Annotated in this window: 25 protein-coding genes and 3 tRNA genes; 12 read left to right on the forward strand and 16 right to left on the reverse strand. The window is 70.3% G+C overall.

Annotation, left to right across the window (positions count from 1 at the left end):
- The first annotated feature begins 72 nt into the window (after nt 1-72).
- Entirely contained in the window at nt 73-1,479 is a 1,407-nt protein-coding gene (locus BUB76_RS14670) for a hypothetical protein (RefSeq protein WP_073129542.1), read from the forward strand.
- Between the two features lie 17 nt (nt 1,480-1,496).
- Here BUB76_RS14670 and BUB76_RS14675 read toward each other — a convergent pair.
- From BUB76_RS14675 to BUB76_RS14685, 3 genes are all read right to left on the reverse strand, one after another.
- Nucleotides 1,497-1,573 (reverse strand) — tRNA-Asp (locus tag BUB76_RS14675).
- 38 nt (nt 1,574-1,611) lie between these two features.
- Nucleotides 1,612-1,688: transfer RNA gene (locus tag BUB76_RS14680), tRNA-Asp, on the reverse strand.
- 91 nt (nt 1,689-1,779) lie between these two features.
- Nucleotides 1,780-2,262 carry a GNAT family N-acetyltransferase gene (locus BUB76_RS14685; RefSeq protein ID WP_073129543.1) on the reverse strand — a complete coding sequence of 161 codons (483 nt, stop codon included), beginning with the start codon at nt 2,260-2,262 and terminating at the stop codon, nt 1,780-1,782.
- 202 nt (nt 2,263-2,464) lie between these two features.
- Between BUB76_RS14685 and BUB76_RS14690 the strand changes: the two genes are divergently transcribed.
- The gene (locus tag BUB76_RS14690) at nt 2,465-3,208 is read left to right on the forward strand and encodes an MHYT domain-containing protein (RefSeq protein WP_073129544.1); all 744 of its coding nucleotides are present in this window, start codon (nt 2,465-2,467) and stop codon (nt 3,206-3,208) included.
- Nucleotides 3,209-3,303: 95 nt separating this feature from the next.
- Here BUB76_RS14690 and BUB76_RS14695 read toward each other — a convergent pair whose 3' ends face one another.
- Nucleotides 3,304-3,771 carry a GNAT family N-acetyltransferase gene (locus tag BUB76_RS14695; RefSeq protein ID WP_073129545.1) on the reverse strand — a complete coding sequence of 156 codons (468 nt, stop codon included), beginning with the start codon at nt 3,769-3,771 and terminating at the stop codon, nt 3,304-3,306.
- Between the two features lie 119 nt (nt 3,772-3,890).
- Between BUB76_RS14695 and BUB76_RS14700 the strand changes: the two genes are divergently transcribed.
- Both BUB76_RS14700 and BUB76_RS14705 read left to right on the forward strand, forming a co-directional pair.
- The gene (locus tag BUB76_RS14700) at nt 3,891-4,151 is read left to right on the forward strand and encodes a toxin-activating lysine-acyltransferase (protein WP_236737931.1); all 261 of its coding nucleotides are present in this window, start codon (nt 3,891-3,893) and stop codon (nt 4,149-4,151) included.
- Between the two features lie 239 nt (nt 4,152-4,390).
- Nucleotides 4,391-4,783 (forward strand): imm11 family protein, encoded by a 393-nt coding sequence (locus tag BUB76_RS14705; protein ID WP_373280060.1) that lies wholly within the window; start codon nt 4,391-4,393, stop codon nt 4,781-4,783.
- A 140-nt stretch (nt 4,784-4,923) separates the two neighbouring features.
- Here the strand turns inward: BUB76_RS14705 and BUB76_RS14710 are convergent.
- Nucleotides 4,924-4,999: transfer RNA gene (locus BUB76_RS14710), tRNA-Val, on the reverse strand.
- A 100-nt stretch (nt 5,000-5,099) separates the two neighbouring features.
- Here BUB76_RS14710 and BUB76_RS14715 point away from each other — a divergent pair.
- The gene (locus BUB76_RS14715) at nt 5,100-6,317 is read left to right on the forward strand and encodes a bifunctional alpha/beta hydrolase/OsmC family protein (RefSeq protein WP_073129547.1); all 1,218 of its coding nucleotides are present in this window, start codon (nt 5,100-5,102) and stop codon (nt 6,315-6,317) included.
- A 94-nt stretch (nt 6,318-6,411) separates the two neighbouring features.
- On the opposite strand, the gene coaD is transcribed toward BUB76_RS14715, so the two are convergent.
- The 3 genes from coaD to BUB76_RS14730 form a co-directional block, all read right to left on the reverse strand.
- Nucleotides 6,412-6,906 (reverse strand): pantetheine-phosphate adenylyltransferase, encoded by a 495-nt coding sequence (gene coaD, locus BUB76_RS14720; RefSeq protein ID WP_073129548.1) that lies wholly within the window; start codon nt 6,904-6,906, stop codon nt 6,412-6,414.
- Between the two features lie 66 nt (nt 6,907-6,972).
- Nucleotides 6,973-7,407: a CBS domain-containing protein gene (locus tag BUB76_RS14725; RefSeq protein WP_073129549.1), complete on the reverse strand. Its 435-nt coding sequence runs from the start codon at nt 7,405-7,407 to the stop codon at nt 6,973-6,975.
- 53 nt (nt 7,408-7,460) lie between these two features.
- Nucleotides 7,461-8,351 carry a LysR family transcriptional regulator gene (locus BUB76_RS14730; RefSeq protein WP_073129550.1) on the reverse strand — a complete coding sequence of 297 codons (891 nt, stop codon included), beginning with the start codon at nt 8,349-8,351 and terminating at the stop codon, nt 7,461-7,463.
- Nucleotides 8,352-8,461: 110 nt separating this feature from the next.
- Here BUB76_RS14730 and BUB76_RS14735 point away from each other — a divergent pair, with 110 nt between their 5' ends.
- The 6 genes from BUB76_RS14735 to metG all read left to right on the forward strand — a co-directional run bounded on the left by BUB76_RS14735 (nt 8,462) and on the right by metG (nt 16,114).
- Nucleotides 8,462-9,964 (forward strand): CoA-acylating methylmalonate-semialdehyde dehydrogenase, encoded by a 1,503-nt coding sequence (locus tag BUB76_RS14735; RefSeq protein ID WP_073129551.1) that lies wholly within the window; start codon nt 8,462-8,464, stop codon nt 9,962-9,964.
- Between the two features lie 98 nt (nt 9,965-10,062).
- A complete protein-coding gene (locus BUB76_RS14740; protein ID WP_073129552.1) occupies nt 10,063-11,193 on the forward strand; it encodes a carboxylate-amine ligase in 1,131 nt (376 codons plus the stop codon).
- 9 nt (nt 11,194-11,202) lie between these two features.
- Nucleotides 11,203-12,342: an acyl-CoA dehydrogenase family protein gene (locus BUB76_RS14745; RefSeq protein ID WP_073129553.1), complete on the forward strand. Its 1,140-nt coding sequence runs from the start codon at nt 11,203-11,205 to the stop codon at nt 12,340-12,342.
- On the forward strand, nt 12,339-13,373 hold the full coding sequence (locus BUB76_RS14750) for an enoyl-CoA hydratase/isomerase family protein (protein ID WP_073129554.1): 1,035 nt from the start codon (nt 12,339-12,341) through the stop codon (nt 13,371-13,373). Before BUB76_RS14745 ends, BUB76_RS14750 begins: the two co-directional genes overlap by 4 nt.
- Nucleotides 13,370-14,242: a 3-hydroxyisobutyrate dehydrogenase gene (gene mmsB / locus BUB76_RS14755; protein WP_073129555.1), complete on the forward strand. Its 873-nt coding sequence runs from the start codon at nt 13,370-13,372 to the stop codon at nt 14,240-14,242. Before BUB76_RS14750 ends, mmsB begins: the two co-directional genes overlap by 4 nt.
- Before the next feature lie 144 nt (nt 14,243-14,386).
- The gene (gene metG / locus BUB76_RS14760; protein WP_073129556.1) at nt 14,387-16,114 is read left to right on the forward strand and encodes a methionine--tRNA ligase; all 1,728 of its coding nucleotides are present in this window, start codon (nt 14,387-14,389) and stop codon (nt 16,112-16,114) included.
- Between the two features lie 88 nt (nt 16,115-16,202).
- Here the strand turns inward: metG and BUB76_RS14765 are convergent, their stop codons facing one another.
- From BUB76_RS14765 to BUB76_RS18370, 7 genes are read right to left on the reverse strand one after another with little or no spacing between them, the layout of a single operon-like run.
- Nucleotides 16,203-18,206 carry a preprotein translocase subunit SecA gene (locus tag BUB76_RS14765; protein WP_073129575.1) on the reverse strand — a complete coding sequence of 668 codons (2,004 nt, stop codon included), beginning with the start codon at nt 18,204-18,206 and terminating at the stop codon, nt 16,203-16,205.
- 5 nt (nt 18,207-18,211) lie between these two features.
- The gene (locus tag BUB76_RS14770; protein WP_139250888.1) at nt 18,212-20,359 is read right to left on the reverse strand and encodes a site-2 protease family protein; all 2,148 of its coding nucleotides are present in this window, start codon (nt 20,357-20,359) and stop codon (nt 18,212-18,214) included.
- Between the two features lie 10 nt (nt 20,360-20,369).
- Complete coding sequence (locus BUB76_RS14775) at nt 20,370-22,214, reverse strand: RND family efflux transporter (protein WP_073129558.1); 1,845 nt, start codon at nt 22,212-22,214, stop codon at nt 20,370-20,372.
- Nucleotides 22,211-43,783, reverse strand: a complete 21,573-nt coding sequence (locus BUB76_RS14780) for an Ig-like domain-containing protein (protein WP_073129559.1) — start codon at nt 43,781-43,783, stop codon at nt 22,211-22,213. Before BUB76_RS14780 ends, BUB76_RS14775 begins: the two co-directional genes overlap by 4 nt.
- Nucleotides 43,726-51,540, reverse strand: coding sequence for a CARDB domain-containing protein (locus BUB76_RS14785; protein WP_073129560.1), 7,815 nt, complete (start codon nt 51,538-51,540; stop codon nt 43,726-43,728). Before BUB76_RS14785 ends, BUB76_RS14780 begins: the two co-directional genes overlap by 58 nt.
- Entirely contained in the window at nt 51,537-53,912 is a 2,376-nt protein-coding gene (locus BUB76_RS14790; protein WP_073129561.1) for a LamG domain-containing protein, read from the reverse strand. The genes BUB76_RS14785 and BUB76_RS14790 overlap by 4 nt, the downstream gene beginning before the upstream one ends.
- A gap of 50 nt (nt 53,913-53,962) precedes the next feature.
- Nucleotides 53,963-54,211 (reverse strand): LEPR-XLL domain-containing protein, encoded by a 249-nt coding sequence (locus BUB76_RS18370; RefSeq protein WP_073129562.1) that lies wholly within the window; start codon nt 54,209-54,211, stop codon nt 53,963-53,965.
- Between the two features lie 160 nt (nt 54,212-54,371).
- On the opposite strand from BUB76_RS18370, the gene BUB76_RS14800 reads away from it, so the two are divergent.
- A complete protein-coding gene (locus tag BUB76_RS14800; RefSeq protein ID WP_073129563.1) occupies nt 54,372-55,193 on the forward strand; it encodes an efflux RND transporter periplasmic adaptor subunit in 822 nt (273 codons plus the stop codon).
- An 821-nt stretch (nt 55,194-56,014) separates the two neighbouring features.
- Here BUB76_RS14800 and BUB76_RS14805 read toward each other — a convergent pair.
- Nucleotides 56,015-56,320: calcium-binding protein (locus BUB76_RS14805; RefSeq protein WP_373280059.1), on the reverse strand; the 306-nt coding region annotated here is incomplete at its 5' end.

A 56,320-nucleotide genomic window follows, 5' to 3' on the forward strand; every position in this document is an offset into this window, starting at 1 on the left:
CATTTCACTGGCGCCATCGCAGGATGCGCTAGGTCGAACGCGACCGCGGAAAGAAGGACAAGGGACAGCCGAATGCAGCACCGCCGTTTGGACCGGGCCGCCGGCGTCGCACTGGCCGCCACCCTGATCCTGCGCGCGGCCTTTGAATGGGGCGCGGGCCCGGTCGCGGGGCATGCGGCCAGCCTTTCGGCCGTCGTGGCACTGGCCCTGCTGGCCCGCGGCGTCGACCGCACGCGGCAAGCCTTCCTTCTGATCGGTCTGGTCCTTGTCGCGGCCGCCTTCGCCACCCTGCCCGACGCCGGGGCCGCCGTGACCCGTGCCGCCGGCAGCGCGGCGTTCATCGTGGCCTTCTTCACGGCGCTCTCCAGCCTGCGCGGCGCGGCCGTCACCTCGGCCCCCATCGCCGAATGCGGACGCTTCCTCGCCGATCAGCCGCCCGGCCGCCGTTACCTTGCGCTGACGCTCGGGGGCGGGCTGTTCGGGATCATCCTGCTTTACGGTGCGATCTCGCTGCTGGGTTCCCTCGCCGTCGAAAGCGCCCGGTCCGAAGCGAATGCCGAGATCCGCGGCCATCGCATCCGCCGCATGCTGGTCGCCATCCAGCGCGGCTTCATCGCCACGATCCCGTGGTCGCCGCTGACCTTCGCCATCGCGATCTCGACCACCTTGGTGCCCGGGGCCAGCTGGGGCGGCGCGGTTCTGCCCTGTCTCGTCTCGGGGCTGATCCTGGCCGGGACGGGCTGGGCGCTGGACACCATCTTCAAGCCACGCCTCACCGGCCCGCGGCCCAGCTACGCCACCCCCGACGGCACCTGGGGCGCCAAGATGCGGCCGCTTCTGATCCTCCTGGCCGTGCTGGCCGTGTCGATCGCGGGCCTGCACCTGCTGACCGGCATCCGCGTTGTCGGCGTCGTCATGGTGGTCGTGCCGGTCCTGTCCTTCCTGTGGATCGCCGAGCAGGACGTGCTGGATCACCGCCCCGGGGTCATCCGCGACGTCGCCGGGCGGGCCTGGCGCTTCGCCTCGGTCGAGATGCCGGCCATGCGGTCCGAGATCGTGCTGCTGGCCATGGCGGGGTTCATAGGGTCGCTCGGTGCGAGCCTCGCCGCCCCCTTCGTGGCCTCCGCCGGCATCGATGCCAGCGCCCTGCCCCCTGCGCTGCTGCTGGTGGGACTGTTCTGGGTGATCCCGGTGACCGGGCAGTTGGGCATGAACCCGATCCTGGCCGCGTCGCTGCTGGTGCCGCTGCTGCCGGCGCCGGCCGTCATGGGCATAGACCCGGCGGCAGCCATCGTCGCCATCACCAGCGGCTGGGCGCTGTCGGGTGCGACATCGCCCTTCACGGCGTCGGTCATGTTGATCGGCAATTTCGGCGGGGCGCGCCCGACACATGCAGGTCTGGCATGGAACGGCATGTACGCCGCGTGCTGCGGGCTGCTGCTGACCGGATGGATCCTGGTCGCGGCGTCGATCCTCTGAGGCATGTTCCGAAGAAATGGCGCGGTTGACGGGGCTCGAACCCGCGACCCCCGGCGTGACAGGCCGGTACTCTAACCAACTGAGCTACAACCGCGCATCTGGCGTGCGGGGTTCGGGTCATCGGGGCAATGGTGGCGCGGTTGACGGGGCTCGAACCCGCGACCCCCGGCGTGACAGGCCGGTACTCTAACCAACTGAGCTACAACCGCCCATTGCCCGTCCGGACCCGGTCCGAACGTGAGGGGCGTTCTAGATACGGCCTCGGGGGGCGTCAAGCGCCAACACGGGCGGCAGCGGAAATTATTGGCCCGGCAGGCGCAGCCACAAAACCGGGCGCGTCGCGGTGGGGTGGCCCAGCACCCGCTCGACCATCCTCGCGCCCTCGTGGCCGCCCTGCGAGACATAGAAGCGGCGCGCGGCGGTGTTACCGTCGATGACCGTCAGCCAGGCGCGGCCGGCACCCTCGGCCCGCAGCCGTGCGAACCCGGCACGCATCAAGGACGCGCCGATGCCCTGCCCGCGCAGGTCCGGCCGGGTATGAAGGTTGTCGATATAAGGCCAGCCCTGCCGCGTCTTCAGCCGGATGAATCCCGCCAGCCTGTCGCCGTCGCGCGCGCACAGCACGCCTTCGGGCAGCGTGGCCCAGCGCTCGGCCATCTCGGGGTCCAATCGGTCCAGCGCTTCGGCGGGAACGAAACGCGCATAGGCATCCGCCCAGCTGGCCGTGTGGAGGTCGCGGATCGCGTCGAGGTCGTCGGGTGTGGCGGGCGTGATGTCATGCATGGCGCCTACATCTCCCCATTCGACCCGGATGCGCAAGCACCGGGAGTCCGTCCGATACGGGACCGATCACCGTGCGTTGTTCCGCAGGGCGAAACACCCGGCGCGGACTCGCGCGATTGCCGCCACTGCGTCATCATTTGACCTTTTTTGTCGGTGAACAGGATCATGAAAAATATAATATTCCGAGAAAGGAGCGCATCTCATGTCGATCCCTCTTCTGCTGGGCGGCGTCTTTGATACCAAGACGAACTTCATCCTCGCCGCCGCTGGCGTCTGCGCGATCATGGCGATCACGCTGATCCTGCTGGGACGCAACATGGACCACGCGACGGACGAGCAGCGCAAGCGCGCCGGATTCTGGACGGCGCTGGTGGCCGGGGTCGGCGTCTGGGCCACCCATTTCGTCGCGATGCTGGGCTATCGCCCCGATGCCGCGCTGACCTACGACCTCGAAACGACGCTTCTGTCGATCCTGGCCGGCTTCGTCTTCGTCGGCTTGCCGCTTGGTGCGGCCCTTCAGACGTGGGCGCAAAAGCACCTTGCCGCGCTCGGCGCGATCGCCGGCGCGGGCGTCGCCGTCATGCACCTGACGGGCATGAGCGCGATCGAGAACTGCGTCACCGCGTACAACGCCCCGATCCTGATCGCCGCCGTCTTCCTCGGAATGGCCGGGTTCGCCTTCGCGCTGCGACAGACCGAAGCGACCTTGCAGTCCTATGCGCTGCGCGGTGCCGGGATCGTCGCCGGCGTCTGCGTGCTGCACTTCACCGCCATGTCCAGCGCCACGCTGCAACGGACGGTCGCGGGCGGCTCCGGGCTGAGCAACGAGGCGCTTTCGATCATGATCTCGATCACCTCCATCGCCGTCTTCGCGATCACGGTGAACATGACGTTCCAGCAGCGACGGATCCTGGCCCAGCGCGGATCCGACTCGGCCGCCGCCTAGAACCGGACGCCTCGGCGGACCGCCCGTCGCGGACAAAGCCGCGCGGCAAGTGCCGCAATCGCGTCTCGAAAAGGAAAGGACCGGTGGGCCGCAGATCAGGCGGCCTGCCGGTCCTCCAGGTCCAACCGCATCATCGCCATGCCCTGCCGGCGCGACATCTCTTCGTAGCCGGCAGACAGGTAAGCATTGAAGGCGGGCGCGTTGTCGACCTCGACCTTCAGCGTCAGGACAAGCGCATCCAGCGCCAGCGCCGCCTCCTCCACCCGCTCGGTCAACTCGGCCGCGGCCCCGCCACGCGCGTCTTCGGTCAGGTAGACATAGGTCAGGTGGCGCACTTCGGGACCAACCCCCTCGCGCAGGGCGAAGAAGCCCACGTCCTGCCCGGAGTCGTCTTGCAGGTAGAACGAGACATCCTGCGCCTCGCCCAGCCACTTGCGCTGCCATTCCATGTCGTCGAAGGGCACTTTCGCACTGGGGTTGAGCAGCGGGATTTCCTCGTCCGGCAGCATCTCGGCCAGTGGCTCGAGATCGCGCTCACGGTTGCGACGCAGGGTCAATGGCATGGCTTCTTCCTTCAGCTGGGCCCGGCGCCTGGACACCGGGGGGCGATCAGAAAGGGCCGTGCCTGACACAATCGGCCCGCGTGGGTCAACCCGTGGCGCTTCGGACCGTTCCGGATCCCGTGGCGGTGCCGATCCTGTTGCGGCGGTTCGAGCGCTCATCCAGAGGCGAACAGCCCGTGGCGTTTCTGGCATGGGCGACGGTATCGGATGCGGTCAAGGCCAAATTAGAGGTCGGAGAAACCCTTGAGTTGGCGGATTGGACCTCTGGCGACAATCTGGTTGTGGCTGACGTCGTCTCGCCGTTCAATCCGGCGGAGGTGTTTGAAAAGCGGTTCCTGGAGGGTGCACGAGGCCCGATAGGCGGAGGAGAACAAGCATGATGATTTACCGGCCAAATACGGCTTGGGAAGAGGTGAATGCGGGCCTCTGGTGGAGCGACAATCCTTATGAGGACCACGGTCCGTCAAATCCGCATGCAAAAATGGGTTTGGATAGGCTGTCGGCAGAGCCTCTAACCAAAGAGAACTTCGACTTAATCGAGCGGTATTGAGCCGTTGCGGATGGCAAAATTAACGCGATTGGTGACGTATTTCAAAGTTTCTTAAATAGAGATATCGTCATCAGTCAAAGAGTCGCCAATATCGTCCGCCAGTTCGAGCCGGACTGGCACGACATCGTCGAGATTCCGCGCATGTGGTCTTTTGGAAGCCAGCAGCGGATCGAGCGTCCGTATTTCTTTATCAACGTTCATGTAACCGCGCGTACTGTTGATATGGAGCGGTCAAATATTACCCGAACTCGCGTCAAGAAAACCAACAACGAGATATTGAGTCTTGGGAGCGTTCAGCCGAAGGAGAACGTATTTGTTTACGCAGAAGCTTCGGATGACCGCCACCTTTGGCGTGACGACCGTACGCTCGCGACTTTCATGTCCGAAGACCTCGTTCAAGCGCTGAAAGCCGCCGACGTCCGCGGGTTCGATTTCATGGAATGCACCGTCATTACGCATTAATTTCTGTTGTCGGCCGATTTGCTGGCGCGCTTGCGAGCGGAGCTGCCAATCTCCTCGACACATCCGGTTCACCGAACCCACGCGCGTTTCGCAGACAAGCGAACATGCTCGCTGATTTCATTGCACATCAATGATTTGCGTGGTGGGCGATGACGGGCTCGAACCGCCGACATCTTCGGTGTAAACGAAGCGCTCTACCAACTGAGCTAATCGCCCGTGCGCCGGTCTTATACGCGCCCGCGCCGCGTCCGCAAGTGGCGCCGTCACCCGGGATCGGCTAGCCTTCCGACGGGATCAATCGCGACGGGGGCGCAGGATGCACAGCGAACGGATCACTTTTGCCGGGGCCAACGGGGCGGACCTGGCCGCGCGGCTCGACCTGCCGGACGGACCGACCCGCGCCGTCGCGCTGTTCGCGCATTGCTTCACCTGCTCGAAGGACATTCCGGCCGCACGCCGCATCGCGGGCCGGCTGGCCGCCGCGGGCATCGCGGTGCTGCGCTTCGATTTCACGGGTCTGGGACACTCGGACGGGGAGTTCGCCAACACCCATTTCTCGTCGAACGTGGAGGACCTTCTGGCGGCGGCGGCCTACCTGGACGGCCGCGGCATGGCACCCTCGCTGCTGATCGGCCACTCGCTGGGCGGGGCGGCGGTGCTGAAGGCGGCGGGAGGGATCGACAGCGCCCGCGCGGTGGTCACCATCGGCGCGCCATTCGATCCCGGCCATGTCACCCACAATTTCGCGGGCAGCCTGGACGACATCGCGCGCGACGGCGCGGCCCAGGTCGATCTGGGCGGCCGGCCCTTCACGATCCGCCAAAGCTTCGTGGACGACGTGTCGGCGCAGGAACTCGCGCCCGCGATCTCGCACCTCAAGCGGGCATTGCTGGTGTTGCACGCGCCGCGCGACACGGTGGTGGGCATCGACAACGCCACCAGCATTTTCACCGCCGCGAAACACCCGAAAAGCTTCGTATCGCTGGACGATGCCGATCACCTGGTGACCCGCCCCGACGACGCCGAATACGCGGCGGGCGTCATCGCAGCCTGGGCCGCGCGCTACCTGGATCTGGGCCTGCCCGCCCACGAGGATCCGCCCGAGGGCGTCGTGCGCGTGTCCGAGGCGGCATCGGACGGCTACCTGCAGGACATCGCCGCGGGGCGCCACGCGCTGTCGGCGGACGAGCCGGTGTCGGTGGGCGGCACCGATCGCGGCCCCACGCCCTATGACCTGATGGCGGCGGCCCTGGGGGCCTGCACCACCATGACACTGCGGATGTATGCCCGCCACAAGGGGCTGGACATGGGGCGCGTGCGCGTGGACGTGACCCACGCGCGGACCCACGCCAGCGACGCCGCGCCGGAGGATGGCGATCCGCCCAGCCCGCAGATCGACCTGTTCACGCGGACCATCGCCCTGCCCGGCGGGCTCGACCCGGACACGCGTCAACGGTTGCTGGAGATCGCCGACAAGTGCCCCGTGCACCGCACCCTGTCGCGCGTCTCGAAAATCGACACGCGGCTGGCCTGACCGCAACGCCCCGGTGGCGCACCGCTGGATGTCGGGGTGACTGCTTGGTGACAGATGAAACCTGAGTCCCGCGCCGGTTGCCGCCGGACGCGCCTCAGCGGCCCAGCTTGGTGATCAGCGCGCGTTCCACCGCGGCGGGCACGAAATGGCTGACATCGCCGCCGAGGCGCGCGATCTCCTTCACCAGCTTGCTGGCCACGGCCTGATGCTCGGTATCGGCCATGAGGAAGACGGTCTCGACGCTGTCATCCAGCGCGCGGTTCATGCCGACCATCTGGAACTCGTACTCGAAATCGGCGACCGCGCGCAGGCCGCGGATGATCATCTGGGCGCCCACGTCGCGGGCGCAATCGATCAACAGGTTCTCGAACGGATGCGCGCGGATCTTCACGCCGGTCTTCTCGGCCAGGGGCCGGCATTCGGCCTCGATCATCGCGACGCGTTCGTCCAGCGAGAACAGCGGCCCCTTGTCGCGGTTGATCGCGACGCCGATGACCAGTTCGTCCACCAGCGTTATCGCCCGCCGGATGATGTCCATATGGCCCAGCGTGACCGGATCGAACGTGCCGGGGTAAAGTCCTGTCCGCATGGCGCCCTCCGCGTATCGTCGCGCCACGCAACATTATTGCGCCGGTTTTTGCAAGGCCCCGACGGGTCAGTGCCCCCGCACCATCCCCTCGAGCGCGTCGCGCTCCATCTTCAGCTCTGACAGGCGGGCCTTGACCACGTCACCGATCGAGATCAGCCCGACCATCTTGCCGTCCTCGAGCACGGGCATGTGGCGAAAGCGGCCGTCGGTCATCTGGGTCAGCACGAGCTCGGCATCGTCGCCCCGGGCGCAGCTGACGAGATTCACGGTCATCAGGCTGTCGATCTTGTCCTCCATGCATTCGGCGCCCCGGCGGCCCAGGTCGCGCACGATGTCGCGTTCGGACAAGATGCCGGCGGGCGTCACGCCGTCCGACGAGACGATGACCGCGCCGATCTTCTTCTCCGACAGAAGCCGCGCCGCATCGGCGACCTTCGAGCCGGGCTTGACCGTGGCCACCCCGGCGACGCCCTTGGAGTTCAGGATCTGATCGACTTTCATGGCGTGCCTCCCGATTGCCTCGGGTTCAGCGTCGGGCCTGAAAGGTCGTCGTGTCAAGGGTTTGCCGCGGCCTGCGCCTCGCGCCGATGAATCTCGCCGCGCAGCCCGGACACCAGGGCGGCGGCGATCCCGTCCAGCCGCGCCGCGCGCAGGTCGTCCTCGGGGCGCACCAGCCAGAAGGCGCGCGTCAGGTGAAACCGGCCGGGCATCACCCGGCGCACGCCGGGCGCCTGCGGCAGCATGAAGTCGTGGACGATGCCAAGACCCAACGCCTGGGCGATCCACTGGAACTGCACCACCACGGAGGATGAGGCGAGGTCGACCCCGCCCACCCCGATCTCGCCCAGGTAATCCAGCTCGGGGTCGAAGATCATGTCGGGGACGTAGCCGACGATGCGATGCCCGGCGAGATCGTCCAGGTCGGTGACGGGATGCTGCGCCAGGTAGTCTTCGTGCGCCGCGAGGCTCAGCCGGTAATCGGCGATCTTCTGCACCGTCACACGGCCCGAGACGGGCCGCGAGACGCCGATGGCCATGTCGGCCTCGCGCCGGTTCAGGTTGAAGACGCGCGGCAGGGCCACGATCTCGATTTCCAGCCCCGGGTTGCGCGCCGCCAGGTCCGCCGTGACCTGCGGCAGAAGGTAGGTGGCGCAGCCATCCGGCGCGCCGATCCGCACCGCGCCGGACAGCGCGCCCGACACCTCGGCCTCGGCGCTGCGCATGGCGCGTTCGGCGGCCTCAGCGTGATCCATCAGCCGCGCCCCGGCCTCGGTCAGGCGATAGCCCGCGGGGCTTTTCACGAAAAGCGGAACGCCCAGCGTCTCTTCCAGCCGCGCCACCCGGCGGCCCAGCGTGGCGGGATCGGCGCGCAGCTCCTGCGCGGCGCGGCTCAGCCCCTCGGCCCGCGCCACGGACAGGAAAAAACGCATGTCATCCCAGTGCATCACCGCCCTGTCCCTGCATTTCTGCAAAATCGATTTGGCAAACTGGCGCTTTGCCCCACCCCTTCGCAAGCCTAATCTCGCACGCAACACGCAACGCGGGAGGACACAGCATGACCACGGAACTCAGCCACTGGATCAACGGGCAGCACGTGAAGGGCGGCTCGGGCCGCTTTGCCGACGTGTTCAACCCCGCCACGGGCGAGGTGCAGGCCAAGGTGCCGCTGGCCAGCAAGGACGAGCTGGACGCCGCCGTCGCCAAGGCCGCCGAGGCGCAGCCGGCCTGGGCCGCCACCAACCCGCAGCGCCGCGCGCGGGTGATGATGGAATTCGTGCGCCTTCTGAACCGCGACATGGACAAGCTGGCCGAGGCCCTGTCGAAAGAGCATGGCAAGACCTTCGTGGACGCCAAGGGCGACGTGCAGCGCGGTCTCGAGGTGGTCGAGTTCTGCATCGGCGCGCCGCACCTGCTGAAAGGCGAATACACCGACGGCGCGGGCCCCGGCATCGACATGTATTCCATGCGCCAGGCGCTGGGCGTCGTGGCGGGCATCACCCCGTTCAACTTCCCCGCCATGATCCCGATGTGGAAATTCGCGCCCGCCATTTCCTGCGGCAACGCCTTCATCCTGAAGCCCAGCGAGCGCGACCCCTCGGTGCCGCTGATGCTGGCCGAGCTGATGCAGGAGGCCGGTTTGCCCGACGGCATTCTCCAGGTGGTCAACGGCGACAAGGAGTCGGTCGACGCCATCCTCGACAACGAGACCATCCAGGCGGTGGGCTTCGTCGGCTCCACCCCGATCGCGGCCTATATCTACGAACGCGGCTGCGCCAACGGCAAGCGCGTGCAGTGCTTCGGCGGCGCCAAGAACCACATGATCGTCATGCCCGACGCCGACATGGACCAGGCGGCCGACGCGCTGGTGGGCGCGGGCTATGGCGCGGCGGGCGAACGATGCATGGCGATCTCGGTCGCGGTGCCCGTGGGCGACGAGACCGCCGATCGCCTGATCGAGAAGCTGGTGCCGCGGGTCGAGAAGCTGAAGGTCGGGCCATGGTCCGACGAAGCGGCCGACTACGGCCCCGTGGTCACCGCCGCCGCCCGCGAGAACATCAACCGACTGGTGCAGACGGGTATCGACGCGGGCGCCGAACTGGTCGTGGACGGGCGCGGCATGGCCGCGCCGCAGGGTTACGAGGACGGGTTCTGGGTCGGCCCGCACCTGTTCGACCGCGTGACGCCCGACATGGACATCTACCGCAAGGAGATCTTCGGCCCGGTCCTTTCGACCGTGCGCGCGGCCAGCTACGAAGAGGCCCTCGGCCTTGCCATGGACCACGAATACGGCAACGGCACCGCGATCTTCACCCGCGACGGGGACGCCGCGCGCGACTTCGCCAGCCGGATCAATATCGGCATGGTGGGCATCAACGTGCCGATCCCGGTGCCGCTGGCCTATCACACCTTCGGCGGCTGGAAGAAGTCTGGCTTCGGCGATCTGAACCAGCATGGACCGGACTCCTTCCGCTTCTACACCCGCACCAAGACGGTCACGGCGCGTTGGCCGTCGGGCATCAAGGAAGGCGCGGCGTTCAACTTCAAGGCCATGGACTGACCGCCCGGCGCGGCGGGGCGCCCTGCCCCGCCGCCGCTTGAGCCGCGCGCCTGGCCCGCCTAGCATCGGCGCCAGCGTGCAAGCCGCGAGGGCCGAGGATGACCGAAGACCCGCCGTTCAGCATCGGCATCGAAGAGGAATACCTTCTCGTCGATGCCGAGACCCATCGCCTGAGCGACGCCCCCGAGGCGCTGATGGAGGCCGCGACCGAGGCGCTTGGCGACCAGGTCGCGCCCGAGTTCCTGCGCTGCCAGATCGAGGTCGGGACCAAGGTCTGCGAAACGATCACCGACGCGCGCGAGGACCTGTCGCATCTGCGCCGCACCATCGCGCGGCTCGCGGGCGAGTTCGGGCTGCGCCCCATCGCCGCCGCCTGTCATCCGACGGCCGACTGGGCCGACCAGACCACGCAGGACAAGGACCGCTACCGCGCGCTGAAGAAGGACCTGCAGGGCGTCGGGCGGCGCATGCTGATCTGCGGCATGCATGTCCACGTGGGCATCCCCGACGAGGATGCGCGCATCGACCTGATGAACCAATTCAAGTATTTCCTCCCGCACCTGCTGGCCCTGTCGGCCTCGTCCCCGTTCTGGCAGGGCAAGGATTCGGGGCTGGCCTCGTATCGCATAGGGGTCTTCGACAACCTGCCGCGCACCGGGCTGCCGCCCCGGCTGGAAAGCTGGGGGGACTATCGCCGCTCGGTCGACACGATCGTGGCCAGCGGGATCATCGAGGACGCGTCGAAGATCTGGTGGGACCTGCGGCCCTCGGCCAACTTTCCGACGCTGGAAACCCGGATCTGCGACGTGATCCCGCGCCTGTCGCACACCCTGTCCATCGCGGCGACCATCCAATGCGTGCACCGGATGCTGTGGCGGCTGAAATGCCAGAACCAGCGCTGGCGCATCTACGAGAATTTCCTGATCGACGAGAACCGCTGGCGCGCCCAGCGCTATGGCACCGAGAAGGGCCTGATCGACCTGGGGCGCGGCGCGGTCGTGCCCTTTCCCGAACTGATCGGCGAACTGGTCGCCCTGATCTCCGACGACGCCCGCGCGCTGGGTTGTCTCGACGAGGTCGAGGCGCTGCGCGACATCGTCGCGGACGGCAACTCGGCCACCCGGCAGCGCGCCGTCTTCTCGGCGGCCAGGGACGACGGCGCGTCCGAGCCCGAGGCACTCAGCGCCGTGGTCGCGGCGCTGGCCGATGAATTCACCCAGGACACGTGAGGAACTGACATGGATTTCGGCCTGAGCGAGGAGCAGACCGCCATTTTCGACATGGCGAAGGATTTCGGCACGACCGAGATCGCGCCCAACGCGCAGCAATGGGAACGCGACGGCACCATCCCGCGCGACCTGTGGCCCAAGGCGGCCGAACTGGGGATGGGCGGTCTCTACGTCAGCGAGGACAGCGGCGGCGTCGGCCTGTCGCGGCTGGACGCCACGCTGGTCTTCGAGGCGCTCAGCATGTCCTGCCCGTCCGTCGCGTCCTTCCTGTCGATCCACAACATGTGCGCGGCGATGCTCGACCGCTACGGATCGGACGATCTGAAGGATCGCATCCTCGCGCCGGCCATCACCATGGAAAAGGTGCTGAGCTATTGCCTGACCGAACCCGGCTCGGGTTCGGACGCGGCGGCGCTGAAGACCAAGGCCGCGCGCACGAACGAGGGCTACGCGCTGACGGGGACCAAGGCGTTCATCTCGGGCGGGGGCTATTCCGACGCCTATATCGTCATGGCCCGCACTGGCGAGGACGGCCCCCGCGGCATCAGCGCCCTGGTGGTCGAGGATGGCGCAGACGGGCTGTCCTTCGGCGGGCTCGAGGACAAGATGGGCTGGCGGTCGCAACCCACGCGGCAGGTGCAATTGGACAATTGCAACATTCCGGCCAGCAATCTGCTGGGCGAAGAGGGCAAGGGTTTCAGATATGCGATGTCGGGGCTTGACGGCGGGCGGCTGAACATCTCGGCCTGCTCGCTCGGTGCGGCGCAGGCCGCGCTCGACATGACCATCGCCTACATGCGCGACCGCGGCGCCTTCGGGCAGAAGCTGACCGACTTCCAGGCCCTGCAATTCCGCCTGGCCGATCTCGAGATCGAGCTTCAGGCCGCGCGCACGTTCCTGCGGCAGGCCGCCTGGATGCTCGACCAGGGCGACCCGCGCGCCACGAAGCATTGCGCCATGGCCAAGAAATTCGTGACCGAGGCCGGCAGCCGCATCGTCGACCAGTGCCTGCAACTCCACGGCGGCTACGGCTACCTGGCCGATTACGGGATCGAGAAGCTGGTCCGCGACCTGCGGGTGCACCAGATCCTCGAAGGCACGAACGAGATAATGCGCCTGATCACCGCCCGGAGCCTCATCGCCCAATGACCGACACACTGATCCGCAAAACGGGCCGCGCGGGCCGCATCACCCTGAACCGGCCCAAGGCGCTGAACGCCCTGACCCACGAGCAGGTGCTGTCGATCGAGGACGCGCTGGACGCATGGGCGACCGACCCCGAGGTGCGGCTGGTCGTGATCGACGCGGCGGGCGAAAAGGCGTTCTGCGCGGGGGGCGACATCACCGCTCTCTACGACGCCGGGCGCGCGGGCGACCTCGAGGGCCCCCGCCGGTTCTGGCGCGAGGAATACCGCCTGAACGCGAAGATGGCGACATATGCGAAGCCCATCGTCACCTTCATGCAGGGCTTCACCATGGGCGGCGGCGTGGGCATCGGCTGCCACGCGAGCCATCGGGTCGTGGGCGACGGCAGCCGCATCGCCATGCCCGAATGCGGCATCGGCCTTGTGCCGGACGTGGGCGGATCGTTCCTGTTGGCGCGCGGGCCGGGCTTCCTGGGCGAATACCTGGGCACGACCGCGCACCGCATGGGCCCTGCCTGCGCCATCCGCGCGACCTTTGCCGACCATTACATCCCCGAAGACCAGTGGCCCGAACTCATCGCGGGGCTGGAGGAAGACGGCATCGTCCAACTGGTCGCCGACCGCGCACGGGACCCGGGCGAAAGCCCTCTGACCGCGCTGCAGGACCGGATCTACGCGCATTTCGGCAAGGACAGCATGGCCGAGATCGCATCGAGCCTCGAATCCGAGGACAGCGATTTCGCCCGCGATGCGCTGAAGGCGCTCTCTCGCGTCTCGCCCCTGTCGGCCTGCGTGACCATCGACCTGGTGCGCGCGGTGCGGGCGAAGCTGACGATCCACCATGCGCTGGAGATGGAATACCGCTTTACCCACCGCGCGGTGGAAAAAGGCGATTTCCTCGAAGGCATCCGCGCCGCCGTGATCGACAAGGACCGCAATCCGCGCTGGCAGCACGACGGCATCGCCGATGTCGCGCAGGCGCGGATCGACGAAATGCTCGCGCCCCTCGGCGCATCGGAGGAGGAAACCACATGAAGATCGCGTTCATCGGATTGGGCAACATGGGCTTGCCCATGGCCCTGAACCTGGCCCGCGCAGGCCACGACGTCACCGGCTTCGACGTGGCGGGCGTCACCTCGGACGCCTTCGCCAGCGCCGCTTCGGCGGCCGAGGCGGCCCGGGGCACGGCGGTGGTCATCACGATGCTGCCCAATGGCGACATCCTGCGCGCCGTCGCGGACGAGGTCATTCCGGCGATGGACCAGGGCGCCGTGCTCCTGGACTGCTCGACCGTCGACGTGGCCTCGGCCCGCGACGTGGCCGAGCGGGCGCGCGCGGCGAGGCTGGGCGCGCTCGACGCGCCGGTGTCGGGCGGCACGGGCGGCGCCGAGGCCGGCACGCTGACCTTCATGGTGGGCGGCGACGCGGACGCCTTCGAGACCGCCAAGCCGCTGTTCGAGATCATGGGCCAGAAGGCCGTGCATTGCGGCGCGTCGGGCAACGGCCAGGCGGCCAAGATCTGCAACAACATGATCCTCGGCATCACCATGATCGGCACCTGCGAGGCCTTCGCGCTGGCCGACAAGCTGGGGCTGGACCGGCAGGCGATGTTCGACGTGGTCAGCACGTCCTCGGGGCAATCGTGGTCCATGAACACCTATTGCCCCGCCCCCGGCGTCGGCCCGAAAAGCCCCGCCGACAACGACTACAAGCCCGGCTTCGCGGCCGACCTGATGCTGAAGGACCTGCGGCTGGCCCAGCAGGCGGCCGAGCAGGCGGATGCCGACACGCCGCTGGGGGCGGCGGCGCGGGACCTTTACGCCGCTTTCGTGGACACCGAGGATGGCGCCGGTCGCGACTTTTCGGCGATGCTTCCACGCTTCGAGGGGCGCGGCCGCGGATGAGGGGGCGCCGCCCCCTCTTGGCCTGACGGCCAATTCACCCCCGGAGGTATTTGCGGAAAGATGAAGTCGGGGGACGCGATACTGGCCCTTGGGACGGCGCTGGGGTAAGAGGCGCGAAAATCACCCTGACCGGAGCAGCCTCTCATGGAGCGCATCCTGATCACCTCGGCGATCCCTTATATCAACGGGATCAAGCACCTGGGCAATCTCGTCGGCAGCCAGCTGCCCGCCGATCTTTTCGCCCGCTACAACCGCGCGCGCGGGCGCGAGGTGATGTTCCTCTGCGCCACCGACGAACACGGCACCCCCGCCGAGCTGGCGGCGGCCAAGGCCGGCAAGCCGGTGGACGAATACTGCGCCGAGATGTGGCAGGTGCAGAAGGACCTGAGCGACGGCTTCGGGCTGAGCTTCGACAAGTTCGGCCGGTCGTCGTCGGAGCAGAACAAGGCGCTGACCCAGTATTTCGCAGGCCGCCTGTTCGAGGCCGGGCTGATCGAGGAACGCTCGGAAACGCAGGTCTATTCCCATGCCGACGGCCGCTTCCTGCCCGACCGCTATATCGAGGGCACCTGCCCCAATTGCGGCTACGACCGCGCGCGCGGCGACCAGTGCGAGAACTGCACCAAGCAGCTCGACCCCACGGACCTGATCGACCCGCGCAGCGCGATCTCGGGTTCGACCGAGCTCGAGCAGCGCGAGACCAAGCACCTCTACCTTTTGCAAAGCCGGATGCGCGACCAGCTGCGCGACTGGATCACCTCCAAGACCGACTGGCCGGTGCTGACCACGTCCATCGCGAAGAAATGGCTCGACGACGGCGACGGGTTGCAGGACCGCGGCATCACCCGTGACCTGGACTGGGGCGTGCCCGTGAAGCGCGGGACCGAGGACTGGCCCGGCATGGAAGGCAAGGTCTTCTATGTCTGGTTCGATGCACCCATCGAGTACATCGCCGCCGCCCACGAATGGGCCGACGCGCGGGGATTGTCGCAAAAGGACTGGTATCGCTGGTGGCGCACCGACCGGGGCGCCGAGGATGTCCGGTACGTGCAGTTCATGGGTAAGGACAACGTGCCGTTCCACACCCTCAGCTTCCCCACGACGATCATGGGGACGAACGGCGTCGGGCACGAGACCTGGAAGCTGGTCGATTACATCAAGTCTTTCAACTACCTGAACTACGATGGCGGCCAGTTCTCGACCAGCCAGGGCCGCGGCGTGTTCATGGACCAGGCCCTGTCGATCCTGCCCGCCGATTACTGGCGCTGGTGGCTGCTGCGCAATGCGCCCGAAACATCGGACGCCGAGTTCACTTGGGAAAGCTTCCAGGGCGCGGTGAACAAGGACCTCGCCGACGTGCTGGGCAACCTCGTCAGCCGCGTGACCAAGTTCTGCCGCTCGAAATTCGGCGAGGAGGTGCCGTCGGGCGGCGTCAACGGCGAGGCCGAGGCGCGGTTGATCGGCGACCTGCAAACCCGGGTCGAAACCTATACCCGCCACATGGAAGATATCGAGATCCGCAAGGCCGCGTCCGAGCTGCGCGCGATCTGGGTGGCCGGAAACGAGTACCTGCAATCCACAGCACCCTGGGCCGCCTACAAGGAAGACCCCGAGCGGGCGGCGGGGATCATCCGGCTGTCGCTGAACCTGATCCGGCTCTACGCCGTTCTGTCGGCGCCGTTCATCCCGAACGCGTCGAAGACCATGCTCGAGGCGCTGAATACAGACGACGCCTGGCCCGACGACGTGGCCGCGGCCCTCACCCACCTGCCCGAGGGCCACGCCTTCACGGTGCCCGAGAACCTGTTCGCCAAGATCACAGACGACCAGCGCGACGCGTGGGCCACGCAATTCGCGGGCCAGCGCGGCTAGACCGGGTCGACCGCGACAAATCCATAGCGACCCACGCGCAGGCGGCGCATCGGGGCATGGCGAAGGCGAGGGCCATGGCCCCACGCGATCAGCCGTGTTCGGGGCTGGCGATGGCCGACAGGCGCGCGACGTCGCGTTCCGCCTCGAATTGCTGGCGCCGGCTGGCCGCCGATTGCGATTCCGCCCGCGCCTGCATCGCCCGGCGGAGCAACCGCGCGGCCAGCGGCCCCGGCAGCCCCTGCGCCAGGCGCGATACCAGCGGTGCAAACCGGAGATAGAGGGGGTCGTCGCGCGCGACGATGTCCTCGCAGGATCCGGGATCGTCCTGGCGTCCCGAGCGCCCGTAGAGCTGACGGTCGACCCGGCGACTCTCGTGGTGTTCCGTCAGGATGACATGCAGCCCCCCCGCCGCCCGCGCGGCGGCGTCGGGCACGATGTCGGTGCCGCGCCCGGCCATGTTGGTGGCCACGGTCACCGCACCCGACCGGCCCGCATCGGCGACCAGCGCGGCCTCGTCCGCATCCTGGCGTGCGTTGAGAACCGTGTGCCCGATGCCCGCCCGCGTCAGCGCCGCGGCCACGGCCTCGGACGCCGCGACCGTGCGCGTCCCGATCAGCACGGGTCGTCCCCGGGCCACCATCTCGCGCGTGGACGCCACGATCGCCTCGTATTTCGCCGGTGCCGTCGCGCACAGCCGCACGCCCAGGAAGCGGCGGCGCGACCGGCGGTGCGGGGGCACCGCCACGGTGGCCAGGTCGAAGAAGCTGCGCATTTCGGCGGCGATTTCCTGGCCGGTGCCGGTCATCCCCGACATGCGCAGGTACTGGCGATAGAAGCGCTGGTAGGTGATACGCGCGATGGTAACCCGCAAGGCCGTGGGCGGCAGGCCCTCTTTCACCTCGATGCACTGGTGCAGGCCGCCCTCCCAACTGCGATCGGGCATGGGGCGGCCGGTGGCCTCGTCCACGATGACGACCTTGGGCGTTCCATCCTCGGGGTCGGTCCCGAGGATATAGTCCCGGTCGCGCTGGTAGAGATGCAGGGCCTGCAGCGCCTGGCGGACGCGCTCCTCGCGCGCCGCTGCGACCTGCCACAATCCGCCCAGGGGGCGCGCCCGCTCACCCAGGGTCGCACGCCCTTCGCCGGTCAGGCGCACCCGCCGGCTTTGCGCCTCGATGAACCAATGGGTCTCGTCGACCAATCCGCGCGCCAGTCGCAGCGCGGCCACGTAGGGCGCGGGATCGGGCGGCGCATCCTCGGACGCCGAGATGATCAGGGGGGTCGATGCCTCGTCGGCGAGCACGCCGTCTGCCTCGTCCACGATGACGAAATGCAGCCCGCCCAGGATGGTCCGCGCCGGCGGGCGGGCTCCGGGCGCACCTATGGCGCGCCGCAACAGCCGCCGGGCATGGCTGCGGACCGGACCCATCGCGACCACGTCCTTGAGATAGTCGAACGCGATCTCGGTGTTGTTGGCGTATAGCACGTCGCAGGCGTATTGCGCCGGCCGCGCCTCGGGCGCCGTGTCGCCGGTCACCAGCCCCAGTGTCAGCCCCAGCCGGGAGAACAACGGGCGGGCCGTTTCCGCGTCGCGCGCGGCGAGATAGTCGTTCACGGTCGCAACATGGGGTCGCATGCCGGCCAGCGCGGCGGCGCCCGCGGCCAGGGCGGCGGTGAACGTCTTGCCCTCGCCCGTCGCCATTTCCAGCATGGTGCCGCGCAACAGAAGGATCGCGCCCGAGACCTGCACCGGGCGCGGGCGCATGTCGCGTTCGTGCATGGCGGCGGCGGCGACCACCGCGATGGCCGCATCCAGGTGATCGGGGCGCAATCCGTCGGCGGCAATGGCGCGCCGGATCTCGTCGGCCCGAGCGCGCAGGTCCGCCGGCGACAGCCCCGCGGCGGCGTCCAGCAAACGGTAGACCCGGTCGATGCGGCGGCGGTGACGCAGGCGCCGGGGGCCCGCGGCGGCCAACCGGCCGCGCAGCGCGCGCAGGCTGCGATCGGTCCAGTTCATCCTGGGCACCGCGCGCTGCGGGTACGGGCGCAGGATCCGCTCGGCCGGGGGCGCGATGCGGGTCTTCGACAGCATCGCGATCACAGCACGATCCGCCCCGACAGCGCCCGGCGGGCCGCGTCGATCCAGCGGGGCGCCAGGGGGCGCCAGGGATGGACCAGCTTGACCTGCGCGCGGCCGCCGATCGGCGCGTCGAGATCGGGCGGCAGGCGGGCGTCGTAGACGAAGATCCGCTCGGTCGGGCGCAGCGATTGGCCCTCGGGCACGGCCGGGACCGGTCCGCCCATGGAGCGGGCCAGAAGGGGCGACGGCAAGTCGAACCCACCCGTTGACACCCGACCGGCGAAACGCGCCGCGTGGGTCTCGGTCCGACCGGGCATGCGGATTTCGACCCGCGTCACGCCGCGTTCGATGGCGGCCGCCTGTGCCTGGAGCGCCACCAGGCGCACGGTGTTGGCACTGCCCGGCAAGACGTGACCCAGGAGGGTGCCGCGCTGCACGTGGCGGCCCACCAGGTCACGCGGCGGCCGCAGGGGGCGGAACCGGCCGTCGACGCCCGCGCGCAGGGTCCGGTCCGCCTCGGAGGCGCGTTCGCGATCCAGCGCCGCGCGGGCATCATCCCGTCCGATCTCGGCCAGCCGCGCGGCGCCCGGCCCCTCGAGCCGGGCCTGCGTCAGGATCAGCGCCGCTTCGTCCAGCCGCGCCTCGAGCGCCCGGGCACGGGCCTGCTCGAGCGGATCGGCGAGCGACATCAGCGGCGCACCGGCCGCGACCGTGGCCCCGGCCTCGGCGTGGACCGCTTCGATCCGGCCTTCGGCCGAGGCGACGATCGCCGCGCCCTCGGGCGGGCGGACGACACCCTGCGTCCAGCTGGCATGGGGCAGAGGGACCAGCGTGAGGAACAGCGCCACCGCCGCGGCCCCGCCCAGGGTCAGCCCCAGCGCGCGGGCCCGGGTCCGGCGCAACAGGGGCGAGCGGTAGACATGCCAAAGCCCCTTGCCCACCGGACGCAGCAGCGACAGCGTCAGAGACCACAGCGCCAGCACCAGCCCCAGCAGGAAGAAATGCGAGGCGACGTAGAGCCCGATCCACAGCGACAGAAGCACGCGATAGATGAACGCCGCCGGGGCGTAGACCGCGAAGGCCAGCGCCTCGCCCCGGCTGATCCTGCGATTCGGCAGATCGCGCGCGCCGAAAACATGCCGGTTCACCCAGTCGCCCCAGGCCCGGTTCGCCCGCTGCGCCAGGTTGGGCAGGCCCAGCAGATCGGTCATCACGAAGTAGCCGTCGAATTTCAGCAACGGGTTGCCGTTGACCAGCACGGTCGAGACGCCCCCGACCAGCATCACGTTGAACAGCAGGGCCCGCCACGGACCGGGATCGGCCTCGCGCCACAGCAGGAACGCAACGGCGGCCAGCGCCGTCTCGACGATGATGCCGGCCGCCGAGACAGACGCCCGCGCCCAGCGGCTGTCGAGCTTCGCGGTCTCGGTCGCGTCGACATAGGGGACCGGCATGAACACCAGCAGCATGATCCCGAATTCGGGGATGGCCACGCCGTGGCGTCTTGCGACCCAGCCATGGCCCAGCTCGTGCAATGCCTTCATCAGAACGTAGGTACCGGCAACCGTGGCGATGCTTCCGGCAGTCCAGACCTGGTCGCTGATCGCGCCGGCGATGGCGGCGCTGTCGGCCAGCGCCAGGGCGCCCGCGTAGACCAGAAGCGCCAGCCACAGACACAGGCCGACCGGTCCCAACAGCGGGCGCACCAGCGGCTGGGTCAGCGCCAGCATCGGCGTGGGATCGAACAGCGGGATCCGTGTGGAAAGCGGCCCCATGAGGTTCTGCTTCAGCAGCTTGCGGTCCAGCTTGCCGCGCCGCTCGGCCCGTTCGGCGATGTCGGGGGCGATGTCGGCCTGGACCAGGTCCTGCCCGTGCAGTTGGCTGAGCAGGCGAACCGTCTCGTCCTGGGTCGGCGCGGCCTCGCCCATGCTGTCGACCAGCGCACGCCATGTCTCGTCCAGCGGTGTCTGCCCGTCGAAGCCCTGCACGAGCCGCATGGCCGCGACGCTCAGCCGGTGGGACCGCCCCGTCAGCGGATCGAAAACCAGGTAATGCGACCCGCCCGGACCGCGCCGCCGTTCGATCCGCAGATGCGGTGACAAGCGCGGCGCCAGCTGCGAGACGCGATACCATTGGTCCGACAGGAACGGACGGTCTGCGGTCATGCCCGCCATGTCAGGGCCGCCAGCGCCAGGCCTGCAGCGACAGCCAGTCGCGCGCCCGCCGGGTCCAGAGCGACCAGAGCGACCGCTCGCCCGCCTCGATCCGCGCGAAGCCCTCCATGCCCGGAACCAACCCCTCGGGCACGGGGCCCGTCAGCTGCGCTTCGGCGTTGAACAGGCGCCGGCCCTCGCGCTCTTCGGCGACGGGCGTGACGGCGGTGACCGTCAGGGGCAGGCGCAGACCCGGCGCCCCCGACAGGGCAAGCCGCCCGTCCATGCCCGGCGCGACCAGCGATAGGTCCCGCTCGTCGATCCCGAGCGAGACCTCCAGCCGGTCGCCCTGCGCGATCTCGTGCAGAAGTTCGCCCGCCTCGACCGGCGCGCCGAGGCGACGCCGGTGATCGCCCGAGACTATGGTGCCCGACACGGGCGCGGTCACGCGCACCCGTTCGAGCTGCGCCAGCGCCAGCGCCAGTTCCGCCTCGGCCGCTTCGAGCCGGGCGGCCGTCAGGGCGCGGCCCGGCGCGTCCCGGTCGGCCAGCGCCTGGCGCGCCTCCTGCCGCAGGCGCCGCGTCTCGCCCGACAGCCGTTCGGCCTCGAGCGCGAGATCGCGGTCGTCGAAGGCCAGCAACAGGTCGCCCTCTTCCACCTCCTGCCCGGGCCGGATATCCGCCCGCGCGATGAAGCCCGGCACGGTCGCGACCACCGCCCGCTCCTCGGCGCCGCGCAGGGTGGCATCGGTTTCGATCCGCAAGGGGGCTTGCAGGATGGCGGGCAGGATCGCGGCCAGCAGCACGAGGACCGCGGCCACGCGGAACGACGGTCGATGCGCGGCGGTCAGGGCTCGCAGGCCGCGCCCGGTCATCTGCGGCACCCGGCCCGCGATCCAGGCATTGTCGCGCTGTTTCAGGGCCAGCAGCGGCGCGGCCAGCGCCGCCACGGTTTCCAGACGCAGCAGGTCCTCGTCGCGCGGCGTCACGTCGAACTCGGCCGTGATGGCGCCGACGGTGCCCTCGTCCGCGAACAGCGGGACAGTGGCCGCGGCGATTCCGCCCGTCTGGTCCAGAAGGGCCGCGTGGGCCACATCGACCATCCGGGCGCGGCCCTCGGGACCGGGGTGGCAGACGGTGCCGTCCTGGTCCAGCGCCTCGCCCATGGCATCTTCCAGCGCGCGGGCGACCGGGGCCGATCGCCGGAACCACGCGCCGCCCGACAGCGCCGTCAGCCGCGGGGCCGCGCCGGGCCGGCGGCAGATCCCGACGGCCACGCGTGTCGCCGGCAGCCACAGCGCCAATTCGGACGCCAAGGCCAGGGCCGCGGGCTTCACCCCGCGCTGCTCGGCCGTGGCGGCCATGAGATCCAGCGCGCCGAAGCCGCGGTCGAAGCGGGCGCGCTCGGTCTCGATCCGTCGCTGCCACAGGCGCGCGGCCACCCAGCCCGTCGCAAGGGTCAGCGCGCGTCGGGCGTCGGCCTCCGATCCGATGGTGGTCAGCGCGGCGACCGCCACCACCCGGTCGCCGTCGCGCAGGGCCATGGCCAATTGCGACCGGCCGTCGTCGCTGCGGCCGCGCACGATCCCCTGTCGCGCCACGGCATCGCCCACGCGCGGGGCAAGGCCTTCGAGCACCGTGTCACCGTCTTCCGGCAGGACCCCCACCGGTCGCAGCGCATCGGCGCCCGGTTCTTCAACGAACAGGGCGACTTCCTGGATTCCGGGCGCGGCACGGCGCAGCGCGTCGAGCCATCCGGCCACGAACCGGGCCTGCTCGGCGCTGTCGTGCCAACCGTCGCTTTCTCGCGACCGCGCCGTCGCGGCACGGTCGGGGTCGGGCCGCAGGGCCTGTGCGTCCTGGCTCATGTCTCGGGACGACCGGGCAGCGGGATCCTCAGAATGGCCGCGCGTCCGCCAAGCGCTGGCCGCTCGGGGCTGTCGGGATTGACCGCTGCGCTGGCCCGGCGGTTCGGCTTTCGGCCCCTGTCGGCGGTCAGCGACAGCGCCCCCGCCAGGGCCGACACCGGTGCCAGCGCCGCCAATGCAGCGCGGGGCGCGGGTTCCGCCGACGATGCGACCGCCGTCTCACCGGTGGTGATCGACAGGGTATCGCCCAGCTCCGACGCATCGAACCAGACGCGCGCGGTCGACCCGCTTCCGATCACGGGCAGGCCGGCATGGGACGTTCCGCCGTCCACCATCTGGGGCGCAACCGGTCGCGTGTCCGTCTCGGCCGAGATCGCGACGGCCTTGGCGTCGGCGCGCAGCGGCACGCCCAGAAGCCGGCCCCGCCGCTCGACCGCGCCCGCCAGGGCCAGGCCCGTGCCCAGCCGCAGGCGGGGCAGCGGATCCGCCTCGGCCCGGACGTCCAGCTCGAAGATCGCCTGGTATGCCCCACCCGGCGTGCCGTTCGCATCGCCGTCGATGGCGCAGCCCACCAGGTCCAGGACACCCGCGGCGGTTCCTTCGATGACCAGGGACAGGGGGCCGGTCGGCGTTTCCGCGATGACGAGTGTCAGCTGCCGCCGGTCGTCGGACAGGATGGTGCGGATCGAGACTGGACGTCCCGCGCCATCGACCAGCCTCAGCGTGCCATCCTCCAGCGTGGCGGGATCGATGGCCCGCGAGAAGGTCACGACGATCCGCCCGCCGCGCATCTCGGCCGAAACGACCCGGACCGGATCGAGCGTGCCGACGGAGACGAGTTGCGTGACCCGTTCCACCCCGACCGCATCCTGCAGGATGAACGTGATGCGCTTCAGCCCTTCGTCCTCGTAGCTGTGGGTGATATCGCGCGCGCCCTCGGGGATCTCGACCACGGTGCCATCGCCCCAGTCGATGCTGAGCCCCGCCGGCGCCCCGTCCGAGATCACGAGCGTGAAGCGGTGACCGGGCTCGATCACACCGGGCATCACCGCCACGCGCCCGCCGATGATCGTGGCGGTGTTCACGCGGCAGAGCTCGGCGCTGCCGCCCCCTCCGCCGCCGCCGCGCCGGCCCGGTGTCGAATAAAGGTCGTCGGTGCCGGTGTTGCCCATCGAAACCCGGACAAGGCGCGGACCGGTCGTCAATGTCGCCACGCTTCCCGGGTCCCCGACAAGGGTCGGGCCGTCGCGGGGCGGATCGGCTACGACGGGCGTGGGCGTGTCCGGGGTCTCGGGCCGCTCCGGCGGATCCTCGGGACCGTCGATCGGCGCGACGTCGATGGTGACATCCACCGGATCCGAAGACGCCTGGCCATCGGTGGCGCGATAGCGGAACCGGTCGGTGCCGGCGAAGCCCGCCTTGGGCGTGTAGAGAATTCGCCCGTCGGGCAGGATCGAGACGTCGCCATTGGCCGGATCGTCCACCATGTCCACCGACAGGGCGTCGCCGCCCGGATCGGTGTCATTGGCCAGGACGTCCAGTTGCACGGCCTCGCCGGCGTTGGTCCGCGCGCTGTCGGGCCGGGCCACCGGCACCGAGGTGCCGGCGCGCACCCGCAGGTCGAGCACCGCGTCGCCGCCTTCGGCGCCGTCGTCATCGCCGTCGAGCCGCAGCCCACCGGCCCCCGGTCGCGCCCGCCAGCTGTCGTCGATGCGCAGCACGTAGTCGCCCGTCGGCAACGGCCGGGACGGGGTGAAGACCAGTTGCAGCCCGTCACCCGACAGCGCGACCGCCCCGGCGATGACCCGACCGCCTGCGGCGCTCAGCGTGACCGCGCCATCCGGCAGATCCCCCATGGGCCGGTCCATGGTGACGGTCAGCACGGTGCGCGTGGGCTCGAAGTCGGTGACGCGCGGGGCATCGCTGTCCACGGGCGGCGCGTTGACGCGCACGGCGGTGTCGGGCCCGGCAAAGCGGCCATCCTCGTTCACCACCGTGACCGCGATCTCGAAGCGGCCGTCGCGGTCGAAGACATGACTGGCCGCGCGGGCGTCGCCCGGCAGCGTGGACGAACTGCCATCGCCCCAGTCGATGATGATGGCGCTGATGGTGTCGGCGCCGGGATCGGTGATCGCCAGGGCCAGATCGAACGCAGCACCGCGCGTCACTTCGGCGGCACCGGTCACGATGATGCGGGGGCGCGCGTCGGCCACGTCGACCGCCACGCGGCGCTCGGCCATGCGCCCTGCCCCGTCTTCCAGCGCGACGATCAGTTCGACCCGGTCCGGACCGTCGGGCGCCTGCCAGCTCAGCTGACCCGTCACCGGATCGAGTGTCGCACCGGTGGGACCCGAGACAAGGGTCCAGGACAGGCTTCCTGTACCGCCCGCGTCGATGCCCACAAGCTCGACGCTCAGCCGGTCGCCCTCGATCACGGCAAGGCTGCCCGGATCGGCGATGACGGGTCCGGCCGTCTCGGCGGCCACGTCGATGGTGACGGTGGCAGGTTCGCTGTCCCGTTCGCCGTCCGACACCACGTAGGTGAAGCTGTCCTGCCCCGAGAAGCCGTCATCGGGGGTGTAGACGAAGGTGCCGTTCACGATCTCGATCTGGCCATTGGTCGGCGCGCCCGCGATGCGTGGGACCAACGGCGCCGCTTCGGGATCGCTGTCATTGGCCAGCGCGTCGATGGTCACCGGCGTCTCGAAGGCGGTGCCGACGCTGTCATCGACGGCCACGGGGGCGAGGTTCACCGGCCCGTCGCGCAGCAGCCGCACGTCGTCCACCGCCACCTGCGCGGCGCGGCTGCCAAAGCCCAGAAGATCGACAGACAGGCGATAGGCGGTTCCGGCGGTGGCGGCGTCCAGTGGCACGCGAAGGGTGATCGGCTGGGTCAGATCATACGAACCGTCGGCCAGACGGGTGCCCTCGATCTCGACACCCGGTGCGACCAGGACGCGCCCGTCCGCCTGGATCGACAGCAGCGCGTCGGTCCCGGCCAACGCTTGCAGCTGCGCCAGCGGCACGCCGGTTTCCTCGGCGCGCAGCGCGACCTCGATCGCGTCCGGCACGCGGCGCGGATCGGCGTCGAGGCGGATTCCCGACAGGGTGAGCTCAAGCGCGCTGGCGGTGCCGTCGTTCAGGAAGGCCTGCGTCACGCCCGAGAAGACATCGGCGCCCTCGGCGATCAGTGCCCGTCCGCCGGTCACGCCGGCGTCGCCCACGAAGGTCCACCCGACCCCGGGATCGGGCGCGGCATCGAAGGTGCCGTTCACGATATCGGTGTTCGTCGGCGGCGTCGCGGCGGCCTGGGCCGGTGTCGTGTTGCGCGTGGCCGGCCCCGCGGGCGTGCCGTCGGCGCGCGGGACGGCGCGCAGCACCTGCGAAAGCCGCAGCACCCCATCGCGCGTCGGTTCGCCGGCGGTTGCCAGGTCGGCGGCCTGCGGCAGCCGCCGTTCGCCGGGCGCCAGCGTGCCGGTCATCAAGGTGGGTGCCGTGCCCCCCGCGCCCGGCAGATCCTCGAGCCCGAGGCTATGGCCCATCTCGTGCGCGATGACCGTCAGCAGGTCCACGCCGCGCAGGGCCGCGTTCTGCAACTGCCAATCCCCTGCGCCCGGCACGGCCCAGCCGTGGCCCGCCGCGTCATCGTCCAGCGTGATCTTGTTTCCGTCGAAGAGCGCAAGGACGGTCCCGCCCAGGTCCCGGATCTCGACCTGGAGGGTCTGAAGCTGGGCGCGTTGCGCGTCGGTGAGCGCGCCCGTGCTTTCCCACAGGGTGCGCGCCGCGTCCGCCACGCATTCCGCGCGTTCGGCATCCAGCGCGGCCAGCGGCGTGTCGGGCGCGACCTCGGCCGTGACCTCCTGCGCGACCCCGGTGCCGGGGTCGGTCGCCTGGAGCCGGATATTGTCCAGCAGGTAGGTCTGGCTCAGCGCCGATGCGGCGGGGCTGAAGCTGTCTGGCAGGTTCAGGAAGAATCGTTCGATGGACCCGTCGGTGCCCGACACGTCCGGCGGGGTCAGGTCCACGTCGGAAGCCTGCGTATCCAGCCCCACGTTGCGCAGCATCAGCTTGACCTGCTTGCCCTTCAGCTCGGACGGGATCGCGACGCTGTGGGTCGTGCGCTCGAAGAAGCCCTCGGGCAGCGGCAACACCGCGCGATGCAGGATGTTGGGGCTGCCGTCCAGAACATCGGCGCCCTCGGTCGTCTCGCCGCGCAGGAACAGCACCTCGACGCCGCTGTCGGTGCCGATGGCCATGGGGGCCAGGGTTTCGAAGGTCAGGTAATTCGCCCCGCTTTCGGGGATCCAGAACCGGTTGTGCACCAGCGCGTCGAAATCGGTCAGCTCGTCGATGATGTCGGCCAGGAAATCGCCCATGGCGCCGGCACCGCCCACGAAGCCGAAGGCACCCTCGACAAGCTCGGTCAGCGCCTCGGAGCCCCCCATGAGGATGGCATTGTCGGCCTTGGCCGGATCCTTGCCGAAGAAGGTGAATTTCAGCGCGGCCTTCACGAAGGCGGTCAGGCTTTTCTGCTGCGAGGGGTCGATGACGCCGTTGGTCTGGACCTTGAGCCAGCCCTCGATGGATTGCGGTTTGCCGTCCGCCCCGGTGCCGAAGATGTCGGGCTCCACCGACTTGACGTGGTTCCACACCGCGTCGGACAGCAGCACACCCTTCAGCCAGTCGACCTGCTTGTGCAGGCCCGCGACTTCGCCATAAAGGCGCGCGCGCTCGTCGTAGGTGTCCAGCCGCTCCTTCGCGCGGTCGCGCGCCTCGCGCCGGCGTTCCAGTTCCGGCGAAGGCAGCGTCGGGTTCAGAAGCTCGTAAAGGCGGAATTCCTCCTCGGCCTTGCGATACTCCTCTTCGTATTGCGCCTTCAGCGCCTTGGCCGCGGATTCCTTCTGCGGCGTGTAGTCCGCGATGGCGTCGACCTTCTTCTGGTAGTTCCGGTATCCCTCGTTGGCGGCGATGGTCTCGTTGCCCTGCAAGACCTTGGCGACCAGGTATTTCGAGACCGCGTCGGTGATCTTCTTGGCGTACATGTCGAACACCTTGTCGAAGACCTCGACGAAGACGCCCGTCGGGTTGGTGTTCATCACGAACAGTCCCGCGATATCCGAGCGGAACGACCCCAGCCCGGCCGAGAAGCCTTCGCCGCCATGGAAGGCCCAGCCCGGCAGCTCGTAGCTGAATGGGAAGCGGCCGAAGCCGGTGACCTGCCCGCTGAAAAGCGCCTTGATCGAGTCCTTGCCGAACAGTTTCTGCTTGGCCGATTTCGGCTGCTGCGTCGCGTCGCCGGGTTTCTCGGCGAGCTTGTCGATATAGGCCCCCACATCCATCATCGACGCGATCATGTTCACCAGGCTCTGCCGGGTGCCATGCTCGAAATTGCCGTTGAAGATCTCGGGCACCGCGCCCTCGTCGGCCCAGGCCCCCTGTTCGGAATTGTCGGTGAAGGACTGCGTGACCTTGCGGTCGCCCTGGAGTGGCTTGTGCGGGTCGCCGCCGCCACCGGTGCTCCAGAACCATCCCTGGCCCACGCCTTCGCGGATGATGCCGGGCCGATTGATCTCGTATTTCGTCAGCACGTCGCGCTGCGCGTCGCCGCCTTTTACCAGCGTGATCGGTTGCGCGCCGTACCACCCCTTCTTGTCGAAGATATTCGACTGCAGCAGGTTGCGGATGACGGCATCCGCGGTCGAGTCCTTGTAGGGGTTGATGTCCAGGCCGATATCGCCCGCCCGCCGCCAGAGCGGCACGTCGTAGAAGGCTTCGAGCTCGGCATCGATCGTCCCGGCATACCAGGCGAGCGTGCGTTCGGTGGGGTTGTTCAGGCCGAAACGGAACCCGATGGCATCGGATTGGAAATCATCGATGTCGAACCCCGTCGCCTTGGCGGACAGGTCGATCTCGTAATCCGCGAAGTCCTTCAGCGACCGGCCGTTCGCACTGAAGGTGAACGGTCCCGGAAGGCCGAGCCCAAGGTCGAACTTGGCCTTCACGGCCTCGTATTGAAGCCGCTTCGTGGTGGTCCACTCTCCGGGCGCCTGCAGGATCGCGTCGAGCGCCTTCTTCGCGTCGTCGGTGGTCAGGAACTCGATGTCGAAGAACTCGGCCAGCTCGTTCGTGACGTCCGAGCCGTCCTTCTTCCCCTTGGCCGCCGTCTGGAAATAGTTGTCGTGGAAGCCGACATTTTCCCAGCGCTTGACGTCCGGATCCTTGAAATCGTCCCACTTGATGACACCGACGTCGATGCCCAGGGCCTGGGCGACCTCGAACACCTTGTTGATCGCCTTTTCGAGCGCCCCCTGGGCCGCCAGGGTCGACATGGTCGGAACGGCATCGATGGCCAGGGACGAGCCGCCCGAGGCGATCGCCCCGGCCACCGATTTCGCGACATTGACGGCGGCGGCCAGGCGGTTGGTCCAGCGCACCATCAGGAGCATGTCCTGCAAGGGGACCTGCAGCGTCTCCTGCGACTGGTCGAACGGGTCCAGCGTGGTGACGTGGACATCGCTCACGTCGGGCCGGAACCGGGCCAGGCGCTGCGCGATCTCGGAATTGACCGACGCCCCGCGGTTATGGCCGATCATGTGCATGGGCGCGTTGAGCAGCCTGCCCTCGGTATCGGCATCGAGCGCCATGATGGACGCGAACAGCGCATCCGCCGCCGCCTCGGAGAAGCCTTCGTCGGTAATGTCGCTTTCGGTGACCCAGTCGGACACCAGCACCACGCCGCGCCCGGGCTCGATGCCCTCGGCGCCGGTGCGGTTGGTCTCGGGGTTCACCCACTGCCCCGTCCGCTTGTCGTACAGCAGGACCGCCGAGCCGCCCGTCGCCTCCGAGATCTCGCGCGCCATGTGCAGCAGCGGCTCGGGCTGTCCGTATCCCACGGACCAAGTGCCGTTCAGCACCGACATGAAGGGCTGGAACCCGTGGGTCAGCAGCGTGACCCCGGCGATGGCGTCGCCCTGCGACGCGCGCGCCGCGACCTGCACCGACGACGCGGCCCGGGCGCCGGCCGTGCCGAACTGAACGCCCCAGTACACGGTCGATCCGGCCGTCAGGATCTCGACGAAGTCGGGCGAGAAGGTGACGTTCACGTTGTCGTTCTCGTCGGCCGCGCCGATATCCTGGATCGTCCCGTCGACGGCAACCTCGTAGGCGCGCCCCAGCACGAAGGCGAAGTCACGAGGCGGCGTCCAGACGCGGCCGGGGTTGTAGTCGCCCTTGAAGGCCTTGAGCGCTTCATCGTCGAGATTATCGTGCAGTGGCGGGTCGGTCGGGAACAGGCCCAGCCCCGGCGCACGGGTCGAGAGGTAAAGCTTCACCCGGTCCGATCCGGCCGGCGGGGTCTCGGCGTCCCAGCCGAAGATCAGCCGCAGCTGGCTCTTGTTCTCGCCCCAGTTGACGATGGGTTCGGTCACCGGCTCGAGCCGCAGGTCGCCCGCCGCGCCGAAAGCGATGGCCGAGGGACGGCGCACGTCGATGCCGGGGCGGTTCACGTTGGTGGTGTCGTAAAGGTCGATGGGATAGCGGCTGGGGTCGTCGTCGGTGTCCTTCTCGGCGGTTTGCATGGCGAAGGCGCGTTCCAGCAGGGCCGAGGTGTCGTAACCCAGCACCGTGTCCGAGTGCCAGAGCGTCGCCACGAGCCGGGTGCCCGTGACATCCAGCGCGATATCCTTGATCTCCTGCCCCGGGAACACGGCGGTCGTGCCCAGGAAACGCGGGTTCGCGCCCAGCGGATTGGCGATCACACCGATCTTGGTGCCGATACTCGTGCGGTTCTCGATCCGCGCCAGAAGCCCGCGGTCCGGCGTGCTCCGGTCGCCGGTGTCGATGACGTAGGCAAAGGCGCCGGACGGATCCAGCAGGACCTCGCCCGCGGTCTGGATGTCCATGTCCCAGGCCTGCAGGGACGTCCCGATCTGCTTGCGCAGCAGCGGGTACTTGTAGACCGTCAGACCGCCGGCATCGATATAGGTCTCGCCGACATTGTAACCCCAGGGGTTGTACGCATTGCGCGTCATGCCCAGGCTTTCGGCGTAGGCCGGGTCGAAGCCGCGCCACTGTTCCTGCGTGGCGTCGAGATAGCGCATCCTGATGTCGAACGCGTCGGGGTCGTCGGACGCGGTCTCCAGGACCGACACGCCGTTGCCGAAGGCACCCTTGTGGGTGACCATCATGACGCCCGGCCGCGGGGACGCGACCAGGTCGCGGGCGTCGTATTTCACGATCCAGCGCCCATCGACCGAGAACAGGGGCCGGTCGGGGTTGGCCCGGTCGCCCGCCCGCTCGACCGGGGCACCGATCTTGGCGCCGTAGAGCGAGATATCGGCGGTGACGCGCTCCATCTGGGGGCGGCCGTCGTCCCGGAAGACGGGGTCGCCGTCCTCGTCGACGGCCTGGCGCCAGACCTCGCGGTCGCCGCGCACGTCCCGCAGCGCCGGATCCACGTCGATCACGTGCATCTCGGACCGCCAGAAGCGCGAGCTTTCGCGGAACTTCATGTGCGACCGGCCGAGCTGTCGCAGGTCACGCTCGCCCCACGGCGTCAGGGCGTAAAGCCGGCGACCATCCTCGGACAGCTCAAGCGCGTGGATGATGTTGTAGGCCGAATCCTCGCCGCCCACGTTCAGCGTGCCCGACGGATCCCAGACCTCGACGTCCAGCGTGGTCAGCTTGCGGGCCTGCATGAAGAACTCGGCCCCCTGGCTCAGGTCGATCTCGTAGATCGACGCCTTGGCCGAGACGAACAGCCGCTGGCCGTCGGGCGACAGCACCATGTCGGTGATCGGCCCCTCGGGGATCGGGATGCCGCGCAGATGTGGCGCGACGTAGATGTTGTCGGGATCGGCCGCCGAGAAGTCGACGAAGCGCTGGGCGATGGTATCGAACACCTCGACCGCACCCACCGTGGCGACATACATGGCCGAGCCGTCCGGCGCGGCGGCGATCTCGACCCCGACATCGAGGAAGTCGCGCGGCAGCGGCACGCGGCGCAGCAGCGTATCCGCCTCCTGCGAGCCCAGCGGTGCGGGCTCGTACACCTCGAGGAACCCGCGATCGGGCTGCCCACCGTCGCCGAAGGTGCGCGACGTTACGTAAAGGCGGCGCTGCTTGTTGGTGAAGCCGATGGGCTGAGACGTCACGAATTCCGCGTCCGCGGGCCAGTCGGCGAAGCCGTAGTTGCGCGGAATGATCGGCCGTTCGACGAAGATCTGCGTCGCGCCGAGCAGGACGTATTGCGGGACGTCGAAGATGATTTCCTGCTGGTACAGCCCCGCCTCGGCACCGGGTTTCAGCACGACATCGACGAAATCGGTGCCGTCGACGTAGAAATCCTGCCCGTTGAAGCTCAGCCGGATGCGCGAGGCCCGCACGTCCTCGACACCGAATTCGTCGAAGATATCCAGCGTCAGGTCGGTATCGGTGAACAGGAAGCCTTCCAGCTTGACCCGGGTCGTGTCCTCGGTCACCTCGACGATCTCGGTTCCGGTGATGACCGGGCGATCCGCGATCCCCGCATAGGCGGCCGAGACCGATCCCGGTATCACGCGCGGCGGCGGCGCGTCGCCCTCGTAACGAAGCTCGATGTCCTCGAAGGTCAGTTCTGTATCGAGCGGGACCTCGTAATTCAGCGACCGAACTTCGCCATCCCGCGCCTTTTCGAAGGCCTCCAGCCGCAGCGACACGGCATCCTTCGGCATCACCGCATTGATCGAGAAGGTGATCGACATGGCGGCAGCGTATCCCAGGAGCCCGGCCAGGCCCCCGGTCGCCCCGGCCAGCAGCGCGCCACCGAACAGCAGCCCGCCCAGCGCCGCCTGGGTCGCATAGTCGATGGTGATGACCTTCGACGGGAAGCCGACCCGCGCGGCCAGCACCTGCCCGCGGTCGGTCAGCCCCGGGAACGGCGGCGAGGCGGTCCGCGCCAGGCCTTCGCCATCCACGGTGCCCGTATCGAACAGCGCCCAGTGCCATTCAAGCGCACCGTCCGCGCCGGTGGGCAGTTCGATCCGGCGGAAGAACGCGACCGTGTCGCCCTCCTCCGCGGCCCCGTCCACCGGCAGGGCGATCTGCATCGGCGACTCGGTCTCGGTGGTCGGTCGGCTCATCTCGAGATCGAAGGCGCCGAGGAAGCCCCAGGTGGCGTCGGGCTCGGTGCCGAGCCCGTCGAGTTTCGCGTCGAGATCCGAAAGCTCCAGGTCGCGCATCGACACCCGGGTGCCATCGGGCAGCGATCCGGGCGCGATGGCCAGCCGCGCCCCGCCATCGGTCTGCACGATCGCGCCGTCCGTCCCCACGGTCGCATCCGCCGTGCCGGGCGCGTCCAGAACCTTGACCGCAATGGTCTCTTCGCCGAAGGCATGCAGCACGGTGACGGTCGTCTCGCCGGGCGCCACGGCGCGGATCAGCCCGTCTTCGTCCACGGTCGCGATCCGCCGATCGGCCACGACGTAGCGCGTGCCCTGCTCGGCCTTGCCGCGGAAATGCTTCCCGAGACTGCCCAGGGTGGTGACGATGCGCCGCGCCTCTGTGCCCTGCAACACCGTCACCGCGTCAGGATAGGCGTCGATCCCGCCGGCCAGCGTCAGCGCCTCGTCCAGCGTCTGGGCCTTCGCGACGCCCGCCACCGTCGCGGCCGAGATATCGCCACGGGTCGCGGTGATGACCACGTGGCCCGGCGCCTCGCCCACCAGGCGTCCGTCGCGGGTGATGCGCACGATTTCGGGATCCGAGCTGGTGATCCCGCCCCACCACAGCGGCACGGCCACGTCCTCGGCATCCTCGAAATCCGCCACGAGCTGAAGCGGAACGTCCATGCCGGGCGTGGACATGACCTGCGCACGGCCCACGAAATCAAGCGATACCAACGCCGCATCCGAGATCTGCACCGGGATGCGGATCGGCTCCGACAGCGTCCAGCCGTCGTCGCCCCGAACGATCAATGCCGCCTCGCCGGACACGCCGGGCGTCGGCGTGAAGAATGCCCTGTCGCCCAGGATGAACGCCGTTCCGTTCTCGGCGCCCACCACCGAATAGCGCGCTTCGTCGCCCTCGGCATCGGGCAGCAGCGCGGCCAGGTCGACCTCGATCGGCACGTCCACATGGGTGCGCTGCGTGGGAATATCCGCGACGGGGCGCGGCGGCAGGTTGGGTCTGAGTCCGAAATTGGCGTTGAACAGCGCGCGGTCCGACAGGTCCGCGTCGCCGTCTCCGTCCACATCGGCGCCCGCGCCGAACAAAGCGGCGTCGTCGGCATCCACATCCGCGTCGCCGTCCAGATCGCCCACGGCGTCCAGCCTGACCGTGTGACTGCCGGTGCCCGTGATCTCGAGCGCCAGCAGCCCCGGCCGATCCACCGGGAAGACCAGGCTGCGCCCGTCCGCGGACGCGGCAAGCGGCGCCAGACCGTCCAGGGTGGCGCCCGTCACGTCGCCCGAGAGCGAAACCCGCAGGTGCAGGCGCCCCGACGCGGCCGACGCGATTTCCGACGGCCGCACCGCCAGCGCATGGACCACGCGGCCATCCGGCCCGAAATCGACCGGGTCCGTTGCGGTGCCCCATCCGGTCAGGGTGGACAGATCGGCGCCGAAGCCCACTTCGTCGATCCCGTCATAGGCACGGCCGCCGCCGGCCACGGTGACCACGCGCAGCCGACCGTCACCGTCGTGGCCCAGGCGCTCGGTCTCGCCGGTGGTCAGGTCGCGGACCAGTTGCAGCTGCCCGTCGCGGCCGACGCGGTAGCTCAGGTCGAGACCTTCGCCCTGCACCCGGGTGATGCGGCCCTGCGGATCCCGCTCGAACCGCAGCGCGGTGCCGTCCCGCCCGACCAGCCCGCTGTCGGACACGTGCAGCACGCCGCCATCGGCCGTCACGATACGGGTCAGGCCACGCTGGGCGTCCACCGCGTAGACGCGGCCATCCGGCCCGGTCACGCGGTAATCGTCGCCGGTGCCCCCGGCGGCGCCGGGATTGTACGGCGCCGCGGCCGCCACGGTGTACCAGCGGCCGCCGACGCGAACGAGCTCGGCATCCGCGGTGGCAAGCTGCCAGCCCAGGTCGGGATCGTCCGGCACCCATGCCGGACGCGCGAAACTGCGCCCGTTCTCGACGACCGATTGCGGGCGGAAGGTGAAGGCCGCCGTGCCGCCGTCGGGCAGGCGAACACGGGCCCGTTCGCCGGTGCGCAACGCCGCCTCGAGACCCGCACCCGCCGTATTGGCCAGCGCGCGGGTCGTCTCGACCGTCATGTCGAGCGTCGCGAAACGCCAGCCTTGCGCCAGGTGGCCCCGCGGCGCCGTCCCGGCGGCAAATCCGTCGAAGCGGCGCAGCAGCTCCAGCGAAACGCCGCCCAGCGTGACCGTGGCGTCCAGCGTCTCGACCAGCTGCCGGTCGGTCTTCTCGGGGGCCGCGATCTCAACCAGGTGGTCGCGCAGGGACCGGCGTCCGCCCATGTCCACGGCTTCGACCCGCAGGACGAACCAGCCATCGGGCAGCTTGGCCGGATCCAGCTCGGCCAGCACGCCATCGGCCGGCGCGGTGCCACTGGCCAGTTCGATGGGCGGACGGCGGCCCTGTCGATCCAGAAGCACGGCGCGCCAGCTGTCGAGGTTGGTATCCGCGATGGTGCCGGCGATGGTCACGGGATCGCGCAGCGGCCCGTCCGGAAGGTCGGCCAACGTCAGGGCCGGCGCGTCCCGGTCGGCCGGATCGCGGACCTTCAGGTCCTGCCGCGCTTCGGCCCTGTTGCCGTCGGCATCCTCGACCGTCACGACGATCTCGAACCGACCCGGCGCGGTCGGCGTGAACGCGAACCGTCCCGCCGCATCCCGCGCGACCGCCTGGCCGTCGACGCTCAGCCGCAGGTCGACCAGCGGCGCGGCGGCGTCCACCACGGCGCGGATCAGGACGGGCTGGCCGGGCACCGCGGGGAAGTCGGGCGTCGTCTCGATCCGGATCTGCGGGGTGACCGGGAGATCGCGCACGGTCCAGAGCGCGGCCACCCGCGACGTGGCCTCGCCGTCGCCCACCCGCAGGACGATCAGGTGGTCGCCCGTCTGGCCGGGCCGCGGCGTCCAGGACAGCACGCCGAATTCGTCCACCGAGACGCCATCGGGCGCCTCGACCAGGGTGAAGTCCAGCGCATCGCCATCGGCATCGGCCGCCACGGCGGTCACGGTCTTGGGCACGCCGATGACGAAGCCGGCATCCTCGAGCTGCAGCTGCGGCGCACGGTTCACGTCGACGACGCGAATTTCGATGGTCTGCTCGCTGCTGTTGCCCGCGCCGTCCTGCGCCACAACGCGCACGGTATGAAGTCCCGCATCGCCGTAGCCGGGCTGCCAGCGCGCGACACCGAGAACGGGATCGAACACCATCTCGGCCGGGGCATCCTCGAGCGAGAGATATACCTCGCCGCGTTCCGGATCGCGCGCGCCTACCGCGACGACAAGCTCGTCGCCCTCGCGCACCAGCTGCGGGCCCACGGGATCGAAGACGGGCGCGCGGTCGGGCAGATCGACCCGCAACGCGATCGTCTCGGTCGCGCTGGCGGCACCGTCGCTGACCCGCAGCACGACGTTATCGCGTCCCAGCTGTCCCGGACGCGGGGTCCATTCCAGCCGGCCGGTCAGCGGATCCAGCGTCGCGCCGGGCGGCAGCCCCTCGGCGCTGTAATACAGGGCGTCACCGTCCAGGTCGCGCCCCCGCAGGTCGATCACCAGCATGCCGCCCGGCGGCACGGTCCGGTCGCCCACGGGGTCGAGCCGCGGCGCCGCGTTGTCGGCCCGCACGGTCAACTGGAAGCTGTCGGTCACGGTGACCGGCGTATCGCCGCCACCGCCCTGGTCCGTCGCCCGGATCGACACGTCGTGGCGGCCCAGGTCGCCCGCCCCCGGCCGGAACGACAGCGCCCACAGCCCCGCGGTGCCCGACGGCGCGAAATCGATCAGGCCGGGCAGGCCGGTGACCTGGGTCTCCAGCGTTTCGCCATCCAGGTCGGACAACGGCACGAGGATCGTCTGCGCCTGGTCGGCCAGGGCGACCGCGTCGAAGAGCGGACCCAGCACCGGCGGCTCGTTCTCCGATGTGGCGCGAAGGCTGAAGCCCAGCACGTCCTGCCCGCCATCCGCATCGGTCGCGGTGACGATCAGGCCGTAATCGCCGCGGTCGCCCGCCCCCGGCGCGATCGTAAGGGTCCCGGTGCCGTCACCGTTGTCGGTGAAGGTGACGAAGCGCGGCAAGGACGGGTCCGGCCCGTCGGTTTCGAGACGCAGCGCCGGCGCGTCGCCATCGGCGTCGCTGGCCGAGATGGTCAGGGTCCGCGTCTCGCCGCGGGCCACCTCGACCGGATCCAGCGGCGCGAGGATCGGGTCGGTATTCGCGGGCAGGACCGTGATCGTCAGCGTGTCGCGCACGGTGATCGGTGTGCCGCCCACCACGCCGCCGCCGTCATCCGTCGTCTCGACGACGATCTCGTATTCGCCGGCCGCATCGGGACCGGGGATCCACGACAGCTCGGTCGTGTCGGGATCGTAGGTGGCCCCCGGCGGCAGCCCCGAGACGATCCGCGTGGTCGTCGTCAGCGGCTGCGGCGCAAGGTCCAGCGTGCCGTCGGGCAGCCGCACCGGTGGCCGGGCGAAGGGCGCGTCCGCGTCGTAGGGGAACAGGGCCAGGTTCAGCGACCGGCCCTCGTAGACCTGCCACCCGTCCAGCCCGAAGAAGACCGGCGCGGCGTTGGCGGCCGCCACGGTGATCCGGACGTCGCGTTCGATCCGGCTGATGCCGTCGGTCATCGCCACCGTTGCATCCCAGGTGCCCGCTTGGTCATAGCCCGGGGTCCAGCTGAGCGTGCCGGTCCGCGCGTCGATCTGCGCGCCGGGCGGCAGGGTGGCGCGATCCGCTTCGAACCGGACCGCGCGGCCCTCGGCGCCGCCGCTGCCCTCGAACCGCAACACCAGCCGGCCGCCTTCGGCGACCGACGCCTCGTCCGGGCCCCTCAGCTCGAGCGGAAGGGCCCCGGTTTCGACCACGACCGGCAGGAAGGCCACGCTGCGTGCCGTGCCGTCATCGGCGATCAGGCGCAGGTCGGGCCAGACGCCGGTCTGGCCGGGCTGGGGCACCCAGCGCAGGATCCGCGTTTCCGGATCGAACTGCGCCCCCGGCGGAAGGCCGTCGGCGAAGACCGCGAAGGTGGCGTCGTCGCTGTCGGAGACCTGCACGCGCAGCTCGATGGGCTGGCCCACCCGGGCGCGCAACTCGGCCGGCAGGTTGGAGAACTCGGGCGCCGCGTTGCCGCCTTGCAGATCGAGCGTGAAGCGCTGGATGCGCGCCGCGCCCAGCGGATCGAAGGCCTGCGCGGTCACGGTGACCCGGGCGGGGGCGTCATCGGGTGGCGTCCAGGAAATGGTTCCGGTGACGGCATCGATGGTCATGCCGTCGGGCCCGTCCAGCAGCCCGAACAGCACCGTGTCGCCATCGGGATCGCTCGCCTGCAGATCGAAGCTCCAGGGCGTGCCGGGCACCAGCTCGGCCAGGTCGGGAAGAACATCGAATTCGGGCGCCTTGTTGGGGCCCGCATCGCCCGCGGCGCCCAGCAGCAGGTCGGCCCGTGCCCGGCCCTCGGCATTCAGCTGCAGCGTGCGGCCGGTGGTGGTGGCGCCCGCCCCAAGGATGCCGTCCTGCGGCAGCAGGCCGGACAGGTCGATGGTCCAGAACCCGTCGCCGATGGCGTCGGCCGCGCTGGCGGGGGCGCCCAGCCCACCCTCGGCGTCGAGCGTCAACAGCACCGGCAGCTTGATGGCCCGGTCGGAGGTGTTCGACAGCGCGATGTCGAAGCTGACCTCGCCCGTGGACCGGTCGAAGCGGGTTGCCGAGATTTCCAGGTCGAGGATCGAACTCAGGTCGGTGATGAGGGTGAAATCCACCTCGAAGGCGTCCTGCAGCGGCACGCCATACGCGTTGGCCGCGCCGTCGGCAATCAGCGTCCAGTCGCCGCCGGGCAGCGCACCGAAGCCCAGGAAGGCGGTGCGCGTCTCGGCCGAGTAGACGACGAATTCCGGGATCTCGGTCGTGCCGTCGGCCCGGCGCAGGGCGTAGTTGGCCGGGTCGCGAACCGATCCCGGCACGCCCGGCTCGGCGTCGAGCATCCGCTGGTCGAACCGGATCTCCAGCAGCGGCAGCGGCGCGACGCGCACGTCGTCCGCGGCGGGCGTCGTCGCCTCGACCTCGGGCGCGAAGACCGGCAGCACGGCGTCGACGCTGCCACCCTGCGCCACCAGCACGCGCCCGTCCGAGGTCGTGGCGATCCCCTCGCCGCGCAGGCCGTCCCGCGCGATCTCGACCGCGTCGCCGGACCCCGGATCGATCAGGGTCAACACGCCCCCTGCCCCCGCGCCGGTGCCCTCGGGCGTGCCTTCCGAGGCGACCGACGAGACGAACAGCAGGTTCTCCAGCGCGGTCCCCTTGCGGCCGAAGGCCAGGCTGTCGATGGCGTGGGGCGAGACATGGACCGTCTCCAGTCGCCCGGTCTCGTCCATCCGCACCACGCGGTCACGGCCGGGCCAGCTCACCCCCCACAGCACGCCCGCATCGTCGAAGGCCAGCGCGCCCAGCCGCAGGTCACGGTCGCGGCCAAGCGGCGTGAACTGTCCCGTGGCGGGGTCGAACTGGGCGGCCCCCGCGACGCCGGCCACCACGATGGTGCCGTCCACGGGCGAGACGGCCACCGCGGTGCCCACGGCCGAGCCATGGCGTGCGATCACCGCGCCGCTGGTACGGTCGAGCTCCAGCAGGGCCCCGCCGCCGGTCGCGGCCCAGACGCGGCCATCCGGGCCCTGCGCCAGCCCGTGGATCGGCGCGTCGAGCGTGGCCAGGGGGGTCTGCACGGCCGCGCCGTCGTTCTCGAGATCGAGTTGCCACAGGTCGGCCCGCGCCGGACCGCCCGTCACCCAGACCCGCCCGTCGGCAAGCTCCAGCACGGCAAGGGCGCCGATGCCGCCGGCCGAGGCCGGGATGTCCGTGGCGAAGGCTTCGCCCGCGAACGGGGTCCCCAGCCGACCGAAGGCCGACGGCGCGACATCGGCGGCGAAGGGCGAGACGGTATCGGCCAGCGCGGCCAAGAACAGCGGGTTCGTCGGCGCCGGCCCGGGTCGCGCCGCGGGCGGGTCGGACGGCGTGGTCCGCGCGTCGGGCGGCGCGCCCAGGTCGACGGGCGGCCCGTCGGCGGGCAGCTCGGTCACGAAGGCGGGACGCTCCACGTTGCCCGCAAGATCGGTCGCCACGGCGAGGAACCTGGTTCCGGGCGCCACGTCCTCGGCCAGGAAGCTTCCGGTCGCGCCCTCGACCCGGCGCGCCAGGATCCGCCACGGCGCATCCGGGGCGGCGGCATAGAGCGTGACATGCCGCACCGCAATGTCGTCCGAGGCCTGCCAGTCCAGCGCGACGCGCCCAGCGCCCAGGTCGGTCACCTCGAGCGCGGTCGCCGGCGCGCGCAGGTCCAGCCGCGCGACGGCACTGGCCGCCTCCTCGGGCGGCAGATCGTCCATCAGCACCACCGCGCGCGCCGTGACCTCGGGACCCGACACCGGCGCATCCGCCCCCGACACGCGCCAGCCAAGCTCGGCCGTCTCACCGGGGCGCAGAAGGCCCTGCGGCCCTGCGGCAAGTGCCAGGCCCGTGGCCGGATCGATGGCCTCGATCAACCAGGTGGCCGTGGGCGCCGGGGCCAGCAGGTCGATCCCGGCCGAAACGCGCAGCACGAAGCCACGCGATGCCCTGAGGTCGATCTCGGTCTGGAACCGTTGCGCCCCCGCGGGCACGTCGATGCCGATCTCGCCCAGGCGGATATCCGAAAGTCGCAGGCTCGCCGGATCGAGATCGGGGTCCAGCGGCACCGTCGCGCGCAGGCTGCGCACCGCATCGCCGCTTTCGGGGGCCGCCACGCCAAGGGTGAAGGGCAGATCGGTATCGAAGGGAAGCCAGCCGTCGGTCTCGGACGTATCGGGCCCCACCAGGGTCGCCCGCCCGGACGACCGTCCCGCGTCGATCAGGTACTGCCGCAGGTCCAGCGCCTGCTGACCCTGCCCGCCGATGGCATCGGGGCCCAGCGCCCGCAGGAGCTGTTCGGGCGACGAGGAGGCGCCCACCTCCGCGCCGATGGTGTCGCCGTAGGGGACCATGAACAGGCGCAGCTGTCGCGACGCCGTCTCGGCCGCGAAGCCCTGGTCGAACAATTCGGCGGGCAGCGTCGGCACCCGCGGCGAGCCATCGTGCTCGGGCAGTTGGACCGGATCGAGACCCATCATCGCCGCCTGCACCCCGCTTTCGCCCGCGTAGAGCGCCGTCAGTGCTTCGAACAGGCCGCGCGCCCCGCCCTCGCCGGTGGCGGCTCCCCCCAGCGGTCCGGCGATTGCGCCCTGCGCCAGGGTCGACAGCATCGTCGCGATCAGGGGCCGCTCTCGCACCGGCGGCACCTCGGCGTCGGGCCGCAGCAGGCCCGCCTCTTCCAGCGCGCCGATGAACAGGTCGCCCCAGACCTCGCCATCCGCCGCCAGCGCGAACAGCTGCGGCGCCGCATCGGGGTCGGCCAGAACCGCCTGTCGCAAGGCCTCGGCCAGTTCGCGCTGGTAGTCGACGAATTCGGCCCGGGTCATGGGCGTTGCGGCCACCGCCACCGCGGTGTCGTAGGGCATCGCCCTGATTTCCTCGGGCGACGGGTCGATCACGCCCGGGTAGACATGCAGCGCCATGTCGGCGCGGGCCTGCACGCCCGGCCCCAGGCCGAAGGCGAAGCCCGTCGAGACATGGCGCCCGCCCACCAGGCTGGTGGGGTCCAGCACCTCGAACGGGCCCGCCCCTGACAGCGCATCGCCCTGCGCCATGATCGCGTCGCCGTAGCGCGCGCTCCTGCCCGACACGTCGTCGAAGACCAGTATGTTCTCGCCCATCTCGGGGATGAAACTGCGGAAGTGGACATAGGCCGCGTCGAGGTTCGATGCGTTGCGCAGGGCCACGCCGATGGGATGCACGCTGTTCCATTTCGGCATGATGCGGTCCGCGTCCAGCGCGACCTCGATCTGCGCGGCGCGCGGGGGGTCGATCATCACCCGGTAAGGCAGGATCGCGGTGCTGCCATCGGGATTGGTCACCGATACGTCGTAGAGCCCGCGCTCGGCGCCGGTCAGGTCGAAGCTGGCCAGGATGCGGCCCGAGTCGACCACGCGCCAGGCCGCCGGCTCGTGCGCCGCGAAGCCCGGTCGCGACAGGCGCACGGTGGCGCCCTCGGCGAATTGCGCGCCGCGGATCTCGGTCGTGACCCAGGCCCCGGCGCCCAGCCGGTCGACGCTCACGTCGTCGATGGACAGCGGAACCAGTTGGGTTTCGAGCCGGACGCGCGTGGCGCCCCCTTCGAGCCCGCGCAGACGGATGTAGTGATCGCCCGGTTGCGTGCCCGGCACGATGGCTACGGACTGGCCCGCCGCACGGGCGGTGTCGGCGGCAAGCGGATCGGTCGGATCGGGTGGATCGAGATAGCCCACCATCAGGTCGCCCGCCGGCGCGCCCAGCGGACCCTCGAGCGCGGTGAGGCTGGCGCGCAGGGTCTGGCCGAGCGGCACCTCGACCTTCACCAGCCGTTCGACCCCGGGTGCGAGCTCGAACTCGACGGGCTCGGACAGGGACACCCGCGGCACGGTCACGGTGACGACGCGCGGCGTGACGACGGTGTTCGTTGCCTCGCCCGCCCCCTCGGCCACCTCGTCCAGAAGATCGGTCCGCAGCAGGACGCGCCACTCGCCCTCGGCCAGGGCGGGCACACGAATGCGGAGATTGCGGCTCAGGCTTTCGCCCGCGGCCAGCGCGCCTTCGTTGCGCGCCCGAACCAGCAGCACGTCATCGGCGTCGAGCGTTCCGTCCTGGCTGAGGTAGATGGCATCCGACCAGACCGGCCCGGTGGCATTCTCCCCGGCGTTCACGACCTCCCAGGCGATGTCGATCTCGTCGCCCGCGACCAGCCCCGCGGGCAGGCCAACGCCGACCGGCACCAGGTCCGCGGGCGGCGGCGCGTCGATCTGGACCGGAACCAGCGTCAGGTTGTTCGCCTCGCCCGCAGCGCCTTCCAGGACGAACCCGTTCGGCGCGCCCATGCCGGGCACGTCGACCTCGACCGCGATCCGCCATGCGCCGGGCTCCAGCCCCGGCGGCACGCGGAAACGCACGGTCTGGCTCTCGCTCGCGTCCGCATCCAGTTGCAGCGGGCCGAAGCCTCCCGTCAAAGGCTTGTCGTCGACACTCAGAACCTCGTCCCGGGTCAGCCAGAGACGGTAGCTCCAGCTGTCCTGCTCGGCCGGAAGCGGGCCGCCGCGATTGCGCAACGTGACCTCGGCTTCGGCGTACTCGCCCGAGACCAGCCGGGGGGCCAGCGACAGATCGGCCACGATGTCGGGCGCTTCGGCCGGCGTGACGCGCAGGGCGTGCACGAAGACGTTGTTGCCCTCGGCGCTGTACTCGTCGACCTGTCCGGTGGTGGTGTAGCGCAGCTCGTTCAGGGGCTCGCCGTCCACCGGGGGCCCGGTAAAGCGCAGCAGGTCGCCGGTACCGAGGCCCCGGCTCAGCGGCAGGAAGCCCTGGTCCCGGCCGCTGGTGCCCAGATGCGCGGCGTCCGCGATGGCCAGAAGCGACAGCTCGCCTTCGGCGGCGTGGGGAATGTAGACGCTGAACGTCGCGGTGTAGGACTCGCCGGGCGCGAGGACCCTGGGCCCTGCTGGGTCGCTTGCCAGGCTGAACCGGGATGGATCGCCGCCCGCACGCCCCGACAGCGCGATATCCGTCGCGTCGAGCGTGGTGTCGATGGACAGTGCGAGCAGATCCGACCAGCGGTCGACCCGCGTGGCCCGGCCGCCCCGGTTCTCGATCTCGACCGTGACATCGATGGTGCTTCCGGCCTGCGCTGCATCGGGGGCACTGACCGAGGTCACGACAAGGTCCGCCTCGGCGACGCCCACCGCGATGGCGGCCGAGCCGATGTTGTTGTCCGAGAAGGGTTCGTAGACACGCCCGCGATAGGGACCGCCCAAGGCGGTGCTGATCCGGTCGTCCGGCCGGTCAGGGAACTGTTCGTAGGTCGGATAGCGCGGGTAGTATCCCCCGTCCCGGTTCGCGATGACCGAGACGTGGTAGTCGCCCGCCAGCATCGGCGGCAGCGTGTACTGCACCGTTCGGGTATAGCTTTCACCGGCGCCCAGCGGCGTATCCAGCGGCTGGCGCTGGATCGACAGCGGGCGGGCGCGCTGCTGGTTGTCGGGCAGCGGGAAATCGGCGGTAAGCCAGATCTCGTCGGTGACGGTCTCGGTCCCCGGCCACAGCACCGTCGCCCCGACATTGGTCACGGTGTAGGTGACCTCGATCGTGTCGCCCACCAGCGCAGACGGGGCCACCGTCACGTCGGTGACGGCCAGGTCGTTCGGCGTCTCTTCGACCTGCCAAAGTCCGAAGGCGCTGTTGTCGGTCAGCTCGGCCTCGGCGGCGTCGTAGAACTTGGGATTGATGCCCGCCTGCGCAACCACGTAGGCGCCGTCGGCATGGGGGCCGGGATGAGGGTCAGCACAACCGCCCGCTCGCCGACCAACCCTTCGGGCAAGGCGACGATCTCGCGCCGCTCCTGCGTGGTGCCCGGCGGCAGGGTTCCCTGCTCGGTCCCGCTCCACAGGACCCGGCCGGTGGCCTCGTCGCTGATCGCGACGCGCCAGGTGCCGTCGGCCACGCCCGGCCCGGTGGACCGCACGGTCCAGCCGAACTCGACGAAGCCTCCCTCGTCGGCGGCGGGATCGACTTCGAAGGCATCGACCGCCAGGTTGGGAAGCGGGCGCCCCGCGATGGTCAGCGCGCGCGCCAGGCGGTTGTTGGCCAGGGCTGTGTGCTCGTAGACCCGGCCTTCGGGATCGGTCCGGACCACGATCTCGTAATCCCCGTCGGCATAGTCCGGCAGGGTCAGGGTCTCGACCCGCTCGACCGCGTCGCCGGGAGCAAGCTGGCCGAAGCGATCGACCGACCGCGAGGTCAGCAGCGCCCCGTCCGAGACGCGCCGCACCTCGATCCGGTCCCTGACGGCAGTGCGACCCCCGGGATTGAGCGGGGCGGATTCGTCGCCGACATTCTCGATCCGCCACCCCACGGTGATGGTGTCGCCGCCCGACGCGCTCTCGGGTGCATCGACCCGGGTGACGGCAAGGTCCGCGTAGGGCCGCGCGGCAAAGCCGACCGGCGTGCCGGCCACGTTCGCGCCCGCGCCGTCCTCGTAAAGCGTGTCATCCACGTCCGTGGCGACTTCGACCCGCCAGTCGCCCGACAGGTTCTGCACGGTGAAGGACGCGGTCTCGGTGTAGCCCTCCCCCGGCGCCGGCGGCCCGGTCCGGGTGAAGGTGCCGAGCGGCACGATCCGCCCGCTGCCGGCTTCGACCAGCCGCACCGCGTCGGTATAGGCCGCGCCGGTGCCCGTGCCGGTGCCGCGGTTCTCGACCCGCCAGGACACCTCGAACGTGGCGATGGCCCCGTAGACCAGCGGCGGCGCGGTAACCTCGGCGACGACGAGGTCCGGCTGGGCGATGGCCGTGATCTCGATCGGGGTGATGGCGTGGTCGGGCGGTCCGCCCGCCTCGGTCAGGCTGGCGTCGTCGTTGACCCCGAGGATCAGGCGCAGGGGGCCGGCCATGTCGGCGGGCAGCGTCACGCGGCGGGCCACCGCCAGGCTTTCGCCGGGCGCCAGTCCGCCCGCGTCGGTCACGACCTCGGCAAGCAGGCGTCCGTCGGCGGGATCGTCGGTCGGCGAAAGCCAGATGCGATCGACGAAGCTGCCGATGGCCGGCCGCGCGCCGTCGTTGGTGATCGTCCAGTCGAGCGTGATCTCCTGCCCCGCCCGGGCCGTCGCCGGTCCGGACACCGCGACGGACAGATCGGGCGCACCCGCGGGCAGCGGCGTGCCGTCCTCGACGTTCGAGGCCTCGAGCCCCGCTTCGAACACCGCGTCCTCCACATCGGCGATGACGCGCAGCAACACCGGCCCGTCGCGCAGAAGCCGTGGCGGCGTGATCCGCACCTCGGCGCGGTAGCTTTCGCCCGGCGCAAGCGACGCGTCGCGCCGGAAGGTCCCCAGGTCGCCCAGGCTCTGGCCCGTCGCGGGATCGATCAGCTGGATCCGGTCGCGCCACGGGCCCAGCGCGGCGACGCTGCCCGCGTTGCGCACCGTGTAGGACAGGTCGAAGGGCACCCCCGCCGTCAGCCCGTCCGGGCGGAGCACATCGCTCACCACCAGGTCGGCGGCCGCCCGGCTGGCGACGGCCAGTTCGGTCGGAGCCTCGGCGGTATTGTTGTCGGCGCCGTTCGGGCCCTCGCCCACCCGGCCGTCGGCGTTGGTCACCACGAACAATGTCAGGGCGCCGGACAGGCCGCCCGGCAACGTCACGTTGCGGCTGCGCAAGATCGAGTCACCGGCCGCCAACGGGGCTTGCGACGCGATCTCGGCCAGCAGGACGGCATCCGCGATATCGCCCGTGGCGCTGATCAGGATGCGGTCCAGGCTTCCCGCGGGGGCGGCATCGGGCCCGGCATTCGTCACCCGCCAGCCGACCTCCAGTTGTTCGCCCGCGAAAAGCCGCGTGCGCGAGACCGACACGTCGCCCACCGACAGGTCCGCTGCCGGGGCCGACAGGACGATCGCGGTTGCGGGCGAGATGTTGTCGCCGCGGGTCCCGGGCTCGTCCAGCGCGGCGTCGGCGTCGGTGATGACCACGAGCTGCCAGTCCCCGCCGCCCGCCTGCGGCACGACCACCTCGGCCGCGGCCTGGTAGGTGCCCCCGGCGCCCAGCGCCCCGGCGCGCGGCACCCGCGCCAGCAGGATGTCGTCGGGGTCGCCCGGCGTCGCGTCCCGGCTGAGCCAGAGTTCGTCCACCCAGGCGTCGCTGCGGGTTTCGACCGGGCCCGCGTTCTCGACCTGCCAGGACACGTCGATCGTATCGCCCACGCTGGCCGTCGGCGGCGCCACCGGCGCGTCCAGGCGCAGGTCGGCGCGGAGCGGGGGCAAGGCCACCCGGTCCAGCCGGGCGCTGTTCGTCTCGTGGCGTTCGCTCGAGTTGACCGTCACCTCGGTCACGGCGGGCGTGCCCGCGTTGGTGACCACGCGGACCCGCATCTCGCGCGGGTCGGCGCCCACGGGCAGATCCAGCGTGACACGGTTCTGCGCCTGTGCATCAGGGGCCAGGCCGTCGCGCGAAACCGTGGCCGTCACCAGCGGCGACGAGACAGCGTTGCGATAGGATATCTCGACCCGGTCCAGGTGCGCGCCCGCCGGCAGGGTGCCCACGTTCGATGTGGTCCACTCGACCACGACGGGCTCGCCCACCCGCAGCGCCCCGTCGATCCGCAGCCCGGTAACGGTCAGATCGGGCGCGGCGACGAAGCGCAGCAGGTCGGTATTGTCGCTCTCGGCATCGACGGCGTCCGCGCGTTCGTCCACCACGTCCGCGGTGTCGAGGCTCAGCGACAGCTCGAAGCCCGAGATCGCGGCGTCCGGCACCACAAGCGCCACCTGCCGCGTGGCGCTGGCGCCCGCGTCGAGCCGCTCGGTCACCGCCACGTCGATGCTGCGCACGATCTGCCCGGTCACGCGGTCGAGCAGCGACAGGCGCTCGGTCCAGCCCGGCTCGGCCGCGGCATCGCCTGTATTGCCCACCGTGTAGGACAGGTTGACGGTCTGGCCGGGCTGCCAGAGGTCGAAATCGGGACCGGAAAGCTGCTCGACCACGAGGTTGGGGAAGGACGGGACGGTCGCGACGGCAGCGATGTTCGCGACGTTGTTGGTTTCGGCCGTGCCGTCGCTGTTGCGTTCCTCCAGCGCCTGTCCCGCGTCGGTCGTCACGCGCACCGTGATGTCGCCCTGCAGGTCGGCGGGCAGCGTGATCTCGGCGCTGCGCGCCCGGGCGGCGCCGGCGGCCAGCGGGCTGGCCGACAGGTCCAGCGGCACCGCAAGTGTGGCGCGGACGGCTCCGCCCGCATCGAGGATCTCGACCCGCTCGGACAGTTGGCCCACGGCCGGTTCGGTCCCGAGATTGGCGCTGCGCCAAGTGATCTCGAGCGGCGCGCCCGACAGGGCGTCCCCCGTGATCGCGAGATCCCGCACCGACAGGTCCGGGCCATCGCCCTGGCGGCTGATGGGAATGGGGCGGTCCGGGTCCGTCAGGTCCAGGTGGCCCGTCAGGGTGTAGCTGCGCACACCGCCCGCCGCCTGGGCATCGCCGCGCACCACCAGCAGGTAGCGTCCGGTCTCGGACAAGGTGACCTCGCCCGAGGCGCCGCTGGCCGACAGCAGCGCGATCCGTTCGCCCGCCGGAGACCACAGAAAGGCGCGGGTGTCGCGCTGGGACTCGTCGAAGGTGAACGAGACGGCCTGCCCCGCGGTCCCGTCGAAGCTGTAGAGATCGGCCAGGCTGCCGGGATCGAGCCGTCCCTCCACGCGCCCGTCATCGGTCAGCGCCACCGCGTTGGCCGTGTCCAGCACGCGCAGCGCGATCTGGCCCTGCACGGGCGGCGGGTTGAAGCCTGTGTTAGGCTCGGCCGTGACGACGACCCGCCAGGTGCCGGGCCCCAGGACCAGCGGCGATTCCTCCAGCGTGCCGAAGGACGAGGCGTCCAGGTCCCAGGTCGCGCGGGTGGTGCCGTCGGGACCGATCAGCGCCACCTCGGCCCGCACCCCCGCCAGCAGGGTGTCTATGACGACGCGGGTGCTGTCATCGGTCAGGGTGAAGGCCGTCTCGCGCACCTGTCCGGCCCCGTCGAAGGCCATTTCCACCCGTTCGCCCAGGGCGATCGGCAGGGTCTGCGGCACGGTCCGCAGCCGCAGCTCGGCCGTCTCGGTCGCGTCGGGCGCATCGACGATCAGGTGATAGGTCCCGGTCGCACCGATATCGATCCGGCGGGCGGGGGCGGGCCCGACGCCAGATGACACGATCCGGCCGGCGTCATCGGTCAGCCACCACCGGGCATCCTCCTGCGACAGGCCCTCGATGGTGTAGCCCTGGCCGTCCTGCAGCGCGACACGCGCGCGCAGCGCGGCGCCTTCGGCCGCGGCGGTCAGGGCTTGGGCCACGTCGGGCTCCAACGCGGGCGCGTCGGTCATGTTGGCCAGGACGAATTCCAGCCGCTCGGCCGTGCGGGCGTCCCGCACGATTTCGAGCACGTAATCCCCGGGGCCGAGCGCGGCGAGCGGCTGCGCGTTGGCGGTTGCGGTCCCCTCGGCCCGCAGCGCGCCATCGGCGTCGAAAATGCGCCAGCTGTGTTCGGCCCCGCCGGACAGGGTGTCGAAATGCAGCAGGCTCTCCTGGGCGAGCGTGAAGCCGTGGCGCGACCGAGCGGCCGGGGCAAGCGCGGGACCGGTGGTCGTCCCCCCCAGCGCCAGCGCGCCGCCGCCGGCTGTCAGGTCGTGGACGACCGCGGTCAGGCTGTGGGGTTCCGTGGTCCCGTCGGTGCGGTCCCACAGGACCGCGTAGGTGCCCGCACGCTCGGCCACCAGCCGGTGGAACGCCATGTCCCCCCTGTTGCGGGCCACGACCGACCCGTCCGGCCCGATCACAACCGCCGAGACGTCGCGGGTCAGCGCGCCGTCCGTGACCTCGATCCCGAAGGGCTGCCCCGCCGCCAGGTCGAAAGTCACACCGCCGGCCCGCGCGCCGGGGTCGAGCGTGACATTGCTGGCGGCGCCCAGCCCGGCCTGCGGCAGCGCCGACAGGTCCACCAGGCGGAAGCTGTGATCGGTCGTGCCGAACCGGTTCGTCGTGGCGATCAGCTCGTACCGGCCGGGCGACAGGCGCAGGGCCGGCGGATCCGGCTCGCCCGACACGAAACTGGTCGAGACCGGGTCGAGCGGCCGCGCCAGCCGGTCGGGCTCGCCCTGTTTCTTCAGGTAGTAGGTCGCCGTGCCCGAAATGCGGTCCAGGAACACGGTGGTGTCGGCGTCCACCCCGAAGGTCCACCGGCTCAACGCCTCGCCGCCGGGATGCGACAGCACGGTATCGCCCAGCGGCAGATCGGCCCCGGTCCAGTCGCTGCGGGCCACGCGGATGGCGGCGATGTCGTGGTTCGCCGTGGCGCTGCCCACGCGCGCGCCGAAGGCCAGCCGCAGGTCCTCGATCACGAAGCCCGGCAAGGCGTGCCCGTCGATCAGCACGACACTGTCCGCCCCCTGTCCCAGCGACAGGGTCAGCCGAGCCCCGTCGCCATCGGCCGCCAGCACGGCGTCGAGCTGCCGGAAGGCCGCGACCGACAGGTCGGCGGTGGCCGCGGGAATGTCGAAGGCGTCGACACGGGTGTCGACAGTGGTGCTGCCGGGCTGCCGTCGCAGGTGGGTGACTTCGATGCGGTTGCGCGCCATGTCGATTTCGAGCGTCAGGCGACCGGCGCTGCGCGGCGCCTGCGCCCGGTCGGCCAGCAGCGCCTCGGGCACGACGCCCCCCGCACCCGCCGCCGCCAGCGGAAGCCACGCCATGACGAAGGTGCCGCCCGCCGCATCGGTGACCGACGGCTCGGCCCGCCAGTCCAGGCTCACCTCGTGACGGTCGAGCCGGCCTTCCATGGCGAAAGCGGGCAGGATCCACGTCTCGGTGTCGGTGTCGGTGTCGGCCAGTCCGGCCAGGCGATAGACGTCCTGGCCATCCACCTGAACCACGCGGCCATCGGTGCCGCGGACGGTCTGGGTCGCGAAATCCCAGCCCGGCGTGGTGAAGTCGATCTCGGCGGCGCCCGGGTCGGCGGCGCGGGTCAGATCGGTGAGCTGAAGGGCGTAATTTTCGGTGCCGGGATTGCGCAGCGGATCGGCGCTGACATTGCCGTCGATCCGGATGACGTATCGCCCGGCCGTGGGCAGCACGACCACCGGTCCGTCCGAGTTGCCGCCCCCCGACCACATCTCCGAGCCGTCGGGCCCGAGGATCGTCGCGATGCCCGAGAAGTCCGGCGCGCCGCCCGGCCGCACCCATTGGGGCCGCACGACCGCCGGCGCGTCCAGATCCACCACGTGCAGAACGGCGCCGTGGCCCTCGTCGGGCACCTCGCCCTGCATGACCGCGCCAAGGACGGTCGGCGCCTCCTCGAGCCGCAGCGCGTAGCTGACCTCGAGCGGCGTGGTCCCGAACGGCTGCCAGGTCTCGACGATCCATGTGCCCGCGCTGGCACGCCAGGGACCGGGCGCATCCCGGAAGGTCGAGGCGTTGAAATCCGACCAATTGCCCTCGTGGATGACGGTGCCGTCGGGGTCGACAAGACGCATCCGCAACCCGCTGTCGGCCGCGATGGCGTCCGGCGCGATCCAGCCATCGGCTGCGACCTCGAACCGGTCGCGCAGCAGCGTGCCGTCCGTGCCGGGACTGCGCGTCACCAGCGTTCCGGGGGCGACGTCGGCGGTCACGATGGGCGGTTCGGGCCGCGCGCCCTGCGCGGGGATCGGGGTCAGCGAGCTTTCGGTGCCCGGCGCAAGGAAGGCGATCACGTCACCGGCGATTGCCGCGGGGTCCGAGCGCGACGCCTCGCCCAGCAGATTGCCATCGGCATCGATGCGCCAGAGCGCCGTCGGCGTCACCTCGCGCGTGCCGTCGAAGAAACGGGCCTGTTGACCCACGGCAAGCGCCAGCCGGACGAACCGCCCCCGGTCGGTGTCGGGCAGCACGGTCCGTTCCAGCATGGTGAGACGGGGAATATCCGCCAGGGGCTGCACCACCATGGACGCCTCGGTCGTGCGGGTCCAACGCAGCGTCCAGTCGCCCGCCGAAAGCTGCAGCAGGTTCTCGTTCGAGTTGATCTGGCGGACCGTTCCGTCGGGCGCGACAAGCTCGAGCCGGCCGTTGCCCAGCCCTTCGACCGCGACGACAGCGGCGGCGTCCAGCGACAGGACATGCACGGCCGGATCGTCCTGGAAATCGGTCGTCGCGCGCAGCACGCCGTCGCCGTCGGCGGCCATCGTCGTATCCGGACGCGCGCCCAGGCGAAGCCGCAGCCTGTCACCGGCTTCGGGCGGCAGGACACGCACCACCTGTGGCCCGGCCGTGTCCACGGTCCAGCGCCCGTCCGCATCGGGCAGAGCCACGCCATCCGCACCGAAGATCGCGGTCGCTGAGGACGGTGTCGTGGTGTCGATGGCGACCCGCGCCCCGGCCGGTGCCGCGGCACGGTAGAGCCGCCCGTCATTCCAGGCCCGGGCCAGCGTGGCGTCCGCGTCCAGCGCGGGCAGATCCTGCAGGCGGCGCAGGTGGAAGGATCGCGCCGCGTCGGACTCGATCACCGCGGTCCAGTCGCCGGCCCCAGGGTCACACCTGCGGCGCCCTGGACGATGTCGACCCTTTGTTCCGCACCGTCCGGGGTGCTGAAAACCACGGTCGCGCTGTCACCCGGGCGCCAGTCCGACAACGCGTCCAGCCACAGGGATGTCTCTTCGGCAAGGGCGAAGCGGTGGCGCACCTCGACCGCACCGCCCCCGACCGGATCGGACAGGAGCGGCGCGGCAGAGATGCGCGAGGCCAGCGTGACATCCGCCCCGCTCCGGGCCGTGCCCGGCAGCGCGCCTTCGAAGTCCAGGTCCAGCAACAGGTCCGCGGCATCGGCGGCCGGCGGCGTGGTGACCAGCGCCGCAATGGCCGCGTCGTCCAGCGCGGCGCCCCATATCCGCAGGTCGTCCATGGCACCGGCGGCCCCGGCGCCGATCCGCGGCGCGGCGGTGGCCCCGGGCAACGCGCCCAGGGTCACGGATCGCTGCAGGCTTCCATCGACGAAAAGCGCCGCTGTCCCGTCGGCCGTGATGCGCACGGCCACGTGGTGCCAGTCGCCCGGGGTCCGGCGGGTGAAGTCCGACAGCTCCCGCGTGCCCGCGCCATCGGCGATCTCGACCTCGAACCGGTCCGCGCTCACGGTCAGCTCGATGCCTCCGATCGCCAGGAGGCTGCCCCGTGTCGAATCGTCGAACCTCACCCAGGCCTCGACGGTGCGCGCGCCGTTGGGGGCCGGTGCGCCGTCCACGGCGGCGCCGATCCCGTCCAGGCGCAGGACCTGACCGCCGCGCTCGGCCAGCCGTTCGGCCGGCGCGCCGGTGCCGGTCGTCACGTCGATGTCGACGGTCCGGATCTCCACCGGCGTGAGCGTGGCGATCGTGTTGCGGAAGCTGCTGCTCGCGTCCGTGGAGACCACCGCCATCTCGGGCAGACCGGGCGCCAGTCGCTGTCGCGGGTCCTCCGGCAGGTCGAGCCGCGCGCCAGTCGCCACGTCGTAGAACGCCACCGCGTCGGCATTGGACAGGGCGAAATCGACGGGCGCGTCGCCGGTCGCCGGCACCCGAGCCACGAAGATGTTGCCGGAGCCAAGATCGGTTTCGCCGGCCGCCAGCAAGGGCGCCGTCGCGAAAGACTGCCAGCGCACGATGTTGGTGCGATCGAAGCGCGGGGGCGGCGCCACGATCCGCCAGGTGCCTTCGCCCAGCACGGCGACGGCCGTGTCGTCGCGCGACCAGTCGTCCGGTCCGAGCAGGACACTGCCATCTGGCGCGATCAGCGTCGCGTCCTGCAGGTTCCCGACGGACATGAGATGCGGGCCCGGCGCGGTCACCGGGATATCCCACACGACACCCGCCCCGGCGACCGTCGACACGGTGTGAGCGATGTCCGGCGGAAGACTGGACGTCTGCGGTGGGGTCAGCGCCACGGTCACCGGGGACGTGCCGTCGTTGTCCCGCGTGCTGTAGGCCAGGACGGTGGCCTGCCCGCCCTGCCCCGCAAGCGGCATCCACGCGTCGCCGCGCACGACACCTGTCGGGTCGATAATGACGGCTGCGACCGGGAAACTCCGCGCGACGTCCAGGGTCTCGTAATCGGTGACCTCGATCGTGCCGATCAGCGGCGCGGCGCCCTCGGCCGTCGATACATCGACCGTCTGCCCATCGCTCAACGCCTGGGCCGTGCCCAGGTCGAACAGTCGCACCGACCAGTCGTCGGGTTGCGCCCAGAGCCGCAGGGTCGTCGCGCCCGCCGGCAACGTGAGCGCCGGATCGTCGACGCGGTTGCCGACGTCCAGCAAGGCCAGCCCACCGGACCACAGGACTTCCCCGTCCGCCCCGATCAGCGCCGCCGATCCGCTGCCCGAGGTCTCGAAGATGGCGGGGGTCTCGGCGTCGAGATCGATCGCCACGTCGAACACCTGTCCGTCCTCGGGCGCGGTGCCGACGATGGTGCCGCCCAATGCCAGCGCGCCGGTGCCCCCCACCTGCGGGCTGCCCAGCTCGAAGCTGTAATTCAGCGCCGTGCCCGCCGCGCCACGCCCCGCGAAGACCACGGTATAGCGGCCGGTCTGCGCGGCGGTGCCCAGAATCCGGTCCTCGTATTGCGAAATCGCCACGCGCGATCCGCCGGGATCGTAGATCGCAACGGTCGCCGCGTCGGGGTCGGCGTCATCGAGAATGTCGATCAGGATCGATTGGCCCGCCTGGAGGGTCAGGCTGTGCAGGGCCGTCGCGCTGGCATCCGCAAGCTCGCCCGAAACGGCACCGTCCGGTGCGTCCTCGGCCTGGGCCAGGTCCCGCAGGGCAAAGCGGACGGGCCCGGGCGCGCGGCCCCCTTCGATCTCGACCCGGTAGTCGCCGGGCGTCAGCGTCAGCGGCTCGTAGTCCACCAGATCCGACGCACGCCGGTCCGTGACCTCGCCATCCGGCCCGAAGAGTGTCAGGCGCGCCGAGTCCGGGGCCTCGACCAGGTCGAGCAGGATCTGCCGCTGCTCGTCCAGCGTAAAGGTCCACGCCTCGCGCTCGTGCGGGGTGTCGAGGCCTCGCGCTCGTGCGGGGTGTCGAGCTGCGCCGTGACGGGGGCGAAGTCCGCCGAAAGCAGGATCCGGTCCTCGAACGTCTCGAGCTCGGTCTGCGTCGGATCGACGATATGATCGGAAGTCCGCGCGGTTCCCAGAAGCCGACCCATGGCGGCCGCGATTCGCTTTTTGCGGGACTGGTCGGCCCCGGGGGCCGAGTGACGACGCTTCAATATTACCTCAAAATATTACAGGATTTCACCATGGTACGGATCACAGCGAGTCGACGAAACTAAATCACTCAATGCGGTGAGGTTAAGGACGGATGCGATGGAAAGTCAACGCAGCGGATTGATCCCGTGGATCGTGTTTTTCGTGGTCTCGTCGGGGGGATCGGCCTGGGCGCAAACGGCCGAGGATTGCCTGCTCGAGCCATCGGCCGAGCTGCGCCTGGCCGTGCGGACACCCGGCGTGGTCGCCAGCGTTCATGCCGCGCGCGGTGATGCCGTCGGCGCGGGCGATGTCCTGCTGACACAGGTCGATGAAGTCGAGCGGGCCCGACTGAACGTCGCGCGCGGGCGTGCCGAGGATCGCGCCACGCTGGACGGGATCGTCGCGCGGCTGGACGTGGCGCGCGCCCAGCGGGACCGCATCAGCGCGCTGGCCGAAGGTGACCTGGTCACGCAGGAACGGCTGGACGCCGCCGAACAGGACGTGCTGAGCCTGTTGCAGGAGCGTGCCGCGGCCGAATCCACGTTGCGCAGCGCCGCGCTCGAGGCCGAGGCGGCCCGCGCCGCACTGGATCAACTGGTTCTGCGGGCGCCGCAGGCCGGCGTGGTGACCGAACGGGGCCTGGACCCGGGCGAATTCGCCGACCAGCAGAGCCCGGCCTTCACCGTGGTCACCCTGGACCCGCTGCACGTGCAGGCGTGGATCCCGGCCCGCTACTGGGGCGGCGTCGCCCGCGGGGACGTGGCGCAGCTTTCGGTGCCGGCCCGCGGCGACGGGCGATTAGAGGCGGACGTGATCGCCGTGGACCCGATCCTCGAAACGGTGTCCGAGACGTTCCGCGTGACCCTGGCCTTGCCCAACCCCGACAGCCGCCTGCCCGCCGGCCTTCCGTGTACGCTCTACCTTCCGATCGGTGGCTGACCGGCACGCCCTTCCGGCCGCGTTTCGCCGCCGGACGCGCGCGCATTGCCGATGGCGGGCCGTGTCATCGGCCGGGACCGTCCGCGCCGGGACGATCGCAGACGGGCGGCAGCGTTGCATCTCTCGACGACGACCTGCCTCGATGCTGCGGGACGGGGCCGCTCGGTATCTTTCCGCGCGCCGGATCGGTCAGGAATGACTCGGCCCCGAGACCTCGGCGTTGGCCCGTTTCGACACTCGGACCGCAGCTGCCGGACGATTTCCGCAGGTGCTGAGTGGAAGGGGTCGGCGACGGCTTTCCGGGGGGCGCACAGGCGACGACCTTGATCGCCGCGCGCGGGTCTAGCCGTTTCATCCAGCACGGCGAAAATACCGGCGCATGCGACACCGGCTGGTGCGGCCATCGGTTGCCGATATCCAAGGCCCAGAGAAGGGGACCCGTCGCTTCCGGCCTGGTGTTCCCCGGCCATCGGCTCCGGGCTGCCAAGACCTTGGGACGGGCATGAACTCGCCTGCAGCGCGCGGGCCCGACCGTCTCTGCGACAAAGGTGCCACCACGCCTGCCACGCGATCTCAGGCGACCCCGGGCTTCGGGTCGGCGGGCGCGTCCCAATCCAGACCCTTTGCCGTTCAGCCCCTCCCGCCGCCTGCCCGGGCCGGATGGCCGAGGCCGTAGAGGCGATCTGTGGCGCATCTCCAGAAACCGGGGTGCTCCTGAGACACCCCCGATCCGCGAGGGCTGTCTGTCCCGTCGCCGTCGCATCCGTAACGGCCGCCGAACCGAGCGCCCGACGCAGACCGGTCGCGCGGGCACCCCCGCCCTACACGATCGCGAGCTCCCAGATGGTCACGTCCATGTCGTCGAAGCGGAAATACTCCACGTTCGCCAGGCTGTCGGTGCCGTCGGGGCCGCTCACGGTGACCTCCGTGCCCGAGCTCCGCGTCAGCGTGTAGCTCGCCCGGTCGCCGTCGAAGAGCGCGTAGTCCGAGCCCGCCCCGCCGTTGATCGTGTCGTCGCCCAAGCCCCCCTTCAGGTAGTCGATCCCGCCATAGCCGAAGAGGAAATCATCCCCCCCAAGCCCGTTGAGCTGGTTGCGCGCCTCCGACCCCGTCAGACGGTCGTCGAA

Origin of the sequence: Palleronia salina, assembly GCF_900141995.1 — a bacterium.
GTDB classification, from domain to species: domain Bacteria; phylum Pseudomonadota; class Alphaproteobacteria; order Rhodobacterales; family Rhodobacteraceae; genus Palleronia; species Palleronia salina.

Coding starts and splice junctions, on each gene's coding strand:
- BUB76_RS14740 (WP_073129552.1), top strand. CDS start 10,063: ATGACCGAAGACCCGCCGTTCAGCATCGGCATCGAAGAGGAATACCTT.
- BUB76_RS14715 (WP_073129547.1), top strand. CDS start 5,100: ATGCACAGCGAACGGATCACTTTTGCCGGGGCCAACGGGGCGGACCTG.
- BUB76_RS14735 (WP_073129551.1), top strand. CDS start 8,462: ATGACCACGGAACTCAGCCACTGGATCAACGGGCAGCACGTGAAGGGC.
- BUB76_RS14685 (WP_073129543.1), bottom strand. CDS start 2,262: ATGCATGACATCACGCCCGCCACACCCGACGACCTCGACGCGATCCGC.
- BUB76_RS14775 (WP_073129558.1), bottom strand. CDS start 22,214: ATGAGCCAGGACGCACAGGCCCTGCGGCCCGACCCCGACCGTGCCGCG.
- BUB76_RS14800 (WP_073129563.1), top strand. CDS start 54,372: ATGGAAAGTCAACGCAGCGGATTGATCCCGTGGATCGTGTTTTTCGTG.
- BUB76_RS18370 (WP_073129562.1), bottom strand. CDS start 54,211: ATGGGTCGGCTTCTGGGAACCGCGCGGACTTCCGATCATATCGTCGAT.
- BUB76_RS14690 (WP_073129544.1), top strand. CDS start 2,465: ATGTCGATCCCTCTTCTGCTGGGCGGCGTCTTTGATACCAAGACGAAC.
- BUB76_RS14745 (WP_073129553.1), top strand. CDS start 11,203: ATGGATTTCGGCCTGAGCGAGGAGCAGACCGCCATTTTCGACATGGCG.
- BUB76_RS14670 (WP_073129542.1), top strand. CDS start 73: ATGCAGCACCGCCGTTTGGACCGGGCCGCCGGCGTCGCACTGGCCGCC.
- mmsB (WP_073129555.1), top strand. CDS start 13,370: ATGAAGATCGCGTTCATCGGATTGGGCAACATGGGCTTGCCCATGGCC.
- metG (WP_073129556.1), top strand. CDS start 14,387: ATGGAGCGCATCCTGATCACCTCGGCGATCCCTTATATCAACGGGATC.
- coaD (WP_073129548.1), bottom strand. CDS start 6,906: ATGCGGACAGGACTTTACCCCGGCACGTTCGATCCGGTCACGCTGGGC.
- BUB76_RS14725 (WP_073129549.1), bottom strand. CDS start 7,407: ATGAAAGTCGATCAGATCCTGAACTCCAAGGGCGTCGCCGGGGTGGCC.
- BUB76_RS14770 (WP_139250888.1), bottom strand. CDS start 20,359: ATGACCGCAGACCGTCCGTTCCTGTCGGACCAATGGTATCGCGTCTCG.
- BUB76_RS14730 (WP_073129550.1), bottom strand. CDS start 8,351: ATGCACTGGGATGACATGCGTTTTTTCCTGTCCGTGGCGCGGGCCGAG.
- BUB76_RS14695 (WP_073129545.1), bottom strand. CDS start 3,771: ATGCCATTGACCCTGCGTCGCAACCGTGAGCGCGATCTCGAGCCACTG.
- BUB76_RS14750 (WP_073129554.1), top strand. CDS start 12,339: ATGACCGACACACTGATCCGCAAAACGGGCCGCGCGGGCCGCATCACC.
- BUB76_RS14765 (WP_073129575.1), bottom strand. CDS start 18,206: ATGCTGTCGAAGACCCGCATCGCGCCCCCGGCCGAGCGGATCCTGCGC.